Source organism: Bradyrhizobium sp. AC87j1 (genome assembly GCF_002936975.1).
GTDB classification, from domain to species: domain Bacteria; phylum Pseudomonadota; class Alphaproteobacteria; order Rhizobiales; family Xanthobacteraceae; genus Bradyrhizobium; species Bradyrhizobium shewense.
In genome coordinates, this window is the sequence record NZ_PTFE01000033.1 from 1 (window position 1) to 57671 (window position 57671).

Sequence of the window (57671 nt, forward strand, 5' to 3'; positions counted from 1 at the left end):
GGTCGCCGGCCTTCACGAAGCCGACCGGCGCTGTCACAACCAACTCGCCCCGGCGCGCCTTCTCGTAGCGGGCCGAGAGCGAGCGCTGGCGCAACAGATCCAGCTCGTACTCGTTGAGGCTGCCCTTTAGCCCGAGCAGCAGGCGGTCGTTGCCGTGCCTTGGCGCATAGATGGTCTTCGCGATGACGGAACGCGTCACTCGCACATTGCGGGAAGAGCTGCCGGATCTCGAGGACGCCGGCGAAGATGGCGCGTTGCTGGCCGCCGTTCCGACGGAACTGATACAAGCCGTGCTCATCGGTACCTTTCGCACGGTCGAAGGAGGAAAAGCCAATATCTTTAAGCGCGGGGCGGATAGCTTTCCTCAGATCGATCGCGAATGCTTCGTCATTGAAGCTGCGAACCTTCAACGATTTATGGGCATCCTCGGCTCAGGGTTCTCGGAAGACGAACGCTTGAAGCTTGGGACATTTGTCGCGGATCGATCAGCGGATGCGATCGCAAGTGGCGACAAATTCTTTCAACGCCATGCGGCCATTCTGGGAAGCACCGGATCAGGCAAGAGCTGGACCGTCGCCCTAATCCTTGAGCGAGCCGCCAAATTAAAATATCCCAACATCATCGTATTCGACATGCACGGCGAGTACGCACCTCTGGCCGACAAAAATGCGGGCGGATTTGCGCAGCGCTTTCGTATCGCTGAACCGGGCGATCTGGGAAAGCCTGGCGAGGAAGTACTGTTCCTCCCGTACTGGCTTCTGAACCGCGATGAAATGCTCTCAATGATTCTGGACCGGAGCGACCAGAATGCGCCAAACCAGGCATCTCGGTTCACTTTGCATGTCAGAACTCTCAAAGGTGAAACTCTTGAGGCGGAAAAACAAGAAGCCGTGAAAAAGACCTTCACCGTTGACTCGCCAATTCCCTATGACGTTCAAAGGCTTCTCAAGCTACTCGATATCGACAACACCACGAAGGGCATAGGAAAGACCGGCCCAATCAAGGGCGAGTGGGAGGACAAACTCACTCGGTTCCTATCGAGACTCGAAGCGAAGCTCGACGATAGACGATATGGATTTATGTTCGCTCCGCCGGTGCAGGCGATGTCATACGACTGGTTGGCGAAACAAGTTCTCAGGCTGCTCACGTCGAACGGGGCTCCGGCATCAAGGTGATTGATTTCTCGGAAGTACCGGCTGACGGGCTTCCAATCGTAACCAGCACTCTCGCCCGACTGCTTTATGATGTTCAGTTTTGGATGAGCCCTAAGAATCGCACACCGGTCACGTTGCTCTGCGACGATGCCCATCTTTATCTTCCCGTCCGAGATGACGCTGACACTGTGCAGCGCCAAGCGCTCGGTTCGTTCGAGCGGATCGCCAAAGAAGGTCGGAAATATGGTTTCTCGCTGTTGGTCGTCAGTCAGCGGCCGTCAGATGCAAGCCGAACAATTTTGAGCCAATGCAACAACTTCCTCGCCTTGCGGCTGACCAACGAGACAGATCAAGGCGTGATAAAGCGGCTCATGCCCGATTCCTTAGTGGGACTAACAAGCATCCTGCCGCTTCTCGACACCGGCGAAGCGCTGCTCTTAGGCGATGCCGTGCTCCTGCCGACGCGTATTAAATTGGACATCCCAAAGGTCACGCCTGATAGCGCCACGCGCGACTTTTGGAAGGAATGGGGCACCGTGCAGCCTAAAGACGACGCCGTTCGATCGGCGATCGAATGCTTGCGTAGCCAGGTTCGAATCTAGTTCAGCGGAAGTTCCGTGCTTTCACTTCGATGGCGTCGATATTGAGATCAGGAGTGTAGACGTCAGCAACCCTTTGGCCGTAATTCGCGGGGATCGGACAGCCCGGTCCGGATTTCTGTCTCATCGTCGCTCCTGGTAGCTACGCTGAACCAGAAATCCTCCCTCCGGAATCCCCCTGTTTGTCTCACAGGCCCTGACGGCGAACAGGTGAACATCATGGATCGATACGAGCGCGAGAAATGGACTGAAGCTCAACACGGCTCAGGAAGTACTACCGGAGCGTGCAAGTGGTGGGCATCAACGTTCTTCATCAGGAGCACCTATGGGCTAACAAGAGCAACAGGCACATCTCGGGTGTCCTTTTTGTGCTTATCCAATTGCTCCGTTGAGGCCCCACGCGCCGCTGGAAATCACTCCGATATAGGCCTGGGGATTGCTCAGTAAACCTGAATAGCACTCGTCAGACGAGCGACGAGCTATTCTTGCCAATCCGTCCCTTCGCCAGTGGTGGGTTTATCAGGCCCCTTGACTGTGCTCGCAGTGAGTCTACAGTCCTTGGGTGGTACGCATGCAGACGGCCTTCGAGTTATGGCCCAGCGAAGTAAGCATAAGGACGCCGACGATTTTTCGTGGATGCGCGATGTCTCCGACCCGCGTTTCCTTCTCTTTCTGCAGGAAGAGAACGCGCGCCTGGCAGCGGCCATGGCGCCGGCGAGCGGTATTGAGCAAGAAATCTTTGAGGAGATCGCTTCTCGGTCGCCGCGTTCGGACGAGACCGTGCCCTATAGATATGGTGAGTACGAGTATCGCTTTGTCTACCCCGAAGGCGCGGAATATCCCCGCTTCGAGCGAGCGCATTCCCGCAACCCGGAGACCCGCGAAACGATTCTGGACTACGCCGCTATCGCAGCGTCGCACGCATCGTGCGACATTCAAGTTTGCGCCGATCGGCGTTCCAGCCTGCTCGCCTTTGCCATCGATGTCACCGGCGAGCGGCTGTATACGATTCGCTTCAAGGATCTCACTACGGGCGCCGTCCTGCCGCAGGCGATCAGCGGCGCGTCCGGAAATATGGTCTTGTCGAAGGACGGGGAGGTTTTGTTCTATACTGAACTCGACTCCCAGACTTTGCGCTGGCGTCGGGTGAAGCGCTATCGGATCGGCGCAGCCCCGCAGACCGCCGAGACCGTCTATGACGAAACAGATGAGGCCTTTTCATGCTCCATCTACCCTTCGAAGGGGGACGATTTCGTCTTTATACGGAGTAGTTCGGGCGAAGAGGACGAGGTCCGTTTCGTGGCGGGGGATGACATCCTTGGGCCGGCGCGTCTCGTTGCGGCGCGGCGGCCGAAATGCCAATATGAGGTTCAGTTCGATGGAGCCGCCTTCGTTATCCGCACAAATGATGATGCCTCGAATTTTCGTCTGATGCGCGCCTCGCGCGACGTTGCGGAAACCCATGCTTGGCGACCATTTTGGGCGCCGGACCCAGGGTCGTATCTTGAGGATTTCGAGGTGCTGCAAGGCAGTATTGCTGTGACTGAGCGCGTTGACGGCGCAATGCGCGGACGGATCATTCCAACCGGAAGGGAAATCGAAAGCGTATTCGCGCCTTCGCATGAGCCTGCCGCGGTCGCTTTCAAAGACAATGTTGAGCTCGATGCCAGAAGCATCCGATTTGAATGGGCAACTTATACCGATTTTCCCCGTATCTGTGAGATCGATCTCGACTCGAGAGAGACTAGAGTGCTCAAGCATGAGAAAGCCGCGGGAAACTTCGATCAAAACGACTACGCTGTGGAGGAGCATCGCGTTGACCGTCCAGACGGTGCGCGCGTTCCGCTGACCATCCTGTCTCGCAAGAGCGATCGTGAACAGCCATGCCCAACCCTCGTCTACGGTTACGGCGCCTATGGCTTCAGCATCGACCCTTATCTTTGGTTGCCGCGCTTCAGCTTGATTGATCGCGGCTTTCGGATCGCGATCGCGCATGTGCGTGGCGGTGGCGAACTCGGTCGCGTCTGGCATGAAGCGGGTCGCCGGCGGAACAAGCCCACGAGCGTAGCCGATTTTGTCGCCTGCGCCGAATACACACTTGAGGTCGGACTCGCTTCGAGTGTCTACGCCATGGGCGAGAGCGCCGGCGGCGTACTCGTCGGCGCGGCTCTAAATGCACGGCCGGACTTATTCCGTGCCGCGGTTACTATCGCGCCGTTTGTCGACTTGTTTAACTCTCTTTCCGATCCGACGATTCCGCTCACGACAACGGACTACGACGAGTGGGGGGATCCGAATGATCCCATGGACCGTCGCTGCATTCTTTCGTACGCGCCGTATGAGAAACTCCAGCCTCAACCCTATCCGCACGTGCTCGCGCTCGCGCGCCTGCATGACACGCAGGTGTCAGTCTGGGAGCCGGCTAAGTGGATAGCACGTCTGCAAACGATGTCGACCGGAAGCGGCATGCAGTTCCTAAGGACGGAATTCGACACAGGCCACATGGGTCGTTCGGGCCGGCATGAACAGTTCCGAGACACAGCAACGGCTTACGCCTTCTTGATCGGCGTCGAACGCGGCCTGATCAGTTGAAGGCGATCGCGCTCACGCGATGCCAAAGCGGGTAAGATACTCTCTATTCACCGAGCCTTCGCGGAGTGGCGGGACGTAGAGCGTGGCGAGGCCAAGATCGTGCTCGGGCAGGCCGCGTAGCGGCGTCTCAAGAATTTTCGGCGATGACACCGAGAACAGCGCAGCCTGATAGACGATCACCGGATGGTCGGCGCCGTAAGACCTCTCCAATACCTCTGTAAGGATGCGTACATTCTTCTTCGGCTGGCGGTTACGCGAGAACGTCGAAAGGCCGATGCAGCCAACTTGCCAGAGAACGAGCATGCTCGTTACGTCCGGCTCGTAGCCGCGCAAGAGGAAGTCCGTCGACTCGAAGGATTGGCAGCCGTATTCGGCAGGGTCGATTAGGACATCTGAAACTAGGCAATCTTGGGCTGAGATACCCGGCAACATATGCGCCTGATGACCTTCCGCGCGAGCCGTTCGAATGCAGCGATGCGCAACATCGACAAAGATCCCCGGATGACCCTCGAATGAGACGCAGACCTTTAGACCCGAGCGCACATACGAGAGGATCACCTCCGCCATCGCATTGTAAGTCAGCATGCGATCTTTGCCCTCTTCGTAAAGCTCGTCGAGACACTCCGCTGACTTCGCGTTGCGCATCACCCAATCAATTGTTAGCGGCTCGCCGGCTCCATAGAGCACTTTGTCGGCAAGCCGGATTGCAGCGACCGCTTCCGCAGTCATATGAGCGAGAGATTTAATCCCGCTTCCAACCACAGTTAGGCAACCCATCACTCGGCCCCCCCCTCAGAAGGCGAGCGACGGCGTTCGCCGTCGCCGCCACGATCAAACTCCGAAGCGAATGCGAATATTGCGGATGCGAATTACGCGGAAGGCTGCCTGCGCAGCGTCCTGAGCACCGAGCTGACGCATGATCCGCTCCTCATCACCGCTCTTGACTACCTCCTTCTCCTCACTAGTGAGGCCAGCAGCATCCATAGCGCTCTCTGGATCGTTCTCGAACTCAGTGAGTTTATTAGAATCGTCGTTGAGTCCGCGCAAAAAATCGTAGAGCTTCGACTCTGCCATGTTGGTCTCCCACACATCGATCGTGAGTAGAGCAGTATGCTCGGCAACAATGTAGCGACAACTACCATATCTGGCAGGAATACAAGTTGACTGGCAAGCGTGAGCTAACTCAACCAGAGACGGAGATGATGACGCGGAGTATGTGGTACCTGCCTGTTGCGGTAAGCGCCCCGGCCATGCAGGACGACCCCATTGTCAATAAAAAGCACGTCACCTGGTGAGAGCATGAGTTCGGCTACCAGCCCGGGTTCGGCAAGAGCCATCTCCAAAGCTCCCACCGCCTCGCGCTGTCGCGGATCGAGGCGCGCGTGAGCGATCTGGTGATTCAGATAGCGCAACCGAGTGCCGCCTGTATCGGAGCCGACGATTGCGACAGCGTCGACCGCATCGTCGGAAACGTCAATCTGACGCGTCGCATCAAAGGGGACAGGGCGCCGCAGATCCTCGACCAGGTGGGGGCCCATCTTCGCGACACGTGCGAGCAGCGTCGCCGCACTAGCAAGCCGTACCGCGCCGCCTACCTCGGCGGCGCGGAAGCAAAGGAAGGCCAGGCGGCGAGGTGGGTCACGGCCGAAGGCGTGATCGGTATGGCACGGCAAGTTATTCCAGCGTCGTCCGAGCGCAATTTGGTCGTCGCTGTGCATGCGGCCGGACATGTCCGAATCGACCACGTCGCAGAGGAAGGATCCTGACACGTCCTGCGGGCGCAAGCGCCCAAACCTCTTCGACAGTATGATGTGGAGCAAGCGCGCCTCACGGAGGGAAAGGGCCTCGACAGGGATGCGGCTGAGCAGCGCGAAACCGGGCCCCTGCGCCAGCGCCTGTTCAACTCTTGCAAAAAAAGCTGCATGCGCGTCCTCGGCGTCAAGCACGATATCGGAGCGGACGATCGCTGGCCAATCGGAGGCGAAGACCTCTGCAAGAGGCGCGGGGTCGAGGAGGGGTAAGGGAATCTCAAATCGCCAAACCTCCGGACGAGCGCCGATAAGGGCATCCCATAGTGCACCCTCGGAGAAATTGCACGTCTGCTTCACACAGGCGGGAGTCGCCCGCTCGCTGGTCACAGGCGCGGCTCCGGCTCGACCGTGTTGCCCACGACGATCAGAAAACGCGGATCGACACGCCAGGGGGGCATGTGCGTATCCCTTTCAAGTTCGTCGGCAGGTATGCAGAGGCGGCGCGCCATATCGAGGTCGACTGGCGGCTCTGCCGCCGGTGGGATGAACAGCGTCCCGGCGGTTCTGTACCGCCGCAGTGTCTCGTGCAGTTCACCAATTTTCACCGGCCAAACCTTTGGGCGGCCGATCGGCAATACGGGCGCATGGTAGAGATATCCAACGTGACCAGCGTCATAATAGCGTAGCAGGCCCTCGACGAGGAGCGGCACATGCGCACCGTTGTAGCCCTCGCTCTGATAGCTGGCCTCGCCGACGCAATCGACTTGCCATAGGATTACGGTGCAGCTCGGATCAAGCCTGTGGCCGAAGACGAGCCACTCGCTCGCCTCAAAGGACAGGCAGCCGTGCTCCGCCGGATCAATGCCAAGGTCAGCATAAAGACAGGCCTCCGCGGAGATGGCCGGTTGCATGAAGGCGCGATAGCCCTCGCGCCGGGCGCGCTTGACGGCCTCGTGTGAGGGCGAGACAAAGACGCCCGGATGGCCATAGAACGCCGCCGTGACGGACTTGCCCTGGCGAACCGGCTCGAGCATGCTCTCGACCATTTCCTCGTAGGTGGTGCGCCGATCCTTACCATCCGCGTAGAAGCCCGAGAGATCCTCCGCGTCTGGGCGCAGCTCAAGCAGCCAGTCACGCGTTAGTGGCTCGGAGACGCAGAACATGATCACATCGGAACTCTTGATCCGCGTGATCGCCTCTCTGGTCAACTGCCGTCCTCCTTGGATTCCGGTTCCGATGATGGCCAGGACGCCAAGTTTGGGTGGTGCAGACATGATCGGTGCTCCGATGTAGACAGCTGTCGCCGGCGTGTAACAGCAAAGACTAAAGCTCCGAGGCGCCACTCTTTTCGACGCTCGCGCCCTCGACGCCAAACTCGGGACCGCTGACGACCCCCCCATTATACCGGCACACCGCTGCGCCGTCGTCCGTCGACTAGGACGAGCCTGCCGATCGTCTCGTCGTGGCCTCATTAAACACCTTGGCCGTCCTTAAGTACCTTCATAAGGCCCTGCTGGGCGCCCTGATAACTGTGCTTGGGATTTCCAATCAAAGCACCACAAACGCCATTGCGGCCTCCCCTCAGGAGCTTAGGTCGCACCCCACGACGCGGGATGCGCGAGGACAATACAACCAGCCCCTCCATTGGAGCACGCGGAGCAATCTGCGTGCTAGACTTTGCGAGCCCCGCGTCGAGAACAAACTAATTTTCTTCGCGTCACACCTGTGAAATCGCCGCCCGTCTTGTTGGCTTTCCGCCAAGCGCCTGACATCCGACGCGCATGACAACAACCATAAGGCACGTCTTGCGCGTGAGGACGATTGGCCCAACCGGACACAGTTTCGCTCGGACTCGATGAACTACATAGGTTCTACTTTGGTTTGTCCCTTTTGATGGGTTTTTGGCTCCTTTCCACTCGTGCTGGATTGTGTCACCAAAAAGATCCGCGACACACCTACCAGAATTGGTTGGGCGGCGAGAGAAATGGAAGCTTCGGGCACAACCTCTCGCGGTTTCTCGCGCCTACAATTGCCTAAGAGAGGATCATCAAGGAAGGATCTGCGACTTGGCCGAAAATAGGCGCCTACATTTCCGTTATGAAGAAGACTGAACCAGTATCGCTTGGCGCCTGACGTCCCGAGCAAGTGACACCCGAGTATTGTTGGGCAGCTTGCCAAGGCCCGTTGATTTTTCGTTTCTGAGTGCGATCGCGACTGGCGCTGAGTAGCATGCGCACGGCCTTTTAACGCGCTTGCATGGAGTTCCGGGTCTAGGAATGTGCGCGGCGGAGATATATTCCGTGGGGGTATGTTATTAAAATGGCCCCCAAGTCTCACCCGAGTGTCTCGACCTGCGATGCATATACAAGGAAGTCTCCGGAGAGAGCTCACTGCATGCGAGGCGCAGACATGGCACATCGTTTCCTCGCTCTCTATAGACTCCTTTCGCGTCCTTACCCGGAGAGCACGCGACGCCTCCTCCACCACCTCCGCATCAAACCGCTCCCGAAGAAGTTCGATATTGTGCAGAATGCGTTGACCGTCTTCGGTTTGCAGGTCGCGCAGGATTTCTTGTGCCCACTCGGTACGTTCACTATTCAAGGTCCGAACGCCCTGTTGACTCCCAGCCCGAGATTCATGAGCTCTTCATGAGCTGCTTAAGCAGGTGTTTGAACGCTGGAGTTGTATCCAAAATCAACCTGGTGTATCTTCCAAGCGGAACATAGGCAGGTGGCGCCCATCCTCTTGAGCCTCGGCACTTTGCCCTAATGCGCGTTAGCTGCCCCAAGGTAGCTTCGCCGTTAACGGCTGTAATAGTCTACATGCAGCTAATTCAATGAATGCAACGGGAGATAACGATGAGCACGAGAGATAAAGAACCCAAGAAGACAGTGCGACGGGACTCTGAGGATGGCCGGTTTGTTACGAAACGCTACGCAGACAACCATCCGAAGACCACCGAGACCGAGCGGGTTCGGGTCAAACCGCCGGCGTCACCCAAGAAGCGCGGCAGATAAGCTGAAAGGGGGCCGATCTAATGACGAGCTACCAAGTTACCTGCCATGTTCCTGACGGAGCCGATCGAGACCAGCGTATCGACGCGATCGGTGGCGCAGGATGGAAACACCTTATTGATGATGCAATCTACAACATCGACAAGCGCATACACGATTATTGGACGTACGCCGCTGGAGCACGCACCAAGGTTATAGTTGCCGAGCGCAGTAACGGTCGAAAGTACCTCAAGACTGGTGCGGACGGCATTGAACCAAACAATCTTCTGGCACTACCTCGGTGCCCTTGATCGCATCGAAGGGCGACGCAAAGCCGTCCGGGTTTATAGCCCATGCCAGCACTTGTTGCATCAGCATCCTGGATATTCCTCTGGAGGGATCCAGCACCGTGATGCGAACCATATTTAACTCACAGCGGAAGCCCATCAATTCAAGAAGCTTTCATGAGCCGCATGCATTGCGTTGGCTCATAAGACGAAAGTCTCGTCGGCGCCCACATCTCCAAATCAAACACTTTGGAGCTCATTGACATACTTTTGACCTACCGCTGAGTTCCAGCAGCGGTTAGAGTCTCAGGGTGCTTGTGGGCCAAGTGGCGCGGCTGGAGCAACGGGCGATCGACAATCAACCGCGGCGATGCCTCGGAGGCCCCGCTTGGAGAGCACTATCAAAAGTTAGGTGCACCGCCCTTCTGCAGCAAACTCTCAAGCGAGATCGATGAGGCGGGGATGCGCTTGAGCCGCAGCTCGACAACAGGTTGTGGTGGCTGAGAATTCGCATTATCATCGAGGTATTGAATTTAAGATACGTTGATCCGATCTTTCGTGCACAAATGATTAGGCCGTCTAAAGCGAGGAAAGTCATGGATTGGAAAACCTTGATGTCCGAGGAACGCTACACGGCGAACACGTATGTTCGCCGTTCCGTAGCAAGGCAGATCGTTTCGGATTTTCAGCTTGATGCCGAGAAGATCATTTATACGTCGGTGTTCAGACGACTGCAGGGGAAGACGCAGGTTTATCCGTTTCCAGCCTATGATTACCTCCGTACTCGGCTCACCCATACCAATGAGGTCGCCTTCGTTGGGAAAATACTCGGCCGCGGCATTGGGAGACGGCTCTCGGCGTCTGAACGCGGAAATATAGATCCTGAGGACATATCGGATGTTGTGTATGCGGCGTGCCTGGCACACGACCTAGGCAATCCACCATTCGGACACATCGGCGAGGAGGCCATAAAGACATGGTTCCTCCGGGAAAAAACAAAACCGGGCTCCCCATTCAATTCGACGCTATCAGATGCCCACACCATGTACGATTTCCTTCACTTCGATGGAAACGCGCAAGGCTTTCGGATAATGACCCGCCTCTCTTCGTGGAGGGAAGAGGGCGGAATGAGGCTAACATATGCAGTGGCTGGAGCGTTCTCAAAATATCCATTTCCGTCTGAGACCAGCTCCCCCGATAAACAGAAGTTCGGATACATGGCTGACGATTCGGACGCGGCCAGGAAAATCTTCACCGCGTTGGGAATGAACAACGCAGACGGCACTTACAGTCGGCATCCACTAGCGTTTCTCGTCGAAGCGGCCGATGACATTTCGTACCTGACCACCGATGTCGACGATGCACACAGGGTAAAGCAGTTAAAGTTTGACGACTCTCAAGCTTTGCTACTCAAGATTGTCGACATGGGAAACTATGCCGACGAATATAACGCGTACAAATGCAATAACGAACAAGACAAAATATCTTTCTTACGTTCCCTTGCGTCGGCAACATTGATCGAAGGTGCTGCTACCGCTTTTTTGGACAACAGAAGCACAATTTTAAGCGGTAGGTTCAAAGAACCACTTATAAAGGTGTCAAAATTTGCTGGCGCGGCGACGGAAATCCGAACGGCTTGCGAGGAGAGAGTCTATTTGGAAAAAAATAAAATCCAACTGGAAGCGGCGGGTTTCAATGTGATTATAGGCCTGTTGGATTTGTTTGGGACAATGATCGAAGATTACATTGCTAAGAAGGGTTCAGTTAAGGACATGAATCACAAAAGCAGAAACCTCTACAGTTTAATGCCAGAAGAGAATCGCAAGCGAATGGTCGCTACCGATCCGTACAAATGCATGGTTGTCCTGGTCGACTATGTGTCCGGAATGACGGACCGTTTCGCACTGGACTTATTTCAACGCTTGTCCGGGCATAGCCCAGCTCTCGGGAAAATGGCGTAAGGAAAAGCCCGCAACTGCGGGCTTTAGCGAAGTGTTATGTGCGATTACTCGGCCGGCACAGTGGGACTAAATTTGCGCTCAGCCATCGATCTCACATAGGCTTGCGCAATCTCAACAAGTGCCTGTCGAAGGTAAGACGGCGCATCCTCACCTTTGAGAGTTAGGCTTAACTCGCCAACCTCTCTTTCAACGACAAAGTTTAGATCGTGCATTTGATCGGGACTTTGGATTCGCTCGAGGCTCTTTTGGACGATTTGAGCGGCATTAGGGGATAGTTCTTCAGGCATCGTACTTCCTCCGGGATATGGATCCCCAACCCAGTCAGGAACCCAATGCCCGGAGAAAATGAATCTCCCAAACGTGAGTCCGTCGTGGACGTTCAATGAATCCGACTCACCCTCTCTTATGCAAGACTAACAGAAAGAGAACGGATCGGCAACGCTCTATAATTGATCTTAGAATTAGGATCAACATCCGGCAACAGTAAGCCTCGGCGATTCACAGATAGAGTGTTGAAGCTCCTCATCGCTGGCCAAGCATCGAAGATCGCGCATCGTCTCCTCGCGTTTTATAAGCACCTCTCCCAGCCCTTGCCCGGCGAGCACGAGCAGCCTCCTCCTTCGCCACCACCTCCGACTCAAAACGCCCTCGAAGAACTCTGATATTGTGTGAGATGCGTTGGCCTTCCTCGGTTTGCAGGTCGCGCAGGATCATGCAAGCTTCGCGGCCATTAACGATACCGCTAGAAGCGCAAAGCGGATTATTTCGAGCGGACTAGACCTTCGTTATACGCGCACTGTCATCATTTGCGGTTCGAGACGGCACTCGCGTGCGGGCAAGAGATCAAAATGCCTGACTAGCAAATACACTCGACTTCTTACCCACCCTCTATCAGCGTGCGAAGGCCGATCATCCTCGTTGGAGTTGGGAGCAACACGAAAATTCGGTCGCTTTATCTTGCGACGAACAAGAAAAAGGATGCATCAACCGGCGCACTGCTCGTCTGGCAGTTCACCCAAACTGCATTGTCGTTGCCGGCCCGATCAGCAGTGTTACACCAAGCGTTTCCGCACCGATCATCAAGGTGTCGGCCTGAACCCATCGGCTCCAACCCTGATTGCTTGTACGTTGTGCCCGAACTCGATCTGATATGTGCCAGCCCCAACCTCTTGGTGTTCGCGGTGTTGCAACCGAAGCAGCCAGCTATACTGCCGTCTGAGTTGATTGCCGCTAAAAAACACGACTCCTCTGGTCGGCTGCACTGAGCCGGGCGCAACACTGAGAGCGCGCTCCTGCCCTGGAAGGGTGTTGTTATCCTGTCTAGCCGTCTGTGCGACGGCAACACTGGAAAGGGCGATTCCCAGACACGTTAGTGCGATAGCGGCGACAGAGCGATCCATGACATCTCTCCTCCACTATTTGCGAACGCCCCCTGCCTTTGGGCAAGCCGGCGCTTTGACCAGCGTCAGCTTCGTTAGTAACGTTGGCATGCCTCCGTCGCCCTAATCAACAACTAGTCCTGGTAGGTGAGCACGCGCTTGCTGTTACAACTCGCGACCTTATGCGCATTTTCGAAGCTCAATTGGCTTCGCATGAGGTCGTGTCCTTGGCGTGGCTAATTGTTTGGACAGCCGCCAATCCTAGTAGGCGCCGCATGCACCACATGGCGCTACAAAGCCTACCCACGGGGTGACGACCCGGGAGCGACTAACTTTGTTTTTGGCAAGGCTGGCCAGTGAAACGTAGTGGCGCATGGCAGGGACAGCGCTTTGCACTTTTCGGCGCCGAGTTACGTTGCCGCTAAAGCGTTGAACGGAGCAAAACCGAAAACGCGCGATGAGTTGAGGGATGCAACTGTCGTTAACATGTCGTATATGTGCAATCGTCCTCAATCTGACCTGCCACGATCTTTCATCCGCAACTCTCGAGCCTCTCTCAGGCGACGCCTCGTGTCACAGTCAACTACCCGCTTAGACAGTTGATCGAAACGACAACAGAGGACAAATCCATGCTAAGGAATGGGTTTCGCTGAACACCTTCACATCTGTAGTTTTCAAGCGAGGATCGAGGCAGGTTGCTGGGCCGAATAAGCCGAGCTGCTGGGAATTCCGGATCTTTGCCATGGCTTGACGAGGAACCGCAATTTGCCGGGGAGAGCTGCCGTTTATTGACCCGTCACGTCGCTCGACCGAAGCATTTCGTCCTCGGGTTGACCAGGCGAACGGAGCCTGATGCCCCTGCAATTCCATCGCGCTGTCGAAGACATGGAAATATGGAGTGCGAGCAGCGGCGGCTATTCGTTCGTGATCAGCTTCCAGAGCCCGACTGGTCGCGGCTTCCGCGGAAGGTCGGGCTACGTCGCCTCGTGGCGTCCGCTTGACCAGAGCCGTGGCTCGATCAGGATTCTCGGCTGGCCGCTCCAAAGCTTCGCTGAGGCCGAGAATGCGTGCAACAGTATGCTGAACTACCTTCGAGACGTGAACTGATTCCCACTCGCTGAGAATTTGGAGCCTCGCCAAATGCCACAGCCGCTCCGAGCGCGGCCCAGGATACTCGATCGAATCTCACCGCTCACTCATTATGTAAAGGCCTTGGAGCATATCCTGGCAGCCGACGCAGACGAAGTCGATCTTTAGGAAACGGCATTTGGATCAGGGGTGCGCAATGAGCAGCGGGCAGCTTGACGATGAGTACGACCGCGAGGAAGCCGAGGCGATTGCCGCGGCCCTTGACCTCACGCCCGACGAACTAAACGAAATCGAGTATACGATAAATGAGATCGCCAACGACGATGGGCTGGTTTACGCATACGGCGTAGAAATCAAAGAAGGAGCCCCGCAGCACATCCTCGACCGGCTTGCGGGACTGCCCAAGCGGGGCAACTTAGTGCTGATCCATCTGGCCGGAGATGCCCACGACGCAGATCAAGAGCAAATGGAAATAGAGATGGCCAGGACCACCGTTTACAAAGTGAAGCTCTACAACATCGCGACGGATGAAGTGGTTATCTCTCGACGCATGGCAACCTACGAGGGGGCAGCCAAAATGGGAGGGTGGCCGGTCGAAGGCACGGGTCATGTAGTTGACCTAGCTGACCTAGAGCCCGGAGAGGAATGGACACCTCGCGATTTCGATCCGACCACGATATGACGGTGCTCACGACTGAGCATCCGCTCATTTGGCTAACGAAGCACTTTCTCTTCGGAACGCTGTTGCGACTGGTGTCCTCGAACGCATGCTGGCGCTGGCCAGGCGGGCGCTTTGATCAGAAGCACCATCAGCGGGGACCGAACGCCTATTCGCTGCGTCCGTTGGCATGCTCATCCGGCAACGGAATGGGAGTAAACTCCATTGGAGTTTGATCGCCAGCCCGTCGCTAGTTTGCTAGCTTCTTTCTCTCCGCGAAGCCCTGAAACTGTCCGCCTCACTCGTCAGCCACCTTTAGCGAGCTTCTATGCATCCAGGAGCATCGTCAGCTCCCGCATGTGCACATCGATTCAAGGCTGTCAACGTCTATTGAATAGGCGGCAGCATGCGAACGCATTCGTCAATGACATATTCGGGGATGCTCTCGAACTTATGCGGATTGAGCTGCATCACGTATTCATTCTCGATGTGGTACGACTCGTTGATAAATTTGCGAATCACATCATCGTCGTGTTCGATGTCGAAAATCCGGAACAGCTGGATTTTCTCGTAGCCGACGTCCGTGGCGGCGAATTTGGCGCGGATAGCGTTCACGTCGTTTACCTCGGCGACCAGCGCATCGTAATTAAACCCTGGCAGGTGTTCTTTTCGGATACTTTCCTCTGCTGCCCGCTTCTCCTCCGGGGTCATGTTCCGGTTTTCAGTTGCCGTCTGCAGCGTGGGCACGGCGCGGCCTTTGAACAAGCTTGCCAGCAGATTGTACTCCACGCCGACTTCATCACGTAATTCATAATCGCGCCGCAGATAAATGGCTTGCAGGATCGGGTCCTGCAGCGTGGCGATGTTCGCCCTGCAGACCCTGGCAAAGGTCTGGATGTCTTCCCTCGCGATAGGCACTTCTTTCACAATGCCCCCGCGCGAAGAAAGGAAAGAAGCCGATGGTTTTGCCCCCTGAAACACGTCCTTGGTACCTTTAATAACATCGATGGCGGGCTCGATGTCATGGGTCAGCAAAAGGGTGGTCCGACCTCTCAGGCTAGCCTTGCCCCGGAACAGCTCGTGCAGGATCGCGAACTTCTTGTTCTTGTCGAACGACGAAATGGGGTCGTCCAGCACCACCAGGTCCGGGTTTTCGCTCAGCACTTGGTGCATGAAAAGAACCAGGGCGAAGGCGTTCTTTTCGCCGTAGCTCAGGTGCTTAGACGCAGTTTCAAGGTGACCGGCCAGATCCTGATGCACCAGCTTCATTTTGTAGGATTGGTCCTCCGGAACGATCTCGACGACGTACTTGTACCCGGCGGACTTCAGGAACGTGTTGATGCTGACTTGGTTGACCTCTATCGCTTTTTTGATCTTGGCCTTGTGCTTGTTGACCTTTCCGGTCAGGTCGCCAACCTTCGTAAGCAGGTCTTCAAGTTGTGCATTGACAGAGTCTGTGATGCTCCGGGTCTCTGGGGAATCGAGCTTCTCCATTAGCGCCAGGTCGATCTTCAGCGGCGTGATCCTCTCACTGATCTGGTCCACGTCCCGCAGAGAGAAAAAGGAGATAGCCCGGAGACCTTCCAGCTGGGCAATCATGCCGTCGATCTCAGCCTTGAGGCCCGTAAGGAAGCTTACCTCGGCGGCGGTCAGGTCAATCTTGGTTTTCGTTACCTTCTGCAGGTTGACGCGGCATTTTTCGCTGAAATACTTGCCAAGCCTTTCGATGACCGCTTTGAGCGTGTTGAGGTGCCCGACCGCCGTGGCGTCGAATTCCTTCTCGACTGCGAGGGCGGTATCTTTCTGTCCCTCTCCAATAAGTGGGGTGGCGCAATAGGGGCAATTGTCGCTCAACTTCAGATACTCGTTGCCTTTGATCTGCCAGCCGATCCACTTGGATGGCTCCTGGCTCTTGATGAAAGTCTCAAAGGGCTTCAACGCCTCGGGAATATTCTCGGTCTTATTGCCGGTGCCGAACGCCTTATGAATCTTGCTGTTCTTCGGAATATTGCCGGGCTTCGATTTGCCGAACCCGTCTCGCAATTCCTTGAAATCAGAAATGGCCTGTTCGATTTCCGCATTGTTGGTGAGCGTCTGCTTCACACCAGCTAGCAGAATGTCGATGGATTCCATCGCCGCGACATAGTCCGGCGTTTTGATAAAGATATCGAAGCTGTTTTTAAGGACTTCGTCTTTCTGGAACACGAACTGCTGGACGTAGTCATCATCGAAGACAAGGGCGGATCCCATACCGTCAATCCCCTGCACAGACGGTGGCGGTGCATCCGCCTTCCGGCGGCTTTTGAATGGCATGAGGTCACCGAGAGTGCCATCTCCGCGAATTTGGCTGACAATGGCTTTCGCCAAAGTACTTTTGCCAAGTCCGTTGGGGCCATATTTGATATTCAGCGTGCCTTTCAGCACGCTGATTTCGGCACGATCCACGCTATTACAGTTACTGATGACAACGGTTAGTTGGGTCATGCCAACGTCCTCTTGCTTCCAAGAAGGAGAGACGACTATGAACCTAAAGCTCCGATTTGCACGCAGCAAGCGAGCTTAATCCCCAGGAAAGCTCAAAGTTATCAGCGGAGTGGTCTGGGTGGGACCCTTTCGGCACTTACGGGCTGTTCAGCTGCACTCGAGAAGCACATCGGTATCTAGGGAAGTGACGAACACAACATCATCGGAATCATCGTCAAAGCAGCGCCCAGTGTTTACCGCCGCCCCACGGAAGCTGGATGAGCGAGCATGCGCGTACGAAATTCTTGATGCCGCTGCCTTGGCATGCCCGCTCTTTCAACGACCGCCAAGCCGATCATGCCGCCCCGACGGGAGTTGTTCATAAACCAGGGGAAGGTCTGCTTACCTGAGTCAGAATGCCGCGCTCGCGTGCGATTCTCAGCGCGAGGTGGCCGTGATTCAATGCGCCATCCATATACGCACTGCTCGCTAACATCACGCCGGTGCGGATAGGGGGTAGTGCGCGAAGGAATTCGGCGCCGCTCGCCACTACTATCTCCATAGCGCCTACCGCGGGAGTGGTAGCCATGCTTAGATCATTGAACATAGTCGTCGCTATAGCAGCGGTCCTAGTGGGATCGTGGCCGTTTGCTGCATCTGGTGAAACATCGACAGTACGTGGTGCGCCCATCGTCTCTAGTCCGACCATTCCTAATGGAGCGAAAGTTGAGAGTTTCCGCTCACGCCTCCAGGATCAGCAAAAGACGCTCGAATCATATGGGGCAACGATCTCCGGTTTGGTTGATCGTCTTAAAGCAGCGTCCGGCACGACTGTAGAAAGCCGAATTTCTGAGGTTCGCAGTTTGAGGGATGCCCTGGTTCAATTGGGCGTCCAATTACAGCCAGACGCGCCGCTATCCCAAAGCATCGACCAATATCAGAGCTGGATTTCGGCGCAGATGGGACGTGTCAACAATCAGCGTTCCACGCTTGGACCCGAGTTCGTCCAAGAGCTTATGCGCCGGTACCAGCAATATCAACAGGAGGTAACGCGTGCGCGCGAGTCGGTTAGCAACCACTCGAACGCGATTGATCACGCTCTGAAGGAACTTACAACAGCGGAGCTGCGCGCAGCGGAAATGCTGATGGCCGAAGACGCCGCGGCGGCGGTCAAAGAGCTTCTCGGAGTGTTGGATAGTGTCGGTCAGACAATCGAGGACATTCGAACCAATCTGCGAAAGCTCGGTAATTCCGGCGCGTGAGCGATGGCGAGAACTTTCTCCGTCGCTTGGCGAGCGGACGGAGGTCACCACTGGTAGGGAGGTTACTGTGCGCGCAGGACTCATAAGTCTGATAGCGGTGATCGTGTGTGCTGCCGCAGTCGGCGCGGTCCCAAGGCTGGCCGACGAACAGATATCACCGGGTGCGGGCGAGCAGAAGGTCCAGACCGAAACCACGACCACCCATCCAATCGTGCAGCTGGACGAATTAGTCGATCAGGCACCTGACGGCAGCCTCGTGATCGAACTTTATCAATCGGTACGCAACATCAGAGACGTGGAAGCAGTAAACGAGCACGTCAAAGCACAGGTCAGCAAGGCGCAGTCTGTTGCCGCCGACGTTGCGCATTTGCACGACAGCATCCTGAAATCGTGCGATGGCTCAGATTCGCCGAAAATTGACGTTATCGCGCTCAAGGCTCGTGCCTTCTCAGCCACTCTTGCTCGCGTCGATGGCGAACTCACAAAGGCGCTGGCCGCGACGCGACAGATAGTTGAAGCCGAGAGACCTAGCTCGATCAAGGCCAAGGAGGATATAAACCGATTTGTGCTTGCAGCGCAAGAACTCGGTCGTCTGCGCGTGCAGGCGACCGAGATCGCAAAGGCCATTGAGGGTCTCAGCGTCAGCATTCGCACAACACTAACCTCGTGCACCGCGACCCCGGTGGCTCCGCTGTTCGCTATGCGCGATGTGCTTCCCCTGGGAGGTCAGGCGCGGCAATCTCCTTTCGTGAAGGAGAAGCGCGCGACTAAGCCCGCAACTACGCTCCGCCGCCGTTCGCTTGGGCAAGAACCGCTATAACCCCGCCACCCGACAAATGCAGGTCAGCAGCTACGTCTAGAAAGGAAGCCACGCCGATGAACAACACGAGGCCGGCGTAGCCGAACGTGACAGCGCTCGGTCTCCTGGACTCCAATGACCTTCAAGGTGCTGTTTTGAAGCAGCTCTCTCATTATCTTGTCCGGGTGCCTTTCTGCCTTGATATACCAGTGGATCCGAAGACATAGAATAGCAACGCGCACGCAAAACTGTCTCACTGCTTCTTGTGGTGATCGTCGAGGTCACGGCTCCCGCTGAAGGCGGCAGAACGGTCTTCCCGATCCATGGCGCGGGCCATTGGATGCTGCAGGGTCGGTTGGTTCGCCCTTACCACAGTGTTTGTTGCTTGAGCGGCTCGCGGGCTTCGGCCTTATCTCGTGCCGCCTCGCCACTCGCTTTGGCGTTTGCGTCATCGAGCGCTTTCTTCAGCTCAAGCACCATATTCTTGATCCTGTCTATCGACATTTCGAGCGCAATAAGTCTGCGGTTCGCGTACCACGCCCCAGCTATTAGCGCGCTAATGATGCCGAGGAAGTACTCCCACCCAATCTGAAAAGTTATTCCATCCATATATGCCCAAAGGTTAGGTCCAGAAGCCATTCCGACCAAGGCTGGTGAATGTGCCGACGAGGCACAGCTGCGGGCCTCGCCGAGCTGGACATGGTCGGCGATCGTTAGTCCCATGAACGATGCTGGCGGCAGCCGCAAAGGCATAACTGAGCATAGACACGTCAGTCCGACGGTCTCCGACGTGCTTGAAGACGGCACTATCGTTGAACTGGTCTACAGGCCAGAGCATCGCGCCACGCTGCTCGCGACTTCAGTTGCAGGACGCTGGACCTTGGCCACGCACGTTGACGTACCCGGTGGGCACCAGTTGGTCCCGTTTTCGCCCAACAACAATCTGATCAAGAACGAAGTTGTTCTGCTGCCGGCCGAGCCGCGCATCTATGGAACGGAGCAACAGCTTCTCTCAGAGGTCATAGATTTCATTCATCGCTACGCCGACCTCAGCCCGACGTTTGAGCAGGTCGCCAGTTATTATGTCCTGCTGAGCTGGGTGTACGATGCATTCAATGATCTGCCGTACCTACGTCTTCGCGGCGATTTTGGCACGGGGAAGACGCGGTCGCTCCTCACCATCGGTTCGCTCTGCTATAAGCCGTTCTTCGCAAGCGGCGCCTCGACGGTCTCGCCGATTTTCCACACGCTGAACGCGTTTCGGGGAACACTGATCTTCGACGAGGCCGACTTTCGCTTCAGCGACGAGCGGTCGGAGATCGTCAAAATCCTCAACAACGGCAATATGCGCGGCATGCCGGTCCTGCGCACCGTCATGAACCGCCAGCGCGAGTTCAACCCGCAAGCTTTCCACGTCTTCGGACCGAAAATCGTTGCAACGAGGGGACGCTACGAGGACAGAGCACTGGAGAGTCGGTTCATCACGGAGGAGACCGGTGCGCGGCCGCTACGCAACGACATTCCCATCAACCTCCCGCCGACATTCAAAGACGAGGCGCGTGAGTTGCGCAACAAATTGTTACTGTATCGCTTTCGAAGACGGCACGAGATTAAGCTCAACCCGGCTCTCGCCGATCCCAAGTTGGAGCCACGCATTAATCAAATCATGCTGCCGCTGCTGAGCGTCGTCAGTGATCCACGACTGCGGAGCGAACTCAGGAATGCCGCAGAGCATGCCCAGAACTCGATCATCGCCGAGCGCGGCCTTCTGATGGAGGCCCAGGTCTTGGAAATCCTTGTTGACCTGATGTTGTCCACCACTAGGCAGGTCATTCCCGTCGCTGACATCACAATGGGTATCATCGATCGCTACGGACCCGAGTATGACCGACCTATCAGCAACCGGTGGATCGGAAGCGTCCTGCGTACCAAGCTGAACCTCCTGACCTACAAGTCCCACGGAGTGTACGTCGTTCCTATGACCGAGAGGGGAAAAGTGGAGATGTTGTGCCGGAGACATGGAGTGAATGTTGTCACCGATGCGCCGCCGACCGAACGTAAAGGGGATGTGGGGACTTCCGAGAAGTTCTAGAGGCACCTCAAAGCTGAACGTATAAGCGAGCGAAAACCAACATCCGGCGCGCCGTGTCGTTCTTCGACATCCCCAAGTCCCCATCTCCACAAGATTTTCATCTGGGGCCAGGCATCATCCGAAGGCACGATAGATATAATGGAGGGCCGCAGTTTGTTTGATTTGAGTGCCACTTTGGCACCTTTTCACGTCTCGAACGAAACTGTGGTCCGGGCGACCATAGCGTGCGTGCCTGTCATCTTGCTGGCCGGCTGCACGACCTATGCGTCACCGTCACCAATCATACCTTCGTCCGCATCGACGACGCTGGGGGCTTACCCAGCAGGAGCTAGCATTCTTAATCGGCGCAAAGAGCAGAACCGCTGTCTCACGAATTGAAGGCTCAAAGCGCAAGCCAAGCCTCGATGCGGTGTTCATTTGCGTGATGATCTTCAATACGCCCCCATTGGAGCTGTTTCCGGGCCTCATGTCAGAGCTACAGGAGGCCTTCCTTCGGCGTGCCAGCGAACTCTATGAAGCGCTTCAGGGCGATCCGTCCAAGGCAACGCGCCTGAAGCTTGATTTCCTCGAACGGCTGCTGGAGCGAGTAGAAGGGAAGCGCATCGATGCAACCATATGACGAACGACAGCCGGTCCGCACTCGTCCTCTCCATCTATCTAAACACGCGCGGCTTTGCGTTCGTCGTGTTCGAAGGCCACGCATCACCGTTCGATTGGGGTATACGCGAGACGCGCGGCCCTCGAAAGGGCAACGGATGCCTTCTGCGTATCTCCCAAATCATCGATCGATACGCTCCCGATGTGCTCGTCATCCAAGATACATCCGAGCAGGGCGCGCGACGGGCGCGATGGATCAGCAAGCTCAACGGCTCGATCACCGAACTCGCGAAAGATCGTGGCATTCCTGTTTTTGCCTATTCGCGCGCTCAGGTCCGTGCCGCGTTCGATGAGCATGGCGGACCTCCAACCAAACAAATTCTAGCCGAGCTGATCGCGAAGCACATTCCGGCGTTCGAGCAATACGTTCCGCCACCTCGCAAACCGTGGATGAGTGAAGATCGCCGGATGGGGCTGTTCGATGCAGCTGCGCTGGCGCTCGTGTTCTTTCGGTCGACCGACACCTCGGTCGGGTAATGGAGTGTGGAAAGTGAAGACCTCGCGCAATACGCGCATTTTCCCCTTGCATTTTGACTAAAAGAGCATCAACTTGAAGCAAGCGCAATTGAGCGCCTGACAGCTGCCCACAAAACGGTGACGCACCGAACTCTCCGTTCCTATTAACTGGCAGCGTCGATGCCATCGGCAGGCACCGCAGAGACGGCGCCAGATTTTGCATTCCTGCGGCTTAATACAAGTTGGAAATTACCTGGCATCTGCCCCTGGCGGCAAAGACCGCGCACGTGCCGATGATTGTCGTTGCGCGTAGCGATTGATTTGAGAGCGACCGAGCCAAGACAGCAGGCATCTTGATAGTCTACCGTGAGAAAGCCCGGAGCAGCACGCATCACGGTTGTAAGGCCATGAGGATGCTGAAATTTCATCTCGAAAGGTTAGAGCAGAATTTGTCGCATAGCGCCGCACCGACGGCGCTAATCCGAAAACCACCTGATCACGTCGCGTTCTGACGGGAGTAGAAGGCGCTCTTGCGATGCTCGTAGCAACGCACAGCGGAGATTTGTGCACGGCTGTCGCGCCACGTCTCACCGAGCGCGACTGGCGGTGCGGGCCGTTTTGCGGACGTTCCCTCACCCGACACGAAACCTCATGCTATTATTTTGACTATATGGCAGTCCGCGCGATCTCAGTGCTGTTTGTCCTATTGATCGTGATTGCTTTGTCTATCGCCGCGGCACCGGGAAACTCGCAGCCGCTCCAATCCGGAAACTCGCAGTCAGCCCAAGTGCAGATCATAGACAAGTATACGAGCCCAAACTCTGCAATCCAATCATTGCAAGGCGTTAGCAACCCAGCCTTTAGAGCATTCGTATCGAAGGTCCTTGAGCATGTTCAGGACAGGCTTGGGGGCCACACGATAACCTTCGATGTCAATACAGGTGCAACTGCCGGCACGCTGCATTTCGTTAGAATAGCGGTGGTGAGTTCTGGCGATCGCATTCCGGCAAATGAAACGGCGGCGGCTGTCCCGACCGAAAACTACTGCCTCCTTCACAGCCCTTGGGCAGAGATTGCGATTTCAGGCACGCAAACGCCACGGATCTCTGGAACTTTTTTTTGGAACGAACGCCAGATACTGCAAGACCAGGCCATTCTCGCGAATTTGACCGACGTGCCTTCCGCACCGAGAGAGGCCTTGCCGCGGAGCCTCTTCGAGCAGTTCGCCCAGGAATATGCAAACAACGAAATTCTTGGGAAGCCGGCGGAGCCCAGCACAGTGCAGCGCCCACAATACATTCCGGCCGATGTGCTTTGGCTGTTTCGTCATTCGCCACAGAGCACGTTTGGCCCGTTTTCGACTGCAGCCGACGCAACCATGCGAAAGATCGCTCAACGCGCCGCCGGATTCTACGCGGAGCTTGTCGTCGGACTCGTGGATCAGTGCCTGAAGTTCCCCGCCGTTCGCCACGAATACAATAGCATCCTCGATGTCCGTGGCATCATTCATCCGGAGACATACGACGTGAAGTAGCGACCCGAATCAACAGGAGGGAATGACATGGCTTTCGCGGATGTGCTTGCGAAGACGGTTATCGACCCCGCTTTGGCATCGGATCAGGCAGCGATCATAGGCGCAATGCAGACCGCCTACAACGGGTCAGCGACCGCTAGGACGATGTTCGATGTTTGGATCGCAAGTGGAAGATCGATTTTCTTTGATTTTAAGAATGACGATGCGGAGTCAGTCCCTGACGGCGGAGTGATAAGGCTGGATCCGCAATGGATACAGACACTAGGCATGATCACTAACAATGGCACGGCGGTACAGGTGACCCTCCTTGAAGTGGTTGTCCATGAACTGGTGCATGCTTTGACAGGGAGGTCCGACGCCCCTGCCACATCGGCGCCCGGACTTGGCATTTTTGACTATCGCGGACCTACCGTCACATTTACGAATACAATCGAGGAAGAACTTGGCATCCCTGTGAGGAACTCTTATCCCGGAGTTGCTGAGACAGGGACGGTCCTAACCCTTGGCTTTGAATACACCAACGGCGCGGCAATTGATCGGTCGGTTGCGGGTGATAGAGACTGGAGTACGTGGACCGCACTTGTTTCGAATGATTTGCTGGTCGGCGGACCTTCGGCCAACATTCTGGAGAGCGGCCTAGGTGACGACTTCCTTTTCGGCGGTCGCGGTGATGATTTTCTGAATGGAGGTTTGTTCGGGACAGACACGGTGGTCCTGACCGGCAACCCAGTCGACTATGACATCCGTCTGAAGCCCGACGGCACCTGGACCTCGGAACATGTCCGCGGTACGGCGGATGAAGGCACCGACACCTTCAAGAACCTTGAGAAGGTCCTGTTCGCGGGTAGTGGGCAGACCTTCGATCTCGAAAAGAGCGGCCTCACCTACCAAAGAGACATCGCCTTTGTCGTCGACCAGACAGGAAGCATGTTCGATGATATCGACGCCGTGAAGGCGACAGCCACGGGTGTGATTAACGCACTCTTCGCTGGCAACACGGTCGATGCCCGCATCGGCATGGTCGGCTTCCGCGACAACACGATCGGAGAGATTACTTCTGTCATCTTGCCGTTCACCGACCAGGATTCCTTTGCCGACCGCCAGGCCGCAGCGCTGAATGGAATCAACTCCCTCAGCGCGAGCGGCGGGGGAGACTTCCCAGAGACGGCTTTCGATGGCCTCCTCAAAGCTCTCAACGGGACGATGGGCGAGTGGCGGGTCGGTGCCGGGACCAAACAGGTCATTCTGTTTACCGACGCGTCCGCCAAGGACGCGTTCCTCCTGCCGACAGTCATGAGCTACGCGACCGACATCGGTGCGGTGATCACCGGCAGCTCCTCGGCAACGCTCGGAACGGTCGGCGCGGTCGATACGTTTGAACTGAGCTTCGCCGACAGCGGCGCATCGAGTTTCCACCCCGACTCCGAAGGTGATCCCCCGCCCGAGTACGTTCCTTCCGGTGACCCTATTCAGCCGCCAGGCGGAACGGCGACCGTTCAAATATTCACGATTTTCATCGAGACCTTCATCTCTCCCGATCCGAATCTCGTCGAGGTTTCGGAGTCGAGCGGCGGCGCGGTGCTGACTGCCGCGACTCCGGAGGAGGTCGTGGAGCAACTAATCGGGATCATCTCCACGCCCCCGGGCAACGGACCACCGATTGGCACCCCGGAGGGTTACACGGCCGACGAGGACTCCGCGCTCGTTGTCGCCGCGGCGACCGGCGTGCTGGTCAATGACACCGATCCCGAGGGCGACCCGCTCAGCGCTATCTTGGTCTCCAACGCGCAGCACGGCAGCGTGACGCTCAGCGCCGACGGCTCGTTCACCTACACGCCGGAGGCAAACTTCAACGGCGCGGACAGCTTCACCTATAAGGCGAACGATGGAACGGCGGATAGTGCGGCCGTGACGGTCGGCCTGACCGTCATGGCGGTGAACGACGACCCCTTGGCGCACTCCGACATCGCCGGGGTGCAGATCGCGGAATCCAAAAAAGGGAAGTCGTCGATCACCAGCGACGCGGACCACGGCGTGCTTGTCAACGATGTCGACGTGGATGCGGGGGACCACCTGGTGGTCAGTGCGGTGAACGGTTCTGCCGCGGGAGTCGGAAAGTCGGTCGTCGGCACCTATGGCAGCCTGACGCTCAACGCCGACGGTAGCTACAAATATGTCACTAAGAGCAAGGTCTGTGCCGATTCGGACGATCTGGTGGCCCAGGATGTCTTCGCCTATACGACCAGCGACGGCCACGGCGGGACCAGCACGGCCTCGCTCACCATTACTCTCTTCGACCGCGACGCGACCTACTGGGGCGGGACGGACGGCGACGACATGCACGCCGCCGGGAAAGGCAAGACGGTGCTCGATGGTGGTCGCGGCAACGACGTGCTCACCGGCGGGATAAAGGAGGACGTCTTGATCGGCGGCGAAGGTGATGATCTGCTGACCGGCGGGAAGAACCATGACACCTTCGTATTCCGTCCTAACTTCGGCCATGACAGAATCAGCGACTTCGACGTGAGGCACGACACGTTGCAGTTCTCAAACGCGATGTTCGCATGCGCCGCCGACCTCCTCGCCCATACGACCGACGGCGCGGGGGGCGCGATGATCACCGATAGCTTGGGCGACACCCTCACGCTATTGGGCGTCACCAAGGCCCAGCTTGCCGGCCACGTAGACGACTGGCACCTTGCCTGAGGCAGCTGGATGAACCCTGAGGAGCACGCCGGGTACCGCCGTGCTTCCGGCCTTATCCCAGCATTCGGGCAGAACGTGCCGCCGCCGCGCAAACCGTGGAAGAGCGAGGATCGTTTTCGACGCTGCGGCGTTGGGACTCGTGTTCTTTCAATCGATGGAGTAGGAATTAATGACTCCATACGAGTGCAATCCGTCGCAGCTGACTTGACGGGTGTGGACGCCGCGGCTCACCTGGTAGCGTGGTGTCCGCTTTGCCGGATGGTTGACGGACGAAAAGCCGAATCTGAAGGGCGCAAGTGGGGAAAGTCGACGCCCGAAAGACCTAAACGATTTCGCCGTGCGGGCCTGGCTTCGGATCGATGATCTTGCCGTTGCAGTGGTCGGCTTCGACGAGCGGCTTGCGCGCGTGACAGACGTCGCTTGGCTGCTAAGATCATAGTTTAGGCATGTCGGAGCGCTCGTAGTGCGCGCGGCGGCGCTTCGCGCACCATAGCGAAGCCATGTCATACAAATGGTAGCTTAAACGAATGCGATGCAATTTGGCGGCACGGTCCGGATTCTCCAATATGCCGGTGACCGCGATTTACGCGTCCGAGGGGGGTTGTCCACAGTCGATGTCTCGACAAAGCCGGCGACGCCGAGACATAATTGATCGTGACTGCTTCTCCGTGCTCTCCGGCACCCGATGGTCGGGTTCCGGTTGCCCGGAGAATCTGAAATGGACAAGACAGCGCGTGTCCGCGAGCTGAATGATGCTTTTCGTCAAACGTTCACGAGTGGCCTGATCCAGCTTAGCGCGCGGGTCAACGCCTTGCCGGATGCCGACAAAGCTATGGTGCTTGACAAGGTGCGCACACAAGATCTTTTCGATCGAGATTATGACCCCTATGGCGAGCACACTTTCCTACTTGTTGAGCACGACGGCGCGGTGTACTTCGCCAGGATCCAATACTACGGAGCGGACTTGCGACGCTGGTCTGACGACCCCTCCGATCCGATAAAAACCGTCCGGGTGCTCACCGTCATGCACGAGGAGGAATACTGACCCCGCCCCAGGGGTCTTTCTTTTTTCGCCACCACTTTCGTTGGCGACGGGAATAACCGGGGGACGAACTGCAACCTTGACTTGTTGGCCACGACGGATAAAATCTCTTCTTTTCAATCCGAGCCGCCACGATTGCCCAGTGTCCGTCGGTTTTCCCTTCGTGCAGCCAGGGCGCCAAGAGCTATCCGAAAAGCGCGAGGCAAGCAAAACAACGGCGATCAGCAATTGTGCGCTTTGCAGTGCGAGGGAAACCGCCATGGAGTTCCGACGAGACGGGCGCAAATATGCTCGAATTACCAGAAAGTCGGCCGAACTAATTACAGTCCTTCGACGTGGTAATGCATATGAATTGGATTCAATCGTTGCCTTGATCGAAAGCCAAAAGTCGGAAGAGTTCTTCCTCAAGAATCTCGCCGCCTACATATCATCAGAGCGCGTGAGGGAATATCTCCGCTTCCTAGTTGCCCTTGGCGTCCTTTCTGAAGCCGATGGCGCCTTTACGCTTGGTCTGAATCCGAAGCCCACGTCTGACATCCACAAGGTCCAACTACTCGCTGACCGAGCACGCAGATTTCTAGCTACGCAGCTAAATGTGCCGCCAGCTTCAGTCGCCCCAGATTTGCACACTAGGACCGATCGACATTCATTGCATCCAGATCATTGCGGCTGCGAGGTGGATGAAGCCTGTAAAGTTGGCGGTTCGCCTGTCATAGCGGGTTGCCAAGCGTCGGAAGTGTTTGAGCCGGCAGAAGCAGCGCTCGATGCAGTTGCGCTGTTTGTAGGCGTCGGCATCGTGCGGAATGATGATCCTGCGGGTGCGGTTTGACGGGATCACCGCCATTGCGCCGATTTCCGCGATGATCGCACGCAGGGCGTTGCTGTCATAGGCCTTGTCGGCGAGCACGGCATCGCCGCTCTGGCCATCGAGCAGTGCGGGCGCCTGGGTGATGTCATTGACCTGCCCAGCCGTGACGATGAAGCGGAGTGGACGGCCGAGCGCATCAGCCAGCATGTGGATCTTGGTGGTCAGTCCGCCTCGGGAGCGCCCCAGCGCCTGATCTTTGGCCCCCCTTTTCCGCTCGTCGCCTGCTGATGAGCACGAACGATGGTGCTGTCGATCATCAGATACTGATTGTCCCGATCGGCTGTCAGGGCTGAAAATATGCGTTCCCAGACGCCAGCATGACACCAGCGACTGAAGCGCCGATGCACGGTCTTCCATTTGCCGTACCGCTCCGGCAAGTCACCCCAATGCGCGCCCGAGCGCAATATCCACAAACAGCCGTTTACAAACAGCCTGTTATCCGCGGCTGTACGGCCAGGGTCGCCAGACTTGCCCGGCAGCAGCGGCGCAATCTTCCCCCATTGTCCGTCGCTCAACTCGTACCGCTTCATCACCATGACCGTCTCCGTGAGAATCACGGAACCCTATGAATCAGCGATTACGGCGATTGGGAATCCTGAATGTCGATCGGTCCTAGGTCGGTTGCAATCTTGCGTAAGGGCGAGCTCGCGACTCTCGATAAGGTCGCTGCCAGCGCAAGCGTTTCAGGTAATCGCGCCGAAGAGTTCTTTCGATGGGCTGTTTATATGCTACTGGATGATCCTGGCGCAACTCTGTCTCTGTCACGCTCTCCAGTTCTTGTGAGTGGAAACGGAAAAAGGAGCGCATAAGTGTCACAGGCATCTTTTGGACCGCTCTCAGCCGAGCGCGATGCACACCTCCTAGATTATTTTCATCGAACGGCTTTCATTCAGAATATTTTATCTGCTCCATCCGGCGACGGGCCATTCCTTATTCTGTCTCGGCCGGGTGCTGGAAAAACTGCGCTTAAAAAATGGTTGCTCTCGAAGGATTCGCCTTATGCGACAATATCACTGGATGCAACTACTGCGAGGGTATTCGTAGACGATCCCTCATTCAACGATGAAGATTACCGCACTTTGCTTCGCGCAGAGTTGCTCGCGGGCTTGCTCGGGGAGTTAATTGGGCGAAATCCGGCACAGCAAAGAAAGGCGCAATCCAAAACTCTCCGCGACGCTTATGCAGAAGCCGAAGATTTCGTGACCAAGAATTTTTTGGAAAGTGTAGTGGATTTTGTCAAGGACCGTTTCGCGAGCCTACAGATTCTTGGAACTGGATTCAGCCTTAGTAAAGAAGAGCGAGGCCGGTACCTCAAGCAAGTCCGGCGAAAGGACTTGGCAAGTGCAGCTCTGAAATGCCTTGAAAACGTTACAGCGGCCGAGAAGCATAGGTTCTGTCTTGTCGTTGACAATCCCGAGTACATCGTTGGACACGGACTCGCTCTAACAGATCGAGCAAATGCCTTTCGAATTGGAGCTTTGCTGAACCTACTTGCTGAAATTCACACAGCCGGTCTTCGCGTTGCGGCGTTCACAAAATTCCACGTTTTCGACAGCGTTCAGGAACACTACACGGACTACTCTCACTTTGCGGATAGTGTAGCGCGGCTCGAATGGACACGAGATGACCTGATCGAGTTTGTGTCTCTCCGTGTGAGAAAACGGTTGAAGTCCGAATGGAACGATGTGTTCGGTCTGACTCAGAAAGATTTCGCGGATTTAGTTTTTCCCCGAATCATAAACGGTCCTCGCGACGTGCTTTTCTTATTGTCGGAGGCCCAATCAGCATCAGCCGGAGTAAAGCTTTCCAACGATAACCTGCTCAGCGCCTCTACTCAGCTAAAAGATGACAAATATAAAGATATGTCGCGTCTATTTGGCGGTATCTACCCCGGCGTCGATGCTTTTTGTAAAGCAGCTGTTGCTGTTGTTCGCGACCTTAAACCGTCGATGACAACCCAGTCCGTGGATGCTGCAATCGACAGCAGCATCTCGGACCCTCACGGCCCGCTTCATGGAATTCGCGCAAAGTACGATTGGGTAATCAATGTTCAGGCTGGAATACCGCGCGCAAGCGCTCTCCTTGGGACGCTTGGCGCGTTTGTCTTTGTGGCCGATGGGCGCCGCCACTATCCATGGGAAGGACATCCCTTGGAGGCTCTGGATCGAAGCGATTCGATTGAGCTTTCTCCATTGTTTAAGTGAGTGGCGGCGATCTACAAAGTTGTTGGCCGCTATGCGGCAAAAGGCAGAAGCTGAATAGCCTAGCTCAGTGGCGAATTCGAAAGATCAATTTTGGGTCTTTGTGAATGTGGTACGGCCGCGAGGAGCTTTTCGGACCGGACACCCGCTTCTTCCGTTTGAGAGGCAAGAAAGGCACAGCGGTCGATAGTCGCTGGTCTTGGAATTGAAGAAGGAGCGGAACCGCATTGTTGGGCACACCCTGAGTTTTGAGGGCTCAGTAGACGGCAATATGGAGCAAGAAGCGATGACCAGATCGGAGTTCGACGCGAACTAACCGGTCGATGGGTGAGTCCCACTTAGCCGATCGTCAACTTATTTTAAGCGAGTGGCGCGGCCGCTGCCATCCTGCCAAAAGTGGGTAAACGGATCATTCCTCTGCAATTCATTAGCTAAGCTAAACAGGAAGAGGGAAGGTCCAGGGCTCTCCTGCACATTCAGTTGCTGCAGCCTCTCGATCATGGATCTGGTACGTTGTTGATTAGTAGTCACAACAAGCACACGGAATGTCTTCCAACCAAAGTGCTTCGTGTGTTCTCCTTGACCGTAAGCGGTGAGATACGCATGCATCTTTCGCTCGAAGCTAGTCTGTCGAAAATCTGAGCGGGAGATCGGCATCGTGCCGCGGTCGATCTCCACCATGAAGCAACGGCGCGAGCCATCGGGAAACATCAGACCGAACACAAGGTCGGGAACTACGGCGAGGTCGTGCGCGCGTTCGCTCTGCGAGATCGTAGCTCGCAGGGCGAACGGGTTTCGCTTTTTGCGGGTGCGCTCAGGCGAACTCGCAATAATCTCTTCGGGATGAATGAGCCGTACGTCACTCCGACCACGCGTAGACCGTTCCAGCGCTATATGAAACTCGACGATCTCCAGCTGATGCTCAATAAATGGTCGGCCCGCTTCGCGATTTTTCCGGCTCCACTCGAGATTTGCAAACTCAGCGCCGCGCTCGCTGAGCAATTGGGCCCCAAGGTCGCCAAGCGCGTACACCATAGGTGTCGAACCTGATGTGGGGTAGTAATCGAGCTGCGCGCGCGGCCTATCGACATAGCCCGCATGATATAGGCGACACAGCCGGTCATTGGTACGATCGAGTGAACGGTCAACAAGGGCCGCAATGTGAGCAGATCGCAGGAAACGATAACGAGCTAGTTGCCCAAGGATGAGCACATCACCGTCAGTGATTCGAAATGGAATAGCTTCTGACGAGCGACGGAAGCGAGGCCGACGTTTTGGGGGCGCTAAGGTATCATCCATAGCACGAGAATGTATCAGACGTGACCGCGGATGCAGATAATCGGCCGCGCCAGCGCAAGAAAAAGTGAAAGATCATTACTGCAGCTCATTGATCTGCATGCCTGCACATGCACACCACACTCGGCAGATCGCGCCGTCGGATGAAGCAGACCCGCAGCACTTCAGGCGCTATCTTCGCACCGAAAGGAGGTGGTTAATATGGAATTGGATAGCAAGATCTCGCGCGTTAAAGAGCTCATCGCCAAGCGCGAGGAGTTGGACGCCGAGCTCAGCGGGCTACTCGGCGGCGCAGGTCGTGAACGCCGTATTTCGAGATGCTCGATCTGCGATGAGCCCGGACACCGCGCCAGTACGTGCCCATCAAAAGCGGCCGACGCGCCAAACTAACCACAAGCCCGCTTCGGCGGGCTTCTTTTTGTGCGCTATGAGCGCCAGTCATCGCCGCCTAGGTCTCTCACTGCTACGGAATCTCGACTCACCGGCTCTTTCGGACCTTTACTCGACGTCTTCTCGACATCGATCCGAGCAATTACCGAGGCCGCCGGGTTAACCGCATAACGCTCTCGAATTCTCCTCCGGACCTCTGCGTGCTCATGGACCGTCATGCGCGGCAGCCCATTTAGGTCCGTGGCCGGGATGCCAACCGACAGCGCGCCGTCCGTCAAGCCGCGGACATACGCCGCAAAATGGTACTGCGGCTGATTGAGAATGAAGTCGGGTGTGGTACGCATGTCGCGCGCAAGCGCATGAGCCGCGGCGTCGCTGATCTTCGAGGCGAACTTTATCGCAGTCGCACCATAGAGGGCATCGAGTACATGTGGCTGCATCTGCTGCAATCGCTGATGGGCGAGGATCAGAGCCACATTGAGCTTGCGCGCCTGATCGAGAATGACCGGAATTTTCGGATCGCGTCTGATGAAGTCTTGGCATTCATCGATGTACACGAAGCAAGGAAGGCGCTGCCCCTTTGGGAGAAGCTGACGCTTGTGTGCGGCGAGCAGGATCATTGAAATGAAGAAACGACCCACGATCTCCACGCCGTCTTCTTGAAGCAGGCTTTGCGGAACGTTGATGAGGATAACTTTCCCAGCGCTCATTTCGGTGAAGAAGTCGAACTTCGATCTTGGTGCCGAGAACATTCTCGAGAGCGTCCGGATACGCTTGACGGCAAAGAGCCGATCGACGACCTGCTCCTTTGTCCGGTCGAACTCCTTGCTGCTGAACTTCAGCTCGAAAAATCGCCTCGCATCCGGATCGAGCTTGGAGAGGTGCTCTTTGAATTTGGCAAGGCCTCCGGGCTGCATGAGGTCAATGAGCGTGTCCATGGTGGCCGAGGGGATTGTGAGCAGAAGCTCGATCGTGAAATGAAACAAGGTATTCTGCCGGCTGGTCATCTCCGCCGAAAGCAAGGCGCTAAAGATGTAATCATAGAGCGCTAGCACTGCGTTTCTGAAGCCTTCGTGCTCGGCCGGCGAGCAGGAATGCATCTCCCCGATGCCGACGTCGAACAGATTGAGGGCCACCGGCCATTCGACGTCTTCGGCATCGATTACGACAAGTTTTCCGTCCAGGCCTTCTCCGGGCGCAAAGACCTTTAACCCTTCTATGGCCTTGATCAGATCGCGGTTGCTTTCCATGACGACGATGGACGCCTGATCCGCGGCGACCAGCTCAAGGTCGCGCGAGATCAGATACTGAAGGAGAGTAGATTTGCCCGCGCCTGGCGGCGCAACAATCCACTGGTGCTCGAAACGAGTCTTTACGGGAATGCTAAAGGGTACCGGGCAGAGGAATAGTTCGAGAAACGGCGTTTCCCTCAAATAGGCTTTCACGAGCTCCACAGGCGGAAGATCGGAGTTGTCGGCCTCGATGAGTGGCCTGCGCAGCTTCTCTTCATTCGGGGAGACGCCCGAGGCGAAACATACATTTCTGTACAGGCGGTTTTGGAGCGTTGAAAACAAACCTGCTTCTGCGCTCTCGCGCTGGCAAATGGTGGCTATCAGCCTGGCAACGAGATCGCCCGGGTTGCGGAGAAGACACACAACAGGAACGGTAAGCGGCGGCGGCGCGTCGGTGTTGGCCTGTTGGTCTGGCAGCGCCGAGACAATCGCTTCAAACAATCCGGCGAGCGTATCCATAAGAAGCTCAGCAACGCGGCCATCGTTGGCATGGAAGTGTTGCTTGGCGCGCAGGTACTGGCGAAGATCGACATGCTCCTTAAGAGAGAGGGCTGCAGTTTTCAGATCGATCTCCGGGAAGGTAAAGATTGTCGTTTCAAGTGCGAGAATCTCTTGCTGACAGCGATCGAGCGCCTTCAAGAGCGTGGATGACTGTGGCAGATCAACGGCCTCTCCGACCCGCTCGGCAATTAGCGTATTGACGTGCTCTATAGCCTGGGGATTGGCCCACAGCGAACCAGCATAGATAGCGCGCACTTCGTTGTAGAGGACCATCGTTTCAGACAGGTCACGCGCCCGTTCATCCGTGAAGCGCCGAAGAAACGGCGTAAACGGAGACGGAGGTATGTACTTTGGAAGCTTAGAACTCAATGACCTCCTCCCGTCCGTCGAAGGTCTGCGCCGTCTCAAGATACGCCTTCAGGTTCTTGCACGCGTTAAGGATAGCAGCTTCAGCGCCAAGCAGTTCGTCAAGATCCTTGCATTCGATGTGTTGGCCGCCGGTCAAGCTCTCGACGGTGACGCGCAGCGAGAGTGACATCATGGCGGCACTGGCAATGCCGCGAGCGCTTTTCCAAAGCGAGCGGCCCACAGTGCTGCTCGCGCCCTCATCGAAATGACCGTATGCGGCCTCGCCGTGTTTCTTACGTGCCTCGCTGTCGTATACGACGAGCTTTCCAAGACCGTACTTGCTCACCAGTCCTTTTTCATCCGGCGTGAGATCGGTGCGCGCATCGAGCGCAAAGATGACTTTGCCGCCGAGCATGCCGCCCGCACGCTGTGAGCGCTTAAGCTTTAGTTGCATGGAGTAAATCTCCTCTGCAAAAAAGTCAGTATGCACGCTTGAGAGGCAGAAAGATAGCCTCTCCCGTCGCGCGATCTTGTTCCTCCGACTTGAGCACTGACCGTCTGCTCGCGGGAAGCCGAGCCAAGTGCCCCTACATTTTTCGAGGACTCGCAGAGCTTGTCCTCCTAGTGAAGAGATTGATGAGGCTCGGACGAAGTCTGAGATGGATCAATCTCGCATAAGAGGGTGGAAGGCATGATCGCGCTCACGCGCTGTTGTGCAGCAGCACAACGGAAGTCGCACGGAGCACCTCGCCCCGTCGCTAGTACATCGTTGATCATGGCTGCTCATAGCAACCTCTGACCCCGCCTTACCTTAAAGGCGGGGGGTATGGCGGGGCATAAGGAGCAGATCAGCTTCCAGGAAGGAAGGGCTGGCTTTGGAGGGCCAGCCCCGCTCCTACTTGCTTGGAGCGTCGGCAGGTTTGGCCTTTGCGCGAGCTTCGAGCCACTCGACAATCTCGTGCAGCCACCACACGGGAGGACTGTTTCTGTGGGAACCTAGTTTGAAAAACATCGGCGCCTCACCAGACGCACAGAGCCTAAACCAATGCGTGCGGCTGTAGGGAATTCCAAGTGTCTTAAGTCCACGCCAGTTGACCACTTCCTTTCCAGTCATCGCTTAGCTCCATGGGGTTGGAGCCGTCGCGACGGCTGTGAGTCAGCCGACTAGTGATGCTATCTTAAATTGACGAGTTCTTGTGCAAATTCTTCGGTAAGCCCTGAAATTTGCAGTGCAGCACGCTCGTCCGGTAGATATCCTAATTTCTCGCAGATCGTGCCGAGATCATTTCTCCCAGTGCAGATCGTCATTGGCTTGGTGAGTTGAAGGGCTAGTGTTCCTTTTGCTCTCCCTGAGGACCCCGCGCCGTCGCCATGCTCGAGAACCATGATCTCCTGCTCGCCTCCCACTCGGACGCAGACCCGCGCATTCCCGTAGCAGCCGAACGTAGCAATCCCGCAGCCGAGCCCGGTCGCAGGCCTGCTCAAGACCGGGCCGGCGTGCCTCTGCTGTTCAGGGGCAGGAGTTCCTCAAGGACAAATACTGGGATGATTCGACGGGTGCCGGCAAACTCCAGATCTGGTGAGATGGACTGAGCACCGACCGAACAGCGTCGGATTGTCTGCGGTTTACTCGCGAGCCGATCGCATTGCGCCGCGAGTTGGATGCTGTGTGGCGCGGACAGATTAATGTCTACTGGGATTCCACCCGCGTCCTGGCCTACCGAGGACTCCGGCAAGGAAATTGTCGTTGTCGCATCCCTGAGCGAGGTCACGCATTACGGCTATAGGCTCGCGTTCCGGGCGGAGGATCGAGTGCTTCAACTCAGATGTCTACGACAATTGGACAAATCCGATCACCGCGGGAAATGGTGGCAGCAGCATCGCATGCAACCGAATCACGTATGGTTTGCCCGCGCATGCAGATGTAGTCATACCCGCGAATGGGGTGTTGGTAGTCAGCTTCGCGCCCTAAGCATCGATCGCGGGAGATGGAGTCTCTCCGTTCTCGGGGCAAGACGCCGAATTGCCGGTGCGCAACTTTTGCAGACCAACTAGTACATAGGTACTGCGACCCAGATCACGCAAACCTGCGAGCAATAACGGAAATGGCGATCTTGCAACAGCAATCGTCGCAACAACATTCATCGTCGCAACAACGTTGCGAACCGCGGTATCAATTTTGGGTCTTTGACCCAGCGGGTTTTCTGCTACGGATCGGTGCGGGCCAATACTTCGAAAATCGGCGCCCATGCAATGAGTAGCGTGAAAAGTACGAACGACAGCGTGCGCAGCATGATCTGAACTCACTGAAAGTCGCGATGATTAGTAACTTTAGTCCCTAGCGCTTTCCTTGTCGAGTATCTTGCGGAATTCGGCCAATCGGGCTCGGTGTGGTTCAAACTCCTCGGGTTGGCGCAACAAGTCCAGGATCCGGGCCTCGACGACACTGATTTGACGAGAGTTTTCGCGCTCTCGCTCGGTGTCGAGCTGTCTTGCCTGCTCCAGGTCAGCCCGGATTTTTTGCGTCAAGGCAAGCTTTTCATCCCCCTCCTTAAGGATGCGAAGTGAGTACCGCAGTTGAGCTGCATTGAGGTAATATACACCAATCAATTGGCGATTGAATCTCGGGACTCCCTCAAAGCATCCCGACGCACCCAGTATCGCTTCGGCTTCCTCAAGGTAGGTCGCCGGTGAAAGGTCTGTGCTTTTCAGGGCGTCCTCGCCGGGTGGCGCTAGACCAAAATCCTCGGGCCGAAGCAGTTCGTAAAGGTAATTTCGTTCGTCGGCGTAGGTCATGGCGAGATATCGGCCTATTTGAGCGTGCAATCCGCGCTCGCTGAGCCGTTCGCATAAGGAGCGCCATGACCGCCCGTCGCGAACGTTCAGTAGCGCGGCGATGCGATCGGTCGTTTCCTGCTGAAACTTAACCAATGACCGGTGGGTCGGGGAGACGCTTCCGAAACGGTATGGAAGTTGGCTTGACGTCAGCATAGCGCGGATCGCATACCAACCTTGCTCCGGATCGTCTCGAATAAAGTCGGGCTTGTACTGCTTGTGCTGCCGGAAGATCCAATCCCGGAGCACCAGAACTCCGGTTTCGACCGAATCAATCGCGGCCATGTAGTGGGCTATCTGGTACGCGGGATAGGGGGTCTTACCCACGCCGTTCAGCAAGACGACCTTGTTCGTTAGCCTGTCGACACTACCGCAAACATCCGCGTTAGTAAGAACATTGCGCTTCTTTAGCGACTGCACCACTTGCTGCGCGAGCGCATCGAATAGCTTCAAATTCAGCGTAGAGCCTGATCCCTGTTGGTTGAAGGGCATCTGCTGCGAGGCGGGGGATGTCACGTCTCGCTCGCTCCACTTTGTGGCTACATCATCGAGCAGTGATCGCAAGAGGACGTTGGATTCGACAAGAAACAGCCGGAAATCGCGGACTTTTTCCGCGTACAGTGAAATGCACTCTGAGAAATCCGCAAGCGCCGTCAGGAATGCGTCGTCGGGCCCTTGATCAATTTTCGGACTCGCGGCGTTGACGTATTCCTGGAGGTTAGCGAAATTTGAACTCAGCGTGGGTTGGCCGCGCCTACCGCTACGTTCGTGTTCAAAATACGCGATATATACCTTGTCGCGATCGATCACCGAAAGGTCGCTAAATCCTTCCAGACTGGCCGTGACGTCCTTCAATGTCCTGCGTGTCGTTCCTGGTTTCTGACCTGGATGACCGGTCGCGACCAGATGGGCGCGGGAGGTCGCGCTGGCGAGGCGGGTTGATGTCTGACCGAGAGACGTTGTGGCCTGCTGTCCAACCTGCAGGATGGCTGATCCACGTTCGTTCCGAGGTTGCACGAAGCTTAGCGCGACGCCAAAGCCTTCGATCTTGTTTGTGCGGGTCAACCACGTCGCCAGATAAGGATGCAACATCGCGACAAGTAATGCGGCACCCAGCACGAAACTAACAAACCGATACCTAGGAAGCTGACCGCTTTCGCTTGCCACCCCGCCGTCAGTTTTGCTGACGTCGAAGCTCCGTGAAAAATGCAACCAGATCCACGGAGCTGCCGCCATACCTACCAGCGAGCCGACGATGTACCGAATATAGGTCTGATCGCTCCATGTCGGCGAACTGAAAATTGCCCAAACCAGTCCGAGCAGCCATAAAGAGACGAGAATAAGCAGGATTTCTACCTGAAGCAGGTTGAGTATTGCTGAGAGCACCGCAGGAAATCGCCAGGTCGGCCGGTTGAGATAGATTGTCCAGCGCGCCTCGGTAATCCACCGAACGGCTTCCGTACGAAGCTCCGGGCCGGACGTTGACGTGGCAACAGCCCCGATCGCGGCGCCGATCAAGAATCCCAGAAAAGCCGGTATGCTCATTGAACAGCTCCCGAGCGGCTTACCGTATGATTGCTTGACTTCATCCTCGCACCAAGATGGTCTCCCGGGCGCCAAGCACCCGCGTGAGCGAGGCGAGAAAGCAAAGCCGGGCCGCGCTCGCCTCGATGTTGACGAGATAGCCGCATTCGCCGACGGAGCCCTCCGACCCCGAACCATAGGTGCTGGTGCGCAAGCCCGGCTTCGCTGCAGTTGGTCACGGCGCGCAGGCCCTCGCCGCCGGGCGCCAACGTCGTAGGCACGGTCTTCGAGCGGATTAGCTAATACGCCGACCAAGGCGTTCGTCTCTTCGAACTCGGGCTGCTCAACTGCGAGGATAGTTTCCTATCGCAATGATCGGCGGAGGTTGCGTAAGTCCCGGCGTGTGACACGGCTCGCGCACTCGCTCGGTCCGGGTGGAGGTGACCTTCAAGACTGATATGGCCGCGCTTAAAATTTGCGACGCGGTATACCTTCTTAGGGGTTCTGCGTCTTATAGGCGCGGTCTTGATGAACCGACGCAACGCCCTTCACTTTGCGGAGTTCGTCAAGGGCATCCGCGTTGACGCTACCGTTGACTATCATGAACCGCTTATGGCTTTCGACGTCGTCGAGCCCGCGAATCTTGAGGGCGTCGATGATCTCGTCCATTCGATTTTGCTCCGACTTCTCTATTCGGATCGTGACGTCAACTTTTTCCACCATCCATAGATCACCTGGATTTGCGGTTCACGAAGGTGGCGCTTGGACAAATCCTTTGCCAATGTCACGCGGCGGAAACCGCAGCCGCTTTGAAATCTGAAGCAGGCGCGCCCATAACGCCCAACCGCGAAAGGCATTATTGGATTGAGCAATTAAAGCTGCAACCCCGGTTACGTGGGGTGTCGCCATACTGGTTCCATCCCAGCGGTCATAGTTATTTCCAGGGATACTCGAAAGTATGGCAACACCAGGTGCGGCAATGTCCACCTCCTGGTCTGGGTTCATTCCACCGCAGGAGAAGGAGGCGATACGGAGGGTACTATCCACGGCCGCTACCGCCATAATCGTGGATGCATTGGCCGGCGAACCCACTGGGGCGATCCGCTGCGGACGTAGGCTTTCGTTGCCGGCGGCAGCGATTACCAGTGTCCCGGCATCCAGACAGACCTGTCCGATCTGCTCGTAGTCGTCGCTCGGCTGGTCTCCAAGTCGGGTCGCGGCGCCGAGCGACATCGAAATAACTTGGCAGCCCTGATCCAGGGCCCAATCCATGCCAGCGATTATCGAGCGATCGGTGCCGAACCCGTCATCACCTAGTACTTTTCCCGCGTAAATTTCTGCCTCGTAGGCAATGCCGTAGCGCGGGCCGGAAGTTGGGCGCATCGGGCCGCAAGCGGTACCGATGCAGTGTGTGCCATGGCCGTGCACATCATCCTCGCTACTGCGGCTCGCAAACAGCTTCTTGGTGACGGCACGACCAACGAAATCCTGATGAGTGTGATCGAAGCCGGTGTCAAGCACCGCGACCCTGATGCCGGCGCCCGTCAGACCGCTGCCAATGACCCTTGCCGCCTGCAGTCCCCAAGTGGCCGCTGTCTCGTCAACCCGCGCCACAGCCGCCCGCTCGCCTTCTGCCACTTCGTTGCCCAGCAGGCGATCAACTAATTCACTAATGCCATCGCGGTAGCCCCGCAGGTAGTCTTGATCCAGTGTCGCGACTCCAGCGAATGACGCTTGCGGGGCCTCAGCTCGTTGCATTCCGGCTCCACCAAGAGCGCGATACGTCCGCTCGGGCCGAACGGCGCTTACGATTTTCTGCTGCATAGCCCTTTCTACCATGGGTCTCAGCCGTTCGCCGTCCCGCCTGACGATGGCGATTCCGAAGCGCTCAAAGTACTGTACATCAGCGCCATCGAAATCATTTGGCACCGCATCGGCTGAGCGGAAATCCTTCGATGAGGCCACGCGAAAGCCACTTCCTTCGAGTTGTTTGACTCCTGTGCGAGTTGCCTGCGGCGTAAACCGCACCACGGAGCCGAGGCGCGGCGTGCCTTCAGCACGCTCACTAGAAATTCGGCGTGTCGATCGCTTAGCCATAAATCCCTCCTAATGTGAATGGACTTCCTCCTATCGGCCAGAATCGAAGGCTAAAGAGTAGTGGCCCTACCTAGGGAATGATCAGAGACATTGCTCTAAAGCTTTGCGCTTCCCGGTCGATTTTCTTGCAATCCTTACCGTCGCTGCGTGCTGCTGGCCTGCAGCTGTATTACAGGTCATCGCGAGGACAAATCCGATAACGCGGAGGCTCTTCATAGCCGTTCCTCTCTGGCCTGCAGAAAAGGTACGCTATTTCATTAGTCGGAAGCTTTGAGATGCAATTGTAATTACGGGCGGAGCCTTAGGGCTTCCTCAGTGTGCAATCTTAATGACATCGGACAAGATAGTACACGTTGGGACAATGTGCAACCGCCTCTTGATTGGTCGTCTGCTGGGGCTGGAATGGACAGCACGTCGGAAGGAGGCGCGCTCATCCGTTCAATCCTTCGAATTGGCCCCGCCTGTGAGGCTTCTCGCTTTCAGCGAGAGGAGTCCGCTTCCTGCGATCGACTAAACATGCGCGCTAAAGTCGCACCAGATTTCCATCCTGAACCTTGAGCCATCAAAGATAGTGCCCTAAGGTTGCGCGAATTATCATTTTAAACCCGCTTTATTCGGCCGTAGGTGCTTTTCCAGAAAGGAAGAGACCATGTAGGCGCTCGTTCATACGTTGTCGTTAGTCTCGCGCGTCCTTCCAAAGCGCTGCGCTTTCTCGCTACAATCGCTTCCACATCGGTCGCTTCCACATCGGTTTTCTCGGGAGCCGTGGTGGCAATTGTCTCATTCGAGAGATGAACACCAACACTTCGCGAATAAACTGCGACCGAGTTCGCTGCTCCGTTGAGCGCTAATAGACACCTAGCGCCGGCAAGGCCCAGTCTGTCCAAGTGAAAGCGCCCGGCTCGCGAAAAGCAGAGTGAAGTGTAGCGATATGATCGCTTTTACAGGGCCCGATATTCGAACAAAGCCAATATCGGACGAGCTGAAGCTTGTCTTGGACACTGCTGCTCAGGCTGCCGGCATCGACACTATTCGGATTACCTCGGGCGGGCAGGATGCGCTTGGCGAAGGGACTCGCCGTACAGGGTCTACGCGTCATGACCGCGGACGTGCAGCTGATCTGCAATGCGTTGTTGACCGCGATACGCTGATGTTCACGGATCGATCGGCTCCGTCTAGTATCCTGAGTTTTGTCACCGCCGCGGCCGTTGCCGGTGCAACCGGAATGGTTTGAAGCTGCGGGGCGGGCCAGGGACGAATTTCGAGTCGGAAACGACCTTGCTTGCCGGGACGGAGCTGAACTTGGTCGAGGGGTCCAGTTTCGACCCAGCCTGGGTCCGTGTCGACTTGCAAGGCGATTTGTCGGAGCCTTTTCTTCTCGTTGGCTCGAAGAACCATAGATGCAGCATCGCGGTCACCTCTAGACCTTCAATGTTCTACTGGTCTTCGGGAAAAAGCCGGTGCTGCTAGACAGGATTGAACTCTCGGCCTGCCCATGGAGCGAGATGTAGGCGCCTAGCGAGACGTTACCCTTTTTAGGTGAGCTTCGAGTTTCTGGAGCGCCCCCCGCTTATCAGATAGATAGTCGTACCTGTCGTAAATTTCATCCAGATCGGTTTTGCCTCCACCGCTCACGTGGTTGAGCATGATCTCGGCAATCTCACGGAAGACCCCTAATCGGGCGAGCGTGGAGCGGAATGTACGCCGAAGATCACGCACCTGCCATCCCGTCACACCCGATCGCTTGTCGAGCTCCTTCTTCAATTTTCCCCACGATCCATCATTGAAGTGGGTGCCTTTGATGTGACCGGGGAAGAAGTAATCGGTGCTCTTGTCTCGCCAATTGTCGCCCATCTTTTCCTGTCGGTCGAGGATGGCACGCGCCATCGGCAGTATCGGGATTGCGTGGGCGCGCCCATTCTTTGTGAATTCACCAGGAATGGTGAGTACGCGCCCTTCTCGCCATGTCCGTTGCAGCCTTCCTATTTCGCCGTTTCGGCATCCCCACAAGATGATGAGGCGGATCATGTCGCCGAAGAAGCCTTCGCATGCTCGCCAGATTTTTCTAAGTTCGTCGTCGTTCAGGATTCGGCTGCGTTTTTTGTCCCTACCAGGAGCCGGATAACCTTCGAGCGGACTGCGTTTGATGTAGCGATGTGGAGGTCTCGTGCACCACCGGAGCATTGTCCGGAGCGCGCGGAATGCATGAAGCTGTTCACTGGGGGCGTCGGCAAACTTCCCTAGTTCATGCTCAATCGCCGCGTCATCAAGATCAGCGAGCGTGCACTTGAACTGAAGACGGTTGAGGAGACGAAGCGTCTCAGATTTGGTGCGCTTGGCTTTGCCTTTGTAATTCTCCTCAATGAAGACGAGCTTCGCTTGTTCGAACTCGATGCTGATTTCCTTCTCCCCGACGGGAGTGCCGAGAGCGACAAAGGCACGGCGGCGCGCTTCTGCGAGCTTCAGATCAGGATAGTGGCCCAGCCGAATTTTGGTGCGGTTCGGCTCTTTGAGGACGATCCACGTCTTTCGGCGTTTGCCGACGCGCAAGCCAAACGCTGGCGTCTTCCGGTCCATGTACAGACCGGGCTTCAGTGACTGAACCGCGAGATCTGTGAGCCCAAGAATTGGCACGATTTGGCACGCCTTTCACGTGGATTGAGGCGGATAACCATGCCGAAGTATATGAGAGGAGATTCGCGGAAGCCACTGTAAAACAAGCGGTTTGTGGGCACTATGTGGAACGGTGGAGAGGCCTCACAAAAGATTGGGAAGCTGCCGTTCTACCATTGAACTACGCCCGCTTATGCGCGGCTTGCGCGCCCGTCCTGATTAGCCGAGACGGCGCCTCCCGCCAAGCGGTTTGGCGCAGCCAGCCGGCCGGTTATTAACGTCCTGATAAGATTCCAGGTGCGCCGGATTGTGGCGGTGTTATGATCTCCTGTCTGGGGAGAGACGTGCACTGAGTGGGGCGTGTGCATGGTGGGGCGTGGCTATACGATATTCGACACGGCGATCGGGCGCTGCGGCATCATCTGGAGCGACACCGGCGTGGTGGCCGTGCAATTGCCGGAGGCGCGGGAGATCGATACCCGCCGCCGCATTTTTGCGATCCATCCCGAGGCGCGCGAGCAGCGCCCCTCCAACAATGCCGAGCTTGCGATCGAGGGCATCGTGAGCCTGCTGCAGGGCAACGATCCCGATTTTTCCGAGGTCGGCCTGGATGCCGGCGGGGTGCCCGGCTTCAATCGCCGCGTCTATGAGTTCGCCTGCTCCATTCCGCGCGGGGAGACGCGCACCTATCACGAGGTCGCCAAGGCGCTGGGCGCTTCAGGCGCGGCACATTCGGTGGCACAGGCGATCGCCAAGAATCCCTACATGCTGATCGTGCCCTGCCACCGCATGCTGGAGGCCGGCAATTACACCGATCGGCTCTCGCCTTATGGCGGGGTGATCTCCAAGCGGCGCCTGCTGGCGCTCGAGGGCGCCCATCCGGTCGCCAGCAAGACGCTGTTCGAGGTGCTGCTGCCCGTTGCCCCACCAAGGCCGAGCTAAGGCGCGATCTTGACCGCACCTTAGCTTTGTATTTTTGGGCATGATCTTGTCGGACAACCGCTACACACTTGTCCGGATCATGCCTAGATAAGGCGGCATGGACGCGAACACACTGCTGACGTCACAATCGATGACCGTCTCCGAGTTTCGCTGCGACGCGGGACCGGGCGATACGCCGTTTGCCGAATGCCGCACCGGGCATTCCATCGCCTATGTCCGCTCGGGCAGCTTCGGCTGCCATTGCCGCGCCGGTTTCTTCGACCTGGTGGCGGGCTCGATGCTGGTCGGCGCGCCCGGCGAGGAATACACCTGCACACATGAGCATGTCAGCGGCGACGTCTGCCTGTCGTTCTTCCTCAGCGAGGACATGGTCGATGCCCTCGGCGGACGACGCGAGATCTGGCACGTCGGCGCCACGCCGCCGCTGCCCGAATTGATGGTGCTGGGCGAGCTCGCCCAGACGGCGGCAGATGGCAACAGCGACATCGGTCTCGACGAGGTCGGCCAGATCCTGGCCGGCCGTTTTGTCGACGTCGTTTCCGGCAAGGCGCGCAAGCCGGCCACGCCCTCCGCGCGCGACCGCCGCCGCGCGGTCGAGGCCGCGCTGTGGATCGACGACAATTCGCATGCCGAGGTCGATCTCGAACAGATGGCAAAGCAGGCGGGCCTCAGCCCGTTCCATTTCCTGCGGCTGTTCTCGAGCGTGCTCGGCGTCACCCCGCATCAATATCTGGTGCGCTCGCGGCTGCGCCACGCAGCACGGCTGCTCACCGATGACGACATCGCGGTCACCGATCTCGCCTATGACGTCGGCTTCGGCGATCTCTCCAACTTCGTCCGCACCTTCCACCGCGCTGCCGGCGTATCGCCGACCAAGTTCCGCCAGGCCTCGAAGGGAGAGCGCAGCATCTTCGCCGAACGCCTCGTCCTCAACTGAGACAGGTCGGCCGCATGGTGGGGTAATAGTCTGTTGACCAGACGGGCGCGTCGTACTGGGCTTACGGCACGCCGCGCGATACTACAACCAAAGAGCGAATCAACGCTCTTTGAGTGCGGCGACCCGGCAGATGAACAGTGCCCCGAGTGATGTGATTGCGGCCACACTGATCGCGCTTGCCGTCGGTCTTGCCTTCATCGCCGGCTGTGCCGTCTATTATGGCCGCCAGATCACCTCGCGCAGGATTCCGATGCAGTGGGGCACCGACGGTCAGCCGGCCTGGTTTGCACCACGCCTCATCGGACTCTGGTTCAGCTTCGGCGTCACGGCGGCCCTCTCCGCGTTCCTGCTCGTGCTCGCCCTTCATGACCCGCAGAAGCTCACGGCCCTGATCGTTGCAACAGTCAGCGTGATCGGAACGAACATGTGGGTTCACGTCTATCACCTGAAACGGGTGATCCGGTGGCAGTCGGAGGTGCCGGCGAATTAGCCGGCTGCCGAGCGCAAGATTCTCCAAGAGCCGCCCACCTCATCCCGACTAGGGTCGTCTCCGGCGCGCGCCATTTTCGGCGCGCTTTGCAGATGGAGACGATCATGTACGACCACATCGGGCTTCGCGTTGCCGATCTCGACGCCGCGACGCGCTTCTACGCCGCGGTGCTGGCGCCGCTCGGTTACGTCCTGTGCTCCAGCGGCGACGGCTATGCCGGTTTCGGGCCAAAGGGCGAGCCGGCGCTGTGGCTGCACCTGAACAAGGGCCGCAAGGCCGACGGTGCGCACATCGCGTTCCGCGCCGGAAATCATGACGCGATCAAGGCGTTCCACAGCGAAGGCCTGAAGAGCGGCGGCCGCGACAATGGCGGCGCCGGGCCGCGCAAGGATTACAGCCCGACCTATTACGCGGCGTTCCTGATCGACCCTGATGGCAACAATGTCGAGGCGGTTTGTGTGTGAGGCGCGACCTGAGGTGCCACATACGCCGTCATTCCGGGATGGTGCGAAGCACCAGACCCGGAATCTCGAGATTCTCAGGTGCGCAATTGCGCACCATAGTTCGCGCTCCGCGCGCCCCGGAATGACTCCAACAATGGGAATCCCATGGCCTCCATCCACAACGACATCTCCATCAACGTCCCGGCGCGCGACGTCTGGGATGCGGTGCGCGATTTCGGCGCGCTGCATGAACGGCTGGCACCCGGATTCGTCACCGCCTGCACGCTCGACGGCGATGCGCGTATCGTCACCTTCGCCAACGGTTCGGTAGCGCGTGAAGTGCTGATCGATTGCGACGACGCGCGGCAGCGCCTCGTCTATGCCATCAACAACGAGCGGCTGAAGCATTACAGCGCCTCGGTGCAGGTGATCGCCGACGGCGAGCGGAGAAGCCGCTTGGTGTGGATCATCGACATGCTGCCGAACGAGCTTGCAGCCTATGTCCAGGGCCAGACCAAGGACGCCGTCGTTGCGATACATAAAGCGTTTCCGCCCGCTGCAGCCTAGCGGCGGTCCACGCTGCTCTGTGAGTTTTCTCACAGAGCACCGCCCTCGCCAGCCGTAACCATCGCGGCGTGCGTCCGGTTGGCTCCGCTCTCCCGGCGGCGCCACGCACGCGAGGAGCATGCCATGAGAGGTGCGGACAAGGTGATCTGCCAGGCGGCCGCCGTGCTGCTGCTGTTTTCAGTCGCGAGCTCGCCGGCGAAGGCGCAATTCCTCGGCGGCGGAGGTGCCGGCGGCGAGGACATGATGACCCAGATGGCCCCGATGCTGGAGATGATGAAGGCGAAGATGGGCAAGCGCCGCTTCGCCATGATGATGCAGACCATGGGCCCGATGATGAGCCGCATGATGGAGAATGGCGGCGGAGGGCTTGGTGGCATGATGGGCGGTGGCCTCGGCGGCGGCTTTGGCGCACCCAATTACGGCGGCTACACCCCGATGGGTGGCGGTACCATGCCGGGCGGTTATGGCGGCGTTGGTGGCGGCGACATCATGGGCATGATCGGCGGCTCCGGTGGAGGCGACATGATGGCGATGATTCCGCAACTGATGCGGCTCGCCAATGTCGGCGGCGGCGGTCATCGCCGCCACAGGCATCGCTAATCGGCGGCGCCCGATAGAGCCGGCCTGATCGCAGCCTTGCTCGCGCGCGGTCCCCAGCGCGTCAGCACCACGCTGGAGAACGAGAGCAGGCCGAGCACGACCATCGAGCTTGCGGCCAGCCAGAAAAAGCTCTGCGCGGTGGCCCCGTGTGTCGACAGCCACCAGCCGGCCGCCGAGATGTAGATCAGCCGCGCCGTCTGCGCCAGCACCGGCCCGATCACCTTGGCCGCACCTTGCGAGGAGAAATACATCGTCGTGGCAATGCCGAAGAATGCGTAGAACGGTCCGACCGTCGAGAGATATTGATGGCTCGCCGCGCGCACGGCCGCGCTGTCGGTGAAGATGTTGATCCAGAGATCGGGGAACATCGCAACGACGCACGCCGGCGCCCCGACGGCCACGAAGGCGGCAGCACTGGCGATCCAGGCGACGCGCCGGGCGCGCGCGATGTTGCCTGCGCCGATCGCCATCCCCACCATCGGTACGCAGGCGATGCCGAACGAGAATGCGATCGAGGTCAGCAAAAATTCGAGCCGCGCTCCGATGCCGTAGCCGGCGAGGATCGTGGTGCCGAACTTCGCCAGCATGTGGGTGAAGATCGAGATCGTCAGCACCGATTGCAGCGGCGAGAAGCAGGCGATCGCGCCGACCTTCAGGATGTCGAAAAACATCGCCCACTGAATGCGCAGGCCACGCAGCTTCGGTGTAACCCGGGCGCGGCCGGAGAACAGGTACCAGCCCATGATGCAGATGTTCATGGAATAGGCGATCAGCGCGCCGGCCGCGACGCCGCGCATGCCGAACTGCGGCACCGGCCCGAGCCCGAGGCCCAGCGTGCCGCCGAGCACGATCTGCCAGGCCGCCGAGTTGAGGATCAGGAACGACGGCAGCTTCATGTTGCCGGTGCCACGCAGCACGCCGGCCATGGTGTTGAGCAGCCAGGGCAGCACGGCGCCGCCGAAAAATACCTGCGTGTAGGCGATCGCATGCGTCAGCACATCGCCGCGGCCGCCGAGCATTTCCAGCACCCGGGGCCCGAAGATCAGCATGCCCAGCATGAAGACGAGGCCGAAGCTGATGCCGATCAGGATCGCATGCGCGGCGAGCGTACCGGCGCGTTCGCGATCGCCGGCGCCGAGCGCGCGGGCAATGGCGGAAGCCACCGCACCACCCATGGCGCCGCCCGACATCGTCATGGTCAGAATGATTGTCGGAAACACCAGCGCCATCGCCGCCAGCGCCTCGACGCCGAGCCGGCCGATATAGGAGGTCTCCGCGATCACCGTGCAGGTGCCGGCCGAGAGCGCGATCACGTTGGGCCAGGCGAGGGAGAGCAGCGTGCGCAGAATCGGCCCGTCCGTCAGCGCGCTTCGCACCGGCGGCGGGGGCGGCGGCAGCGGACGCTCTTGCTCATCGACCGGGATTTCGGCGATGTCGGACATGTCCTCTCCGGGGCACGGGGCGCCATTTGCGGCGCGGCAATGCGTAGGTGTGCCAATTATTTTCTTCGCGCAGAAGGCGCGGCGAGAGGCTTGTTAGCACGGCCCGCAGCGATTCCTCCTGCGCTAGCTGCAGGCGTGCCCTGCGGCAGCGCATTTCAGCCCGTGAAATTGCGGCTGTTGTTCTCCTCTCCCCGCTTGCGGGGAGAGGAGAAGCGCGCGGCGGCGCCATCGCCTATTCCACGGCCCAAACCAGCGGCGGACGGCCGCCAGCGGCGGCGCGCATGCGCACGCCGATATGCCGCCCGCATCCCGCAGCTAGCCCCTCGAACAAGCCCTCCAGCACCTTGGCGCAGGCGGGGTGATAATCGGCGACGTCGTCCATCAGCTTCCAGCTCTGCTGGCGGATTTCGAAGGAGCCTTCGGATCGCGAGGTCTCGGCCGTGTCATCCTGCGCCGCGAACAGCGCGTTCAGGAACGACGCGAATTCGCTTGCCCCGCCGCGGCTCATCGCCAGCGCGGCGGCGACTTCGTCGAAATATTGCATCCCGATCAACTTGCCGGTGAGGTGCAGCAGATAGCCGGCGTCTTCCGGGCCGAACAACTGCACCATCACGGGCGCCGCCGTGCGCACATACTCCATCGCATAGTTGCGATAGGCTTTTTCGAGGCGCGGTTTCGGCCAGCTCGCAACCGGCAGAGCCGGCGCAGTCTTCGCGTCGAACAGCGGCGCTTCGAGGTGGCGCGCGAACACGAGCCGCTGGTCCAGCTCGAGCGGATGATCGTACTGGTGGTAGTAGCCTTCCAGCCCGTCCTGCCCGTCGACGCTCTGCTTGGTGCAGACGAAGCCGAGCCTGAGATCGCCGAGCGCAACGCCGTTATTGGAGTGCCATCCCCGCAGCATCGCGCGCGAGACCTCGCCCGGCACGCCGCAGATCGCGGTGCCCTTCCAGATCCAGCGCGGCGGCGGATAGCGGATCCAGGCCTTGGCGTCGCTCTCATACATGTATTCGACATGCACGCCGCCGATCCAGTTCGAGAGATAGTGATATTGCGCGGCCGCCACCGCCGGCGGCAGATGATCGATCCCCAGCTTCCTAAGCCCGGGCAGGAAGCGCTCCTGCTGCTGGCGGCGGAACACGCGGAAGACGAACTCCGCTGCATCCGCAGTGCCGCGCCGCGTGACGACGGTGAGGATGAGGCCGGTGAAATAGGCGTGGTAGAGGTCGGCGACTGCACGCCAGCGCTTCCATTGGGCTTCCTGCGCGGCGTCAGCTGCGGCGGTCATTCGTTTCGCTCCCGATCGTTGTTGCGATCGAGTGTGTCACCGCACCTTCCGGCAGGCAACATGACGCCCGTGCAGAGCGCCCTGCGTGGCCACCCGCCAATTCCGCATCACGAAGTTTGCGGTGGCGTCTTGGCCGCGCGCTCTCGCTCGACCCGGTCGGTGACATCGCGCGCCATCGCCACCGATCCCAAGACGTTGCCGCCGGAATCCCGCACCAACGCAAAGGTCATCTCGATGTAGAGCTTGCGCCCGCTCTTATGCAGCGCGCGGGTCAGTGTCGGCCTGCCCGCAAGCTTCATGCTTGCCGCTGGCCAGCGCAGCTTCAAAGCCCTTCCAGTGCGCGGCGCGCAGGTGTTCGGGAATGATCAGATCGAGATTCTGGCCGAGCGCTTCCGCAGCGGAGAAGCCGAACAGCGCCGCCGCTGCACGGTTCCACCGCATGATCGTGCCGGAGCGATCCGAATAGATCAGCGCATCCGCGACGTCTTCGACGATCTTTGCGTCGAGTTCGGATTGGTTGCTCATGTCACCACCTTGCATGTAGCCCGAATTTCGCTTCGCATCCTGACACACCGGTGTCATCGCCCGACCAGTGCGCAATTGCGCACGAGGATCGGGCGATCCAGTATTCCAGAGGCGATCACTATAGAGCCGACAGGCCGCGGCGTACTGGATGCCCCGGTCAAGCCGGGGCATGACAGTAAAATGGGCAGCTACACCCGAAAATGCTTCGATAGTTTGAGGCCCTGGGCCTGATAGTTCGAGCCGATGCGTTGGCCGTACATCGCGTCGGGACGGGCCAGCATCTTCTCGTAGACGAGGCGGCCGACGATCTGGCCGTGCTCGAGGATGAACGGCACTTCGCGCGACCGCACTTCCAGCACGGCGCGCGCGCCTTTTCCGCCCGCGCCTGCATAGCCGAAGCCGGGATCGAAGAATCCGGCATAATGCACGCGGAATTCGCCGACCAGCGGATCGAACGGCACCATCTCCGCGGCATAGTCGGGCGGCACCTGCACGGCTTCCTTCGACGCCAGGATGTAGAACTCACCGGGATCGAGGATCAGGCTGCCGTCGGGACGAGCCGAGATCGGCTCCCAGAAGTCCTCGACGGAATAGCCGGAGCGGCGATCGACGTCGACGACACCGGTGTGGCGCTTGGCGCGGTAGCCGACGAAGCCGTTTGCCTTCTCGCCGGAGAGATCGACGGAGACGGCGACGCCACCCGAGAGATCAGCATCGTCGATGTCGACGAGGCGCTCGGCGGCATGCAAGCCGTCGAGCTCGTCGGCATTGAGGATGGCGTCACCGGTGCGGAAGCGCACCTGCGACAGACGCGAGCCCTCGCTAACCAGCACCGGAAACGTCTTCGGGCTGATCTCGGCATAGAGCGGGCCGTGATAGCCGGCGCCGATCATGTCGAAGCGGCGGGTGCCATCGGCGATGACGCGGGTGAAGACGTCGAGCCGGCCGGTGGAGCTCTTCGGATTCGCGGCCGCGACGATCTCCGGCGGCAGCGCGAGGCTCTCCAGCAGCGGCACGATGTAGACGCAGTTGGTCTCCAGCACCGCCCCATCGGCGAGGCTGAATTCGTGCAGCTTCAATTCGTCGATGCGCTCGGCGACGGTGGCGCCGGGACCGGGCAGGAAGCTGGCGCGGACGCGATAAGCGATGTCGCCGAGACGCAGATCGAGGCTCGCCGGCTGGATCTGGCTCTCGACGAAGTCATAGGCGGGCAGGATGAGCCCGGCCTTCGCCATCGCCGCGATCATGCGGTCGGGCAGGATACCATTGGCGTCGGGCGCAACCGTGAACGTCAACCGGGGGTCCTCTTCAGGGGGCAGATGCATCCGGACATGCCGGAAATACAAGTCTTTTACGGCTATCCGATGGACGCCTTGACGGAAAGGGCATTGCGGAATATGAGCATCACTTATCCCGTGGTGATTTGAGCCGGCCGGCTTGCAGCCACGTTAAATAAGTCGCTAAACAGGCCGGGGACCTCTGTGATCCCGGCCCGTGGAGATATCCAGGCCGGTTTTTTTGTGACCGTTTTCGACGAGACGGTCATGTCGGAGGTACCTATGTCGAAGTCGACCACCAACTATCGTCCCGAAACCCGCCTGGTCCATTCCGGCACCCTGCGCTCGCAATATGGCGAGACGTCGGAGGCGCTGTTCCTGACCCAGGGCTACGTCTACGACACTGCCGAGCAATGCGAGGCGCGGTTCAAGGGCGAGGATCCGGGCTTCATCTATTCGCGCTACTCCAATCCCACCATCGCGATGTTCGAGCGCCGCATGATCGAGCTCGAAGGCGCCGAAGCCGCCCGCTCGGCGGCGACCGGCATGGCCGCGGTGACGACTGCGATCCTGGCGCCGCTTAGGGCCGGCGACCACGTGGTGGCTTCCCGCGCCCTGTTCGGCTCGTGCCTTTACGTCATCCAGGACCTGCTGCCGCGCTACGGCATCGAGACCACGCTGGTGGACGGGCTCGACCTCGACCAATGGCAGCGCGCCGTGAGGCCGAACACCAAGACGCTCTTCCTGGAGAGCCCGACCAATCCGACGCTGGATGTGCTCGACATCCCAGGGATTGCCGAGATCGCGCACAAGGGCGGCGCGCGGCTCGTCGTCGACAACGTGTTCGCAACACCGATCTGGCAGAGCCCGCTGGCGCTCGGGGCCGACGTCGTGGTCTATTCCGCGACCAAGCATATCGACGGCCAGGGCCGCTGCCTCGGCGGCATCATCCTGTCGTCGGAAGCCTTCATCGCCGAGCACATCCACAATTTCATGCGCCAGACCGGCCCGTCGATCTCGCCGTTCAACGCCTGGGTCCTGCTCAAGGGCCTGGAGACGCTGGGCGTGCGCGTGCGCGCGCAGACCGATACGGCCGCGCGCATCGCCGACGTGCTGGCGAGCCATCCGAAGATCTCGCGACTGGTTTTCCCGGGCCGCGCCGATCATCCGCAGGCAGCATTGGTGAAAAAGCAGATGCGCGGCGGCTCGACGCTGGTCGGCTTCGAGGTGAAGGGCGGAAAGGCCGCGGCGTTCCGTGTGCTCAACGAATTGAAACTGGCGAAGATCTCCAACAATCTCGGCGACGCCAAGAGCCTCGTCACGCATCCGGCGACCACGACGCATCAGCGCCTGAAGCCGGAGGACCGCGCCGCGCTCGGCATCAGCGAAGGTTTTATCCGCTTCTCCGCGGGGCTGGAGCATGCCGATGATCTGATCGAGGATCTGACCGCGGCGCTGGAGAAGGCGTGAGGTTCTTACCCTCCCCTGGAGGGGGAGGGTTGCTACGCATGCAGCGAAGCGGAATGCGTAGCGGGGTGGGGTGACGGTCTTCCCACATCCAACAGTGCCCGAGTGGAGAGATCACCCCACCCCGCTCGCGCTTCGCGCGATCGACCCTCCCCCTCCAGGGGAGGGTGAAGCAAGCTACATCGGCCGATACGTTCTTACGTCCGCGGGCACGTTCACGCCCAGCTTGATCTGCCCCACCGAGCGGATGATGTCGTCGCCGAGCAGCTGGGCGAAGCAGGCATAGCCCCAATCGTTCATGTGCAGGCCGTCGGCGATGACGAAGCTCTCGACCGGAATCGACTGGTTCTCGTGCCAGTCGCGCATCACCTCGAAGCGCGGGAAGATGCCGACGTGACGCAGCTCGGCGACCTTGCCCAGCAGCTTCACCATCTTGCCGGCGCTTTCGCCGCGCTGGTTGACGGCCGGCGAATATTGCGGATCGACCAGCACGATGTCGGCGCCGCCGGCGGCCTGGATGCGGCTGATGCCGTCCTCGACCAGTTTGGCGGTGTCGCCGGGATCGAGGTTGCGCAGCACAGCGTTGGTGCCGACCTGCCAGATCACGAGATCCGGATGCACGTCGATCACCTGCGTCTGGAGGCGCTTCATCATCTCGGGCGCATCCTCGCCGCCGACGCCGGCATTGACGACGGTGATGTCGGCGGTCGGATAGTGGCGGCGCAGCTGGGCAGCAAGACGGTTCGGATAATTGAATTCCGGCGAGCTCGCGCCGAATCCTGCGGTCGACGACGAGCCGAACGCGACGATGAGGACGGGCTGGCCGGCCACGAGCTTGCTTGCAACATGCGGCAGCGAGCCCATCGCCTTCGAGCCGCCCTTTGACGGCAGGCAGGGCACGCGGTTGAAGACGTCGCCGGCGGATTTGGCGACCTGCTTCACCTTGTCGATGGCGCGCGCCGTGATGCCGCGCTGCTCGGGCGAGGTCACGGCAACGGTGGTCTGGGACGGCGAAGCGGGAGCGGGATCAGCCGACTGCGCCGGTGCTTGTGTCGCCTGCGCGGCTTGGGTCTGCGCATGCGAGGCTGGCGCCAGCAACAACAGCACTGCTGCTGCAGGTGCGGCCAGCCATGCCGTCAGGCAAAAAGGGCGGAGAGAACTCATTAACGCTAGACCTCAATTTTGCTGCTGGGCCGGCTCCAGATGGGCTGCGTCGATCACGAACTGTGCCAACGCCCGGCCAAGGCAATCATGAACCTGCTTCGCCAGTTCGGGCCCGCGGGACGGACTGAACAGGTCGAACTGACCCTGATCATTCCACTGCCGCATGATCGTGAAGCGATCGAACAGCGGGATGTCGTGCTCCTGCGCCACCACGCGCATATTATCGAGAAAAGGCTGCGCCGAGATCATGGTTTCGGTGCGCGGGCTGTACTGCAAATTCATCAAGACGACGTCGGCCCCTGCCTTTTGCAGCGCAACAACCCCGTCGGTCACCGCGCTCCGAAATTCGTCGGGATCGATGGATCGGATAGCATCCACGGTCCCGGTCTGCCAGATGACCAAAGTAGGCGTCTTTGCTTCCACCAGCTTAACGAAGGTCGAGGCGGCCTCCTCCGCCGTTCTCTTGCTCTGTATTTCTACGGAGACGTGCACCGCTTCTGACGGTGGCAGCTTTTCCTTCAGAACCGCTTCCATGCGCGCCGGATAGGAGCTGCCCTCCGAGGACGGAATCGTGGTCGAGCGGCTGCCGACGACCAGGATTTCGAGCGGCTTGCCAGCCTTGACGGCCTCGGCGACCTTAGGAAGCTGGCTTTCGCTGGTAAGCAGATAAGACGGCAATTCGCACGCCGCGGGCGCACCGGCAGGCGCGGCATCGCCCGCGCGCGCCACAGGCGCGGCGAGGCTACCGCATAGCAGGACCAGGCTCAGGAGAACCTTCGCCTTCATCAGCCCCCTCCCGCCAGATCGGCGTTGCCGACGGCGTTTTTGGTTTTCGCACCGCTCTTGTCAGCCACGCGTTTGTACCACGAAATCACCCAGGCCACGCCCCACATGATCAGGACCCCGGAGAGACTAATCAGCGCATGCATGGCTGCGCCGCCGGAGACTTCGGCGAGAATGAAATGCCCGGCGAAGGCCAGAAAGACGCCGAGGCAGAAGATCTCGAGAGAATGCTGGCCACATAGAATCAATGGTCGCAACCAGCGCGATTTCAAGCCCGGCCAATCCCGGGGTAGGAAGCGGACGGTGAGCGCGGCCAGCGCCAGGAAATGCGTGAAGCGCAGCACGTCGAGATCGGTCTTGTCGATCGGATACATCCACTGCTCGACCCGCTTCGGCATGAATTGGGAGAGCTGCGGCACGTACCAGGTCAGCGTCACGTAGAACGCCGCGGCGAGATAGGCGATCGCGATCCACATCGTCACCGGCGAAGCCAGGATACGCGACATCCGTCGCGCACCTCCGAGCGCGCACCATGCCCCGAAGACGAACAGCAATTGCCAGGCCAACGGATTGAAGGCCCAGAAGCCGTTCGGATAGGCGGAGAAGTAGAGATCGTACTCCCAGGTGACCGCGTAGAGCACGACCGAGAGGCCGAGCGTGACGTCGGGGCGCCATTTCATCGACCACAGGATCAGCGGCAGCGCCAGCATCAGCACGATGTAGAGCGGCAGCACGTCCATGTTGACGGGGCGGAAACGCAGCAGCAGCGCCTGCACGATGGTGACGTCGGGCTGCTTGAGGAAATCCATGATACCCATCTCTTCGGTGTAGAGCGGGTTCTCGAACCGGGTCGCCACATAGGAGATTTCGGCGAGGAAGATCGTGAACAGGAAGACGTGGGCGACGTAGATCTGCCAGACCCGGCGCAGGATGCGCGCGGTGGCGATGACGACGCCGCTCTCCAGCATCGCCCTTCCGTAGACGAAGGCGGCGGTGTAGCCGGAGATGAAGATGAAGATCTCGGTGGCGTCGCTGAAGCCGTAATTGCGGATCGTGAACCAGGTCAGCAGACTCGGCGGCAGATGGTCGATGAAGATCAGCCACAGCGCCAGCCCGCGGAACAGGTCGAGCCGGAGCTCGCGCTCGCCGATGGCGGGCAGCGTGATGGCCGGCGCGGTCGCGCGCGGCTTCGCCCCCGCGGGCTTGCTGTCCACAGCCATGCTGTCTGCAGGCTTGGCGTCTGCAGGCTTGGCGGTTCCCGCGATCGTCGATCCCGTCACATGGTCGGCAATGGTCATCGGGGCCTAAAAACCCTTCCGCAAATCGCGACGTTGAGGAGTGTACCGGTCCGGTCGTCATCTCGCAAAGCGGCCGGATCACGTCCGGGTGTCATTCCCTTTGAATTCTGGCGGGACGATGTCGCCAAAGCCGCCTCCGGCGTTTGGTTCCAGCGCCCGATTTCGGTATGATAGCAACCATGTACCGCGCCGTGACCCGCCAGATCGAAGTGACCGTCGAGCCGAACTTTGTTCCGGAGCAGTCGTCGGCCGACCGCTCCCGTTACTTCTGGTCCTACACCATCGTCATCGTCAATTCGGGCGAGGAGACCGTGCAGCTCAAGGCGCGGCACTGGATCATCACCGACGCCTCCGGGCGCCAGCAGGAGGTGAAGGGCGAGGGCGTGGTCGGCGAGCAGCCGATCCTGGCCCCCGGCGAGCGCTTCGAATACACCTCCGGCGTCCCGCTCTCGACCGCCTCCGGCTTCATGACCGGCCGCTACCAGATGGTCACCGAAAGCGGCGAGCGCTTCGAGATCGACGTGCCGGCGTTTTCGCTGGACAGCCCGGACAATAAGAGGGTGTTGAATTAGGAGCGACGCTCCTTGCGCAGCTGCCGTAGGGTGGGCAAAGGCGCAACGCGCCGTGCCCACCATTTTTCGCGAATTCGGAGACAAATCGTGGGCACGCTTTCGCTTTGCCCACCCTACGATATTGGGGCGCTTGGCAAGCAGCAAAGTAGGATGGGTAGAGCGAAGCGAAACCCATCGTCCCTCATCCTCGCGGAAGCATGATGGGTTTCGCTTCGCTCTACCCATCCTACGACAGCCAATTTGCAGACACGCCTTCGCAGCCTCGCGGCTTGAATCGCCCGAGCTTTGCTTGATCGCTCCACCCTCTAATCCAAGAGGGCGCAGGGAAGGCCGGGTGCTGGCTCGCACCCGCGGTCCGCTGCGCGAAAAGCACACGCAGAAAGAACCGCACAGCAGCATACAGGTGGTGCCGATCACTCGGCCTTCCCTGCGCGGTGGCT

49 protein-coding genes, 1 pseudogene and 1 riboswitch are annotated in these 57671 nt (G+C 58.4%); of the genes and pseudogenes, 24 read left to right on the plus strand and 26 right to left on the minus strand.

Going from position 1 to position 57671, the window contains the following annotated elements:
• Positions 1-199, minus strand: a pseudogene (locus CV770_RS18575) (recombinase family protein); the annotation flags it as partial.
• Here CV770_RS18575 and CV770_RS42655 point away from each other — a divergent pair.
• Entirely contained in the window at positions 183-1175 is a 993-nt protein-coding gene (locus tag CV770_RS42655) for an ATP-binding protein (RefSeq protein WP_201759914.1), read from the plus strand. The pseudogene CV770_RS18575 and the gene CV770_RS42655 sit on opposite strands and share 17 nt — an antisense overlap.
• Positions 1172-1756, plus strand: a complete 585-nt coding sequence (locus tag CV770_RS42660) for an ATP-binding protein (RefSeq protein ID WP_201759915.1) — start codon at positions 1172-1174, stop codon at positions 1754-1756. The genes CV770_RS42655 and CV770_RS42660 overlap by 4 nt, the downstream gene beginning before the upstream one ends.
• A gap of 1 nt (position 1757) precedes the next feature.
• On the opposite strand, the gene CV770_RS43885 is transcribed toward CV770_RS42660, so the two are convergent.
• Positions 1758-1880 carry a hypothetical protein gene (locus CV770_RS43885; protein WP_283811336.1) on the minus strand — a complete coding sequence of 41 codons (123 nt, stop codon included), beginning with the start codon at positions 1878-1880 and terminating at the stop codon, positions 1758-1760.
• Positions 1881-2344: 464 nt separating this feature from the next.
• Between CV770_RS43885 and CV770_RS18585 the strand changes: the two genes are divergently transcribed.
• Entirely contained in the window at positions 2345-4345 is a 2001-nt protein-coding gene (locus tag CV770_RS18585; protein ID WP_104463331.1) for a prolyl oligopeptidase family serine peptidase, read from the plus strand.
• Between the two features lie 12 nt (positions 4346-4357).
• Here CV770_RS18585 and CV770_RS18590 read toward each other — a convergent pair whose 3' ends face one another.
• The 4 genes from CV770_RS18590 to CV770_RS18605 form a co-directional block, all read right to left on the minus strand.
• Positions 4358-5122 carry an SAM-dependent methyltransferase gene (locus CV770_RS18590; RefSeq protein WP_104463332.1) on the minus strand — a complete coding sequence of 255 codons (765 nt, stop codon included), beginning with the start codon at positions 5120-5122 and terminating at the stop codon, positions 4358-4360.
• Positions 5123-5176: 54 nt separating this feature from the next.
• A complete protein-coding gene (locus tag CV770_RS18595; protein ID WP_146101309.1) occupies positions 5177-5419 on the minus strand; it encodes a hypothetical protein in 243 nt (80 codons plus the stop codon).
• 104 nt (positions 5420-5523) lie between these two features.
• Positions 5524-6483 (minus strand): TauD/TfdA family dioxygenase, encoded by a 960-nt coding sequence (locus CV770_RS18600; protein ID WP_161500003.1) that lies wholly within the window; start codon positions 6481-6483, stop codon positions 5524-5526.
• Entirely contained in the window at positions 6480-7370 is an 891-nt protein-coding gene (locus tag CV770_RS18605) for an SAM-dependent methyltransferase (protein WP_161500004.1), read from the minus strand. The genes CV770_RS18600 and CV770_RS18605 overlap by 4 nt, the downstream gene beginning before the upstream one ends.
• A gap of 1763 nt (positions 7371-9133) precedes the next feature.
• Here CV770_RS18605 and CV770_RS18615 point away from each other — a divergent pair.
• Positions 9134-9400: a DUF3892 domain-containing protein gene (locus tag CV770_RS18615; RefSeq protein WP_104463335.1), complete on the plus strand. Its 267-nt coding sequence runs from the start codon at positions 9134-9136 to the stop codon at positions 9398-9400.
• A gap of 572 nt (positions 9401-9972) precedes the next feature.
• On the plus strand, positions 9973-11337 hold the full coding sequence (dgt, locus tag CV770_RS18620) for a dGTP triphosphohydrolase (protein WP_161500005.1): 1365 nt from the start codon (positions 9973-9975) through the stop codon (positions 11335-11337).
• 44 nt (positions 11338-11381) lie between these two features.
• Here the strand turns inward: dgt and CV770_RS41660 are convergent, their stop codons facing one another.
• Entirely contained in the window at positions 11382-11624 is a 243-nt protein-coding gene (locus CV770_RS41660) for a hypothetical protein (protein ID WP_146101311.1), read from the minus strand.
• A gap of 1944 nt (positions 11625-13568) precedes the next feature.
• Here CV770_RS41660 and CV770_RS18625 point away from each other — a divergent pair.
• A complete protein-coding gene (locus CV770_RS18625) occupies positions 13569-13823 on the plus strand; it encodes a hypothetical protein (protein WP_104463337.1) in 255 nt (84 codons plus the stop codon).
• A gap of 178 nt (positions 13824-14001) precedes the next feature.
• Positions 14002-14487 (plus strand): hypothetical protein, encoded by a 486-nt coding sequence (locus CV770_RS18630; protein WP_104463338.1) that lies wholly within the window; start codon positions 14002-14004, stop codon positions 14485-14487.
• Positions 14488-14850: 363 nt separating this feature from the next.
• Here the strand turns inward: CV770_RS18630 and CV770_RS18635 are convergent, their stop codons facing one another.
• A complete protein-coding gene (locus CV770_RS18635; protein ID WP_104463339.1) occupies positions 14851-16947 on the minus strand; it encodes an AAA family ATPase in 2097 nt (698 codons plus the stop codon).
• Between the two features lie 566 nt (positions 16948-17513).
• On the opposite strand from CV770_RS18635, the gene CV770_RS41665 reads away from it, so the two are divergent.
• Both CV770_RS41665 and CV770_RS18645 read left to right on the plus strand, forming a co-directional pair.
• Positions 17514-18188, plus strand: coding sequence for a hypothetical protein (locus tag CV770_RS41665; RefSeq protein WP_146101312.1), 675 nt, complete (start codon positions 17514-17516; stop codon positions 18186-18188).
• 67 nt (positions 18189-18255) lie between these two features.
• On the plus strand, positions 18256-19008 hold the full coding sequence (locus CV770_RS18645) for a hypothetical protein (RefSeq protein WP_146101313.1): 753 nt from the start codon (positions 18256-18258) through the stop codon (positions 19006-19008).
• 345 nt (positions 19009-19353) lie between these two features.
• On the opposite strand, the gene CV770_RS18650 is transcribed toward CV770_RS18645, so the two are convergent.
• Positions 19354-19710: a hypothetical protein gene (locus CV770_RS18650; protein ID WP_146101314.1), complete on the minus strand. Its 357-nt coding sequence runs from the start codon at positions 19708-19710 to the stop codon at positions 19354-19356.
• Here CV770_RS18650 and CV770_RS18655 point away from each other — a divergent pair.
• The 6 genes from CV770_RS18655 (at position 19709) to CV770_RS18680 (ending at position 27477) form a co-directional block, all read left to right on the plus strand.
• Positions 19709-21079, plus strand: a complete 1371-nt coding sequence (locus CV770_RS18655) for a hypothetical protein (protein ID WP_104463343.1) — start codon at positions 19709-19711, stop codon at positions 21077-21079. The genes CV770_RS18650 and CV770_RS18655 overlap by 2 nt on opposite strands.
• 262 nt (positions 21080-21341) lie before the next feature.
• Positions 21342-21698, plus strand: a complete 357-nt coding sequence (locus CV770_RS43890) for a helix-turn-helix transcriptional regulator (protein WP_104463344.1) — start codon at positions 21342-21344, stop codon at positions 21696-21698.
• Entirely contained in the window at positions 21695-22213 is a 519-nt protein-coding gene (locus CV770_RS18665; RefSeq protein ID WP_104463345.1) for a RuvC family protein, read from the plus strand. Before CV770_RS43890 ends, CV770_RS18665 begins: the two co-directional genes overlap by 4 nt.
• A 670-nt stretch (positions 22214-22883) precedes the next feature.
• A complete protein-coding gene (locus CV770_RS18670) occupies positions 22884-23726 on the plus strand; it encodes a hypothetical protein (protein ID WP_146101315.1) in 843 nt (280 codons plus the stop codon).
• 27 nt (positions 23727-23753) lie between these two features.
• Positions 23754-26432: a cadherin-like domain-containing protein gene (locus CV770_RS18675; protein WP_104463347.1), complete on the plus strand. Its 2679-nt coding sequence runs from the start codon at positions 23754-23756 to the stop codon at positions 26430-26432.
• Positions 26433-27150: 718 nt separating this feature from the next.
• Positions 27151-27477: a DUF3768 domain-containing protein gene (locus tag CV770_RS18680; RefSeq protein WP_161500006.1), complete on the plus strand. Its 327-nt coding sequence runs from the start codon at positions 27151-27153 to the stop codon at positions 27475-27477.
• 643 nt (positions 27478-28120) lie between these two features.
• Here CV770_RS18680 and CV770_RS18685 read toward each other — a convergent pair.
• Positions 28121-28872, minus strand: a protein-coding gene (locus CV770_RS18685; protein ID WP_245453790.1) for an IS5 family transposase whose coding sequence is annotated in 2 segments (ribosomal slippage) — positions 28121-28554 and positions 28554-28872 — 753 coding nt in all. Because the reading frame shifts where the segments join, the coding sequence is not laid out codon by codon here.
• A gap of 279 nt (positions 28873-29151) precedes the next feature.
• Between CV770_RS18685 and CV770_RS18690 the strand changes: the two genes are divergently transcribed.
• Positions 29152-30546, plus strand: coding sequence for a P-loop ATPase, Sll1717 family (locus tag CV770_RS18690; RefSeq protein ID WP_146101316.1), 1395 nt, complete (start codon positions 29152-29154; stop codon positions 30544-30546).
• A 351-nt stretch (positions 30547-30897) separates the two neighbouring features.
• Here the strand turns inward: CV770_RS18690 and CV770_RS18695 are convergent, their stop codons facing one another.
• The 8 genes from CV770_RS18695 to CV770_RS18730 form a co-directional block, all read right to left on the minus strand.
• Positions 30898-31842, minus strand: a complete 945-nt coding sequence (locus CV770_RS18695; RefSeq protein WP_104463350.1) for a replication-relaxation family protein — start codon at positions 31840-31842, stop codon at positions 30898-30900.
• 422 nt (positions 31843-32264) lie between these two features.
• Positions 32265-34391, minus strand: a complete 2127-nt coding sequence (locus tag CV770_RS18700) for a type IV secretory system conjugative DNA transfer family protein (protein ID WP_146101317.1) — start codon at positions 34389-34391, stop codon at positions 32265-32267.
• Positions 34381-34824 (minus strand): hypothetical protein, encoded by a 444-nt coding sequence (locus tag CV770_RS18705; protein WP_146101318.1) that lies wholly within the window; start codon positions 34822-34824, stop codon positions 34381-34383. The genes CV770_RS18700 and CV770_RS18705 overlap by 11 nt, the downstream gene beginning before the upstream one ends.
• Before the next feature lie 719 nt (positions 34825-35543).
• Positions 35544-35756, minus strand: a complete 213-nt coding sequence (locus tag CV770_RS41670) for a hypothetical protein (RefSeq protein WP_146101319.1) — start codon at positions 35754-35756, stop codon at positions 35544-35546.
• A 945-nt stretch (positions 35757-36701) separates the two neighbouring features.
• Positions 36702-38750: a YtxH domain-containing protein gene (locus CV770_RS18710; RefSeq protein ID WP_104463353.1), complete on the minus strand. Its 2049-nt coding sequence runs from the start codon at positions 38748-38750 to the stop codon at positions 36702-36704.
• 474 nt (positions 38751-39224) lie between these two features.
• On the minus strand, positions 39225-39398 hold the full coding sequence (locus CV770_RS18715) for a hypothetical protein (RefSeq protein WP_245453787.1): 174 nt from the start codon (positions 39396-39398) through the stop codon (positions 39225-39227).
• Between the two features lie 78 nt (positions 39399-39476).
• Positions 39477-40826 (minus strand): S8 family peptidase, encoded by a 1350-nt coding sequence (locus tag CV770_RS18720; RefSeq protein WP_104463355.1) that lies wholly within the window; start codon positions 40824-40826, stop codon positions 39477-39479.
• A 1515-nt stretch (positions 40827-42341) separates the two neighbouring features.
• Positions 42342-43460, minus strand: coding sequence for a site-specific integrase (locus CV770_RS18730; protein WP_161500008.1), 1119 nt, complete (start codon positions 43458-43460; stop codon positions 42342-42344).
• Between the two features lie 345 nt (positions 43461-43805).
• On the opposite strand from CV770_RS18730, the gene CV770_RS18735 reads away from it, so the two are divergent.
• The 6 genes from CV770_RS18735 to CV770_RS18760 all read left to right on the plus strand — a co-directional run bounded on the left by CV770_RS18735 (position 43806) and on the right by CV770_RS18760 (position 47418).
• Positions 43806-44381, plus strand: coding sequence for a methylated-DNA--[protein]-cysteine S-methyltransferase (locus CV770_RS18735; protein ID WP_104463379.1), 576 nt, complete (start codon positions 43806-43808; stop codon positions 44379-44381).
• A gap of 97 nt (positions 44382-44478) precedes the next feature.
• On the plus strand, positions 44479-45318 hold the full coding sequence (locus CV770_RS18740; RefSeq protein ID WP_104463357.1) for a helix-turn-helix transcriptional regulator: 840 nt from the start codon (positions 44479-44481) through the stop codon (positions 45316-45318).
• 130 nt (positions 45319-45448) lie between these two features.
• Positions 45449-45808, plus strand: coding sequence for a hypothetical protein (locus CV770_RS18745; protein WP_038947289.1), 360 nt, complete (start codon positions 45449-45451; stop codon positions 45806-45808).
• A 104-nt stretch (positions 45809-45912) separates the two neighbouring features.
• The gene (locus CV770_RS18750) at positions 45913-46272 is read left to right on the plus strand and encodes a VOC family protein (protein ID WP_201759916.1); all 360 of its coding nucleotides are present in this window, start codon (positions 45913-45915) and stop codon (positions 46270-46272) included.
• A gap of 144 nt (positions 46273-46416) precedes the next feature.
• Positions 46417-46818 carry an SRPBCC family protein gene (locus CV770_RS18755; protein WP_104463359.1) on the plus strand — a complete coding sequence of 134 codons (402 nt, stop codon included), beginning with the start codon at positions 46417-46419 and terminating at the stop codon, positions 46816-46818.
• 123 nt (positions 46819-46941) lie between these two features.
• Positions 46942-47418, plus strand: a complete 477-nt coding sequence (locus CV770_RS18760; RefSeq protein WP_201759917.1) for a hypothetical protein — start codon at positions 46942-46944, stop codon at positions 47416-47418.
• On the opposite strand, the gene CV770_RS18765 is transcribed toward CV770_RS18760, so the two are convergent.
• From CV770_RS18765 to CV770_RS18780, 5 genes are all read right to left on the minus strand, one after another.
• Positions 47415-48860 carry an MATE family efflux transporter gene (locus tag CV770_RS18765; RefSeq protein WP_104463361.1) on the minus strand — a complete coding sequence of 482 codons (1446 nt, stop codon included), beginning with the start codon at positions 48858-48860 and terminating at the stop codon, positions 47415-47417. The genes CV770_RS18760 and CV770_RS18765 overlap by 4 nt on opposite strands.
• A gap of 232 nt (positions 48861-49092) precedes the next feature.
• Positions 49093-50145 carry a hypothetical protein gene (locus tag CV770_RS18770; protein WP_104463362.1) on the minus strand — a complete coding sequence of 351 codons (1053 nt, stop codon included), beginning with the start codon at positions 50143-50145 and terminating at the stop codon, positions 49093-49095.
• Between the two features lie 107 nt (positions 50146-50252).
• Positions 50253-50444, minus strand: a complete 192-nt coding sequence (locus CV770_RS43350) for a PAS domain S-box protein (RefSeq protein WP_245453788.1) — start codon at positions 50442-50444, stop codon at positions 50253-50255.
• Positions 50401-50841 (minus strand): PAS domain S-box protein, encoded by a 441-nt coding sequence (locus CV770_RS43355; protein ID WP_245453789.1) that lies wholly within the window; start codon positions 50839-50841, stop codon positions 50401-50403. Before CV770_RS43355 ends, CV770_RS43350 begins: the two co-directional genes overlap by 44 nt.
• Before the next feature lie 17 nt (positions 50842-50858).
• Complete coding sequence (locus tag CV770_RS18780; RefSeq protein ID WP_104463380.1) at positions 50859-51995, minus strand: 2'-deoxycytidine 5'-triphosphate deaminase; 1137 nt, start codon at positions 51993-51995, stop codon at positions 50859-50861.
• Between the two features lie 80 nt (positions 51996-52075).
• Positions 52076-52155: riboswitch (SAM riboswitch) on the plus strand.
• A 74-nt stretch (positions 52156-52229) separates the two neighbouring features.
• On the opposite strand from CV770_RS18780, the gene CV770_RS18785 reads away from it, so the two are divergent.
• Positions 52230-53417 (plus strand): O-succinylhomoserine sulfhydrylase, encoded by a 1188-nt coding sequence (locus CV770_RS18785; RefSeq protein WP_201759919.1) that lies wholly within the window; start codon positions 52230-52232, stop codon positions 53415-53417.
• Positions 53418-53591: 174 nt separating this feature from the next.
• Here CV770_RS18785 and CV770_RS18790 read toward each other — a convergent pair whose 3' ends face one another.
• Genes CV770_RS18790 through CV770_RS18800 form a run of 3 tightly spaced genes read right to left on the minus strand, consistent with a single transcriptional unit; the run spans position 53592 to position 56659 of the window.
• On the minus strand, positions 53592-54578 hold the full coding sequence (locus tag CV770_RS18790; protein ID WP_104463363.1) for an SGNH/GDSL hydrolase family protein: 987 nt from the start codon (positions 54576-54578) through the stop codon (positions 53592-53594).
• 12 nt (positions 54579-54590) lie between these two features.
• A complete protein-coding gene (locus CV770_RS18795) occupies positions 54591-55364 on the minus strand; it encodes an SGNH/GDSL hydrolase family protein (protein ID WP_091965837.1) in 774 nt (257 codons plus the stop codon).
• Complete coding sequence (locus CV770_RS18800; protein ID WP_104463364.1) at positions 55364-56659, minus strand: OpgC domain-containing protein; 1296 nt, start codon at positions 56657-56659, stop codon at positions 55364-55366. The genes CV770_RS18795 and CV770_RS18800 overlap by 1 nt, the downstream gene beginning before the upstream one ends.
• A gap of 179 nt (positions 56660-56838) precedes the next feature.
• Here CV770_RS18800 and apaG point away from each other — a divergent pair, with 179 nt between their 5' ends.
• Positions 56839-57231, plus strand: coding sequence for a Co2+/Mg2+ efflux facilitator ApaG/CorD (apaG, locus tag CV770_RS18805; protein WP_165637784.1), 393 nt, complete (start codon positions 56839-56841; stop codon positions 57229-57231).
• Positions 57232-57671: the final 440 nt, after the last annotated feature.

Coding starts and splice junctions, on each gene's coding strand:
- CV770_RS42655 (WP_201759914.1), top strand. CDS start 183: ATGACGGAACGCGTCACTCGCACATTGCGGGAAGAGCTGCCGGATCTC.
- CV770_RS43885 (WP_283811336.1), bottom strand. CDS start 1,880: ATGAGACAGAAATCCGGACCGGGCTGTCCGATCCCCGCGAATTACGGC.
- CV770_RS18585 (WP_104463331.1), top strand. CDS start 2,345: ATGGCCCAGCGAAGTAAGCATAAGGACGCCGACGATTTTTCGTGGATG.
- CV770_RS18590 (WP_104463332.1), bottom strand. CDS start 5,122: ATGGGTTGCCTAACTGTGGTTGGAAGCGGGATTAAATCTCTCGCTCAT.
- CV770_RS18595 (WP_146101309.1), bottom strand. CDS start 5,419: ATGGCAGAGTCGAAGCTCTACGATTTTTTGCGCGGACTCAACGACGAT.
- CV770_RS18605 (WP_161500004.1), bottom strand. CDS start 7,370: ATGTCTGCACCACCCAAACTTGGCGTCCTGGCCATCATCGGAACCGGA.
- CV770_RS18615 (WP_104463335.1), top strand. CDS start 9,134: ATGACGAGCTACCAAGTTACCTGCCATGTTCCTGACGGAGCCGATCGA.
- dgt (WP_161500005.1), top strand. CDS start 9,973: ATGGATTGGAAAACCTTGATGTCCGAGGAACGCTACACGGCGAACACG.
- CV770_RS41660 (WP_146101311.1), bottom strand. CDS start 11,624: ATGCCTGAAGAACTATCCCCTAATGCCGCTCAAATCGTCCAAAAGAGC.
- CV770_RS18625 (WP_104463337.1), top strand. CDS start 13,569: ATGCCCCTGCAATTCCATCGCGCTGTCGAAGACATGGAAATATGGAGT.
- CV770_RS18630 (WP_104463338.1), top strand. CDS start 14,002: ATGAGCAGCGGGCAGCTTGACGATGAGTACGACCGCGAGGAAGCCGAG.
- CV770_RS18635 (WP_104463339.1), bottom strand. CDS start 16,947: ATGACCCAACTAACCGTTGTCATCAGTAACTGTAATAGCGTGGATCGT.
- CV770_RS41665 (WP_146101312.1), top strand. CDS start 17,514: ATGCTTAGATCATTGAACATAGTCGTCGCTATAGCAGCGGTCCTAGTG.
- CV770_RS18655 (WP_104463343.1), top strand. CDS start 19,709: ATGAACGATGCTGGCGGCAGCCGCAAAGGCATAACTGAGCATAGACAC.
- CV770_RS18650 (WP_146101314.1), bottom strand. CDS start 19,710: ATGGGACTAACGATCGCCGACCATGTCCAGCTCGGCGAGGCCCGCAGC.
- CV770_RS43890 (WP_104463344.1), top strand. CDS start 21,342: ATGCGTCACCGTCACCAATCATACCTTCGTCCGCATCGACGACGCTGG.
- CV770_RS18665 (WP_104463345.1), top strand. CDS start 21,695: ATGACGAACGACAGCCGGTCCGCACTCGTCCTCTCCATCTATCTAAAC.
- CV770_RS18675 (WP_104463347.1), top strand. CDS start 23,754: ATGGCTTTCGCGGATGTGCTTGCGAAGACGGTTATCGACCCCGCTTTG.
- CV770_RS18680 (WP_161500006.1), top strand. CDS start 27,151: ATGGACAAGACAGCGCGTGTCCGCGAGCTGAATGATGCTTTTCGTCAA.
- CV770_RS18695 (WP_104463350.1), bottom strand. CDS start 31,842: ATGGATGATACCTTAGCGCCCCCAAAACGTCGGCCTCGCTTCCGTCGC.
- CV770_RS18705 (WP_146101318.1), bottom strand. CDS start 34,824: ATGCAACTAAAGCTTAAGCGCTCACAGCGTGCGGGCGGCATGCTCGGC.
- CV770_RS41670 (WP_146101319.1), bottom strand. CDS start 35,756: ATGGTTCTCGAGCATGGCGACGGCGCGGGGTCCTCAGGGAGAGCAAAA.
- CV770_RS18710 (WP_104463353.1), bottom strand. CDS start 38,750: ATGAGCATACCGGCTTTTCTGGGATTCTTGATCGGCGCCGCGATCGGG.
- CV770_RS18715 (WP_245453787.1), bottom strand. CDS start 39,398: ATGGACGAGATCATCGACGCCCTCAAGATTCGCGGGCTCGACGACGTC.
- CV770_RS18720 (WP_104463355.1), bottom strand. CDS start 40,826: ATGGCTAAGCGATCGACACGCCGAATTTCTAGTGAGCGTGCTGAAGGC.
- CV770_RS18735 (WP_104463379.1), top strand. CDS start 43,806: ATGGTGGGGCGTGGCTATACGATATTCGACACGGCGATCGGGCGCTGC.
- CV770_RS18740 (WP_104463357.1), top strand. CDS start 44,479: ATGGACGCGAACACACTGCTGACGTCACAATCGATGACCGTCTCCGAG.
- CV770_RS18745 (WP_038947289.1), top strand. CDS start 45,449: ATGAACAGTGCCCCGAGTGATGTGATTGCGGCCACACTGATCGCGCTT.
- CV770_RS18750 (WP_201759916.1), top strand. CDS start 45,913: ATGTACGACCACATCGGGCTTCGCGTTGCCGATCTCGACGCCGCGACG.
- CV770_RS18755 (WP_104463359.1), top strand. CDS start 46,417: ATGGCCTCCATCCACAACGACATCTCCATCAACGTCCCGGCGCGCGAC.
- CV770_RS18760 (WP_201759917.1), top strand. CDS start 46,942: ATGAGAGGTGCGGACAAGGTGATCTGCCAGGCGGCCGCCGTGCTGCTG.
- CV770_RS18765 (WP_104463361.1), bottom strand. CDS start 48,860: ATGTCCGACATCGCCGAAATCCCGGTCGATGAGCAAGAGCGTCCGCTG.
- CV770_RS18770 (WP_104463362.1), bottom strand. CDS start 50,145: ATGACCGCCGCAGCTGACGCCGCGCAGGAAGCCCAATGGAAGCGCTGG.
- CV770_RS43350 (WP_245453788.1), bottom strand. CDS start 50,444: ATGAAGCTTGCGGGCAGGCCGACACTGACCCGCGCGCTGCATAAGAGC.
- CV770_RS43355 (WP_245453789.1), bottom strand. CDS start 50,841: ATGCCCCGGCTTGACCGGGGCATCCAGTACGCCGCGGCCTGTCGGCTC.
- CV770_RS18780 (WP_104463380.1), bottom strand. CDS start 51,995: ATGCATCTGCCCCCTGAAGAGGACCCCCGGTTGACGTTCACGGTTGCG.
- CV770_RS18785 (WP_201759919.1), top strand. CDS start 52,230: ATGTCGAAGTCGACCACCAACTATCGTCCCGAAACCCGCCTGGTCCAT.
- CV770_RS18790 (WP_104463363.1), bottom strand. CDS start 54,578: ATGAGTTCTCTCCGCCCTTTTTGCCTGACGGCATGGCTGGCCGCACCT.
- CV770_RS18795 (WP_091965837.1), bottom strand. CDS start 55,364: ATGAAGGCGAAGGTTCTCCTGAGCCTGGTCCTGCTATGCGGTAGCCTC.
- CV770_RS18800 (WP_104463364.1), bottom strand. CDS start 56,659: ATGACCATTGCCGACCATGTGACGGGATCGACGATCGCGGGAACCGCC.
- apaG (WP_165637784.1), top strand. CDS start 56,839: ATGTACCGCGCCGTGACCCGCCAGATCGAAGTGACCGTCGAGCCGAAC.